53 protein-coding genes are annotated in these 57,671 nt (G+C 36.8%); 16 read left to right on the top strand and 37 right to left on the bottom strand.

Going from position 1 to position 57,671, the window contains the following annotated elements; translation table 11 throughout:
* Positions 1-168 precede the first annotated feature (168 nt).
* Positions 169-756 (top strand): tRNA-uridine aminocarboxypropyltransferase, encoded by a 588-nt coding sequence (locus tag ABJD71_RS07220; protein ID WP_348166719.1) that lies wholly within the window; start codon positions 169-171, stop codon positions 754-756.
* Positions 757-1,076: 320 nt separating this feature from the next.
* On the top strand, positions 1,077-4,136 hold the full coding sequence (locus ABJD71_RS07215) for a response regulator (protein WP_348166716.1): 3,060 nt from the start codon (positions 1,077-1,079) through the stop codon (positions 4,134-4,136).
* 28 nt (positions 4,137-4,164) lie between these two features.
* Here the strand turns inward: ABJD71_RS07215 and msrA are convergent, their stop codons facing one another.
* The 23 genes from msrA to rpmH form a co-directional block, all read right to left on the bottom strand.
* Positions 4,165-4,749 (bottom strand): peptide-methionine (S)-S-oxide reductase MsrA, encoded by a 585-nt coding sequence (gene msrA / locus ABJD71_RS07210; RefSeq protein WP_348166713.1) that lies wholly within the window; start codon positions 4,747-4,749, stop codon positions 4,165-4,167.
* Positions 4,750-4,873: 124 nt separating this feature from the next.
* Positions 4,874-5,287 carry a F0F1 ATP synthase subunit epsilon gene (locus ABJD71_RS07205; RefSeq protein ID WP_348166710.1) on the bottom strand — a complete coding sequence of 138 codons (414 nt, stop codon included), beginning with the start codon at positions 5,285-5,287 and terminating at the stop codon, positions 4,874-4,876.
* A 133-nt stretch (positions 5,288-5,420) separates the two neighbouring features.
* A complete protein-coding gene (gene atpD / locus ABJD71_RS07200) occupies positions 5,421-6,806 on the bottom strand; it encodes a F0F1 ATP synthase subunit beta (RefSeq protein ID WP_133468765.1) in 1,386 nt (461 codons plus the stop codon).
* A gap of 48 nt (positions 6,807-6,854) precedes the next feature.
* On the bottom strand, positions 6,855-7,715 hold the full coding sequence (atpG, locus tag ABJD71_RS07195) for a F0F1 ATP synthase subunit gamma (protein WP_348166707.1): 861 nt from the start codon (positions 7,713-7,715) through the stop codon (positions 6,855-6,857).
* A gap of 73 nt (positions 7,716-7,788) precedes the next feature.
* Entirely contained in the window at positions 7,789-9,330 is a 1,542-nt protein-coding gene (gene atpA, locus ABJD71_RS07190; protein WP_133468763.1) for a F0F1 ATP synthase subunit alpha, read from the bottom strand.
* A 13-nt stretch (positions 9,331-9,343) separates the two neighbouring features.
* Positions 9,344-9,877 carry a F0F1 ATP synthase subunit delta gene (atpH, locus tag ABJD71_RS07185; RefSeq protein ID WP_348166704.1) on the bottom strand — a complete coding sequence of 178 codons (534 nt, stop codon included), beginning with the start codon at positions 9,875-9,877 and terminating at the stop codon, positions 9,344-9,346.
* A 14-nt stretch (positions 9,878-9,891) separates the two neighbouring features.
* Positions 9,892-10,362: a F0F1 ATP synthase subunit B gene (gene atpF, locus ABJD71_RS07180; RefSeq protein ID WP_133468761.1), complete on the bottom strand. Its 471-nt coding sequence runs from the start codon at positions 10,360-10,362 to the stop codon at positions 9,892-9,894.
* A gap of 45 nt (positions 10,363-10,407) precedes the next feature.
* Positions 10,408-10,647, bottom strand: coding sequence for a F0F1 ATP synthase subunit C (gene atpE, locus ABJD71_RS07175; RefSeq protein ID WP_133468760.1), 240 nt, complete (start codon positions 10,645-10,647; stop codon positions 10,408-10,410).
* 119 nt (positions 10,648-10,766) lie between these two features.
* Positions 10,767-11,567 (bottom strand): F0F1 ATP synthase subunit A, encoded by an 801-nt coding sequence (gene atpB, locus ABJD71_RS07170; RefSeq protein ID WP_348166701.1) that lies wholly within the window; start codon positions 11,565-11,567, stop codon positions 10,767-10,769.
* A gap of 55 nt (positions 11,568-11,622) precedes the next feature.
* Entirely contained in the window at positions 11,623-12,009 is a 387-nt protein-coding gene (locus ABJD71_RS07165; RefSeq protein WP_348166698.1) for an ATP synthase subunit I, read from the bottom strand.
* Between the two features lie 242 nt (positions 12,010-12,251).
* Entirely contained in the window at positions 12,252-13,121 is an 870-nt protein-coding gene (locus ABJD71_RS07160; protein WP_348166695.1) for a ParB/RepB/Spo0J family partition protein, read from the bottom strand.
* Positions 13,122-13,144: 23 nt separating this feature from the next.
* Positions 13,145-13,921, bottom strand: coding sequence for a ParA family protein (locus ABJD71_RS07155; RefSeq protein ID WP_348166692.1), 777 nt, complete (start codon positions 13,919-13,921; stop codon positions 13,145-13,147).
* A 64-nt stretch (positions 13,922-13,985) separates the two neighbouring features.
* Positions 13,986-14,642: a 16S rRNA (guanine(527)-N(7))-methyltransferase RsmG gene (gene rsmG / locus ABJD71_RS07150; protein WP_348166689.1), complete on the bottom strand. Its 657-nt coding sequence runs from the start codon at positions 14,640-14,642 to the stop codon at positions 13,986-13,988.
* Positions 14,642-16,555: a tRNA uridine-5-carboxymethylaminomethyl(34) synthesis enzyme MnmG gene (mnmG, locus tag ABJD71_RS07145; protein WP_348166686.1), complete on the bottom strand. Its 1,914-nt coding sequence runs from the start codon at positions 16,553-16,555 to the stop codon at positions 14,642-14,644. The genes rsmG and mnmG overlap by 1 nt, the downstream gene beginning before the upstream one ends.
* A 648-nt stretch (positions 16,556-17,203) precedes the next feature.
* Entirely contained in the window at positions 17,204-18,028 is an 825-nt protein-coding gene (locus ABJD71_RS07140) for an ATP-binding protein (protein WP_348166683.1), read from the bottom strand.
* 32 nt (positions 18,029-18,060) lie between these two features.
* On the bottom strand, positions 18,061-18,714 hold the full coding sequence (locus tag ABJD71_RS07135; protein WP_348166680.1) for a DnaT-like ssDNA-binding domain-containing protein: 654 nt from the start codon (positions 18,712-18,714) through the stop codon (positions 18,061-18,063).
* A 15-nt stretch (positions 18,715-18,729) separates the two neighbouring features.
* On the bottom strand, positions 18,730-19,173 hold the full coding sequence (gene mioC, locus ABJD71_RS07130) for an FMN-binding protein MioC (RefSeq protein WP_348166677.1): 444 nt from the start codon (positions 19,171-19,173) through the stop codon (positions 18,730-18,732).
* 91 nt (positions 19,174-19,264) lie between these two features.
* Positions 19,265-20,647 carry a tRNA uridine-5-carboxymethylaminomethyl(34) synthesis GTPase MnmE gene (gene mnmE / locus ABJD71_RS07125; RefSeq protein WP_348166674.1) on the bottom strand — a complete coding sequence of 461 codons (1,383 nt, stop codon included), beginning with the start codon at positions 20,645-20,647 and terminating at the stop codon, positions 19,265-19,267.
* 6 nt (positions 20,648-20,653) lie between these two features.
* On the bottom strand, positions 20,654-21,136 hold the full coding sequence (locus tag ABJD71_RS07120; protein WP_348166671.1) for a YajQ family cyclic di-GMP-binding protein: 483 nt from the start codon (positions 21,134-21,136) through the stop codon (positions 20,654-20,656).
* A 105-nt stretch (positions 21,137-21,241) separates the two neighbouring features.
* Positions 21,242-22,882 carry a membrane protein insertase YidC gene (gene yidC, locus ABJD71_RS07115; RefSeq protein WP_348166668.1) on the bottom strand — a complete coding sequence of 547 codons (1,641 nt, stop codon included), beginning with the start codon at positions 22,880-22,882 and terminating at the stop codon, positions 21,242-21,244.
* Between the two features lie 124 nt (positions 22,883-23,006).
* A complete protein-coding gene (gene yidD / locus ABJD71_RS07110) occupies positions 23,007-23,258 on the bottom strand; it encodes a membrane protein insertion efficiency factor YidD (protein WP_348166665.1) in 252 nt (83 codons plus the stop codon).
* Positions 23,219-23,581, bottom strand: a complete 363-nt coding sequence (rnpA, locus tag ABJD71_RS07105; protein ID WP_348166662.1) for a ribonuclease P protein component — start codon at positions 23,579-23,581, stop codon at positions 23,219-23,221. Before rnpA ends, yidD begins: the two co-directional genes overlap by 40 nt.
* A 9-nt stretch (positions 23,582-23,590) precedes the next feature.
* Complete coding sequence (gene rpmH / locus ABJD71_RS07100; RefSeq protein ID WP_007615483.1) at positions 23,591-23,725, bottom strand: 50S ribosomal protein L34; 135 nt, start codon at positions 23,723-23,725, stop codon at positions 23,591-23,593.
* Positions 23,726-24,266: 541 nt separating this feature from the next.
* On the opposite strand from rpmH, the gene dnaA reads away from it, so the two are divergent.
* From dnaA to gyrB, 4 genes are read left to right on the top strand one after another with little or no spacing between them, the layout of a single operon-like run.
* Positions 24,267-25,676: a chromosomal replication initiator protein DnaA gene (dnaA, locus tag ABJD71_RS07095; RefSeq protein ID WP_348166659.1), complete on the top strand. Its 1,410-nt coding sequence runs from the start codon at positions 24,267-24,269 to the stop codon at positions 25,674-25,676.
* Between the two features lie 17 nt (positions 25,677-25,693).
* A complete protein-coding gene (gene dnaN / locus ABJD71_RS07090) occupies positions 25,694-26,797 on the top strand; it encodes a DNA polymerase III subunit beta (RefSeq protein ID WP_348166656.1) in 1,104 nt (367 codons plus the stop codon).
* A 46-nt stretch (positions 26,798-26,843) separates the two neighbouring features.
* A complete protein-coding gene (recF, locus tag ABJD71_RS07085; protein ID WP_348166654.1) occupies positions 26,844-27,938 on the top strand; it encodes a DNA replication/repair protein RecF in 1,095 nt (364 codons plus the stop codon).
* Positions 27,939-27,942: 4 nt separating this feature from the next.
* Entirely contained in the window at positions 27,943-30,363 is a 2,421-nt protein-coding gene (gene gyrB / locus ABJD71_RS07080) for a DNA topoisomerase (ATP-hydrolyzing) subunit B (RefSeq protein ID WP_348166651.1), read from the top strand.
* Positions 30,364-30,438: 75 nt separating this feature from the next.
* Here gyrB and ABJD71_RS07075 read toward each other — a convergent pair whose 3' ends face one another.
* The 6 genes from ABJD71_RS07075 to ABJD71_RS07050 form a co-directional block, all read right to left on the bottom strand.
* Entirely contained in the window at positions 30,439-30,882 is a 444-nt protein-coding gene (locus ABJD71_RS07075; RefSeq protein WP_348166648.1) for a hypothetical protein, read from the bottom strand.
* A 33-nt stretch (positions 30,883-30,915) separates the two neighbouring features.
* Entirely contained in the window at positions 30,916-32,985 is a 2,070-nt protein-coding gene (gene glyS / locus ABJD71_RS07070; RefSeq protein ID WP_348166645.1) for a glycine--tRNA ligase subunit beta, read from the bottom strand.
* A gap of 2 nt (positions 32,986-32,987) precedes the next feature.
* On the bottom strand, positions 32,988-33,893 hold the full coding sequence (gene glyQ, locus ABJD71_RS07065; RefSeq protein WP_348166642.1) for a glycine--tRNA ligase subunit alpha: 906 nt from the start codon (positions 33,891-33,893) through the stop codon (positions 32,988-32,990).
* Positions 33,894-34,055: 162 nt separating this feature from the next.
* Positions 34,056-34,502, bottom strand: a complete 447-nt coding sequence (locus tag ABJD71_RS07060; RefSeq protein ID WP_348166639.1) for a DUF2489 domain-containing protein — start codon at positions 34,500-34,502, stop codon at positions 34,056-34,058.
* 18 nt (positions 34,503-34,520) lie between these two features.
* On the bottom strand, positions 34,521-35,033 hold the full coding sequence (gene yihI, locus ABJD71_RS07055; protein ID WP_348166636.1) for a Der GTPase-activating protein YihI: 513 nt from the start codon (positions 35,031-35,033) through the stop codon (positions 34,521-34,523).
* A gap of 256 nt (positions 35,034-35,289) precedes the next feature.
* Entirely contained in the window at positions 35,290-35,913 is a 624-nt protein-coding gene (locus ABJD71_RS07050) for a c-type cytochrome (RefSeq protein WP_348166633.1), read from the bottom strand.
* A 160-nt stretch (positions 35,914-36,073) separates the two neighbouring features.
* Between ABJD71_RS07050 and yihA the strand changes: the two genes are divergently transcribed.
* On the top strand, positions 36,074-36,691 hold the full coding sequence (gene yihA, locus ABJD71_RS07045; RefSeq protein WP_348166630.1) for a ribosome biogenesis GTP-binding protein YihA/YsxC: 618 nt from the start codon (positions 36,074-36,076) through the stop codon (positions 36,689-36,691).
* 161 nt (positions 36,692-36,852) lie between these two features.
* Here yihA and polA read toward each other — a convergent pair whose 3' ends face one another.
* Positions 36,853-39,603, bottom strand: coding sequence for a DNA polymerase I (gene polA / locus ABJD71_RS07040; RefSeq protein ID WP_348166629.1), 2,751 nt, complete (start codon positions 39,601-39,603; stop codon positions 36,853-36,855).
* A 636-nt stretch (positions 39,604-40,239) separates the two neighbouring features.
* Here polA and ABJD71_RS07035 point away from each other — a divergent pair.
* Complete coding sequence (locus tag ABJD71_RS07035; protein ID WP_348166626.1) at positions 40,240-41,691, top strand: TrkH family potassium uptake protein; 1,452 nt, start codon at positions 40,240-40,242, stop codon at positions 41,689-41,691.
* A gap of 20 nt (positions 41,692-41,711) precedes the next feature.
* Here ABJD71_RS07035 and ABJD71_RS07030 read toward each other — a convergent pair whose 3' ends face one another.
* The 6 genes from ABJD71_RS07030 to def form a co-directional block, all read right to left on the bottom strand.
* Positions 41,712-43,157, bottom strand: a complete 1,446-nt coding sequence (locus ABJD71_RS07030; RefSeq protein ID WP_348166623.1) for a CsgG/HfaB family protein — start codon at positions 43,155-43,157, stop codon at positions 41,712-41,714.
* 54 nt (positions 43,158-43,211) lie between these two features.
* Positions 43,212-44,042: a CsgG/HfaB family protein gene (locus ABJD71_RS07025; RefSeq protein WP_348166620.1), complete on the bottom strand. Its 831-nt coding sequence runs from the start codon at positions 44,040-44,042 to the stop codon at positions 43,212-43,214.
* 124 nt (positions 44,043-44,166) lie between these two features.
* Positions 44,167-45,546, bottom strand: coding sequence for a Trk system potassium transporter TrkA (gene trkA / locus ABJD71_RS07020; protein ID WP_348166617.1), 1,380 nt, complete (start codon positions 45,544-45,546; stop codon positions 44,167-44,169).
* A 79-nt stretch (positions 45,547-45,625) separates the two neighbouring features.
* Entirely contained in the window at positions 45,626-46,963 is a 1,338-nt protein-coding gene (gene rsmB / locus ABJD71_RS07015) for a 16S rRNA (cytosine(967)-C(5))-methyltransferase RsmB (RefSeq protein WP_348166614.1), read from the bottom strand.
* A gap of 25 nt (positions 46,964-46,988) precedes the next feature.
* Positions 46,989-47,939: a methionyl-tRNA formyltransferase gene (gene fmt / locus ABJD71_RS07010; protein ID WP_348166611.1), complete on the bottom strand. Its 951-nt coding sequence runs from the start codon at positions 47,937-47,939 to the stop codon at positions 46,989-46,991.
* A 7-nt stretch (positions 47,940-47,946) separates the two neighbouring features.
* Positions 47,947-48,456, bottom strand: coding sequence for a peptide deformylase (gene def, locus ABJD71_RS07005; RefSeq protein ID WP_348166608.1), 510 nt, complete (start codon positions 48,454-48,456; stop codon positions 47,947-47,949).
* A 213-nt stretch (positions 48,457-48,669) separates the two neighbouring features.
* On the opposite strand from def, the gene ABJD71_RS07000 reads away from it, so the two are divergent.
* From ABJD71_RS07000 to aroE, 8 genes are all read left to right on the top strand, one after another.
* Positions 48,670-49,746, top strand: a complete 1,077-nt coding sequence (locus tag ABJD71_RS07000) for a LysM domain-containing protein (protein WP_348166605.1) — start codon at positions 48,670-48,672, stop codon at positions 49,744-49,746.
* A gap of 12 nt (positions 49,747-49,758) precedes the next feature.
* Positions 49,759-50,907 (top strand): DNA-processing protein DprA, encoded by a 1,149-nt coding sequence (gene dprA, locus ABJD71_RS06995; protein ID WP_348166602.1) that lies wholly within the window; start codon positions 49,759-49,761, stop codon positions 50,905-50,907.
* A gap of 1 nt (position 50,908) precedes the next feature.
* Positions 50,909-51,385, top strand: a complete 477-nt coding sequence (locus ABJD71_RS06990; protein ID WP_348166599.1) for a DUF494 family protein — start codon at positions 50,909-50,911, stop codon at positions 51,383-51,385.
* A gap of 24 nt (positions 51,386-51,409) precedes the next feature.
* A complete protein-coding gene (locus ABJD71_RS06985) occupies positions 51,410-51,970 on the top strand; it encodes a topoisomerase DNA-binding C4 zinc finger domain-containing protein (protein WP_348166596.1) in 561 nt (186 codons plus the stop codon).
* 70 nt (positions 51,971-52,040) lie between these two features.
* Positions 52,041-54,452, top strand: a complete 2,412-nt coding sequence (locus tag ABJD71_RS06980; protein WP_348166594.1) for a DUF748 domain-containing protein — start codon at positions 52,041-52,043, stop codon at positions 54,450-54,452.
* Positions 54,453-54,485: 33 nt separating this feature from the next.
* Positions 54,486-55,046, top strand: coding sequence for a Sua5/YciO/YrdC/YwlC family protein (locus ABJD71_RS06975; protein WP_348166591.1), 561 nt, complete (start codon positions 54,486-54,488; stop codon positions 55,044-55,046).
* On the top strand, positions 55,047-55,967 hold the full coding sequence (hemF, locus tag ABJD71_RS06970) for an oxygen-dependent coproporphyrinogen oxidase (protein WP_348166587.1): 921 nt from the start codon (positions 55,047-55,049) through the stop codon (positions 55,965-55,967). It abuts the gene before it with no gap.
* On the top strand, positions 55,964-56,788 hold the full coding sequence (gene aroE / locus ABJD71_RS06965) for a shikimate dehydrogenase (protein WP_348166584.1): 825 nt from the start codon (positions 55,964-55,966) through the stop codon (positions 56,786-56,788). The genes hemF and aroE overlap by 4 nt, the downstream gene beginning before the upstream one ends.
* A gap of 42 nt (positions 56,789-56,830) precedes the next feature.
* On the opposite strand, the gene ABJD71_RS06960 is transcribed toward aroE, so the two are convergent.
* The gene (locus tag ABJD71_RS06960) at positions 56,831-57,385 is read right to left on the bottom strand and encodes a gamma carbonic anhydrase family protein (RefSeq protein WP_348166581.1); all 555 of its coding nucleotides are present in this window, start codon (positions 57,383-57,385) and stop codon (positions 56,831-56,833) included.
* Between the last annotated feature and the right edge of the window lie 286 nt (positions 57,386-57,671).

Raw genomic sequence — 57,671 nt, 5'->3', positions numbered from 1 at the left:
GTTTAAGCTAAACATATAAATCCTTTTTATATTAAAAAAGTTCATTTGGTTAGGTAAGTACTAATATAATTAACAAATCTAACAAGTGTACAGACAAACACCAAGCAGAATATCTGTTGTAGGAGCTAAACCCAATCAAATATGAACATTTCTAATTTAAAGAAAAGAATGCATTGTGTTAAATGTGACTATCCTCAAAAAACGTGTTTGTGTACTTGGGTTTATCCTTTTGATAGCCCAATAAACATAGTCATACTGCAACAGCCTCAAGAAACAAAGCATGCCAAAAATACTGTTAAGTTACTTAATTTAACGTTAAACAGATTGCGTGTGTTAATAGGAGAGTCACCAGAGGATTGGACAGAATTTATTAAGGTAGTCTCGCAAAACCCAGACAATTTCAGTGTGTGTTACCCCCATGAGCAAAGTAAGCCACTTGAATCTCTTACCAATATCATGCAAAAACAAGCCTTTTTCCCGCCAGAGCATACTGTTATATTTATAGACGCATCTTGGCGGAAAGCTTTAAAAATTTGGAAGCTTAACCCTTGGATGCATACATTGCAGAGTTGGCACTTCTCTTCTCCCCCCATTAACCAATATCAAATTAGACAAACCACACAAAAAAATAGCCTTTCAACCTTAGAATCTGTGGCCTATATACTTGAATATACTCAAGGAATTAACTGCGATCATCTTTATACGTTGTTCACAAAAATGCAGCAGGTTTGCTTCATGGAGAATTCTAGAAAATAAAACGGTCATGTTCATTTACCTAATGGCTTTAGACAGTTTTAAAGAATGAATGTTTTCCATTTTTGATAAATACCAACATGTAACTGACTTTTGCCGAAAAAAAAGGCAATATACAGGCTTTATCACTTTAGTATTTTACTGAGGTAATTACCCCATTATGGGTTGAATTATAAACAGGAAATATTGAGATTGATTTCCACTTCAGTAAACTGGAAACTCACTACTGACTTTTATAGATAAAACGAGATATTAACAAAAGACAATAGGACACTAATAATTAATATTAGATATGGTTCCTAACTATAAAAGTTATATAAAAAATGTATTCTAAAATTTTTAAACTTGTAAGCTTTTTAACGCTATTCGTTATTTTGTTGGTGCAAAATTTATTTACTGCAACAGCTGGTAATATACCTAGCGTCAAACTGAGCGACTTGAATGGCCGTAATATTGCCGAGCAGATTAGTTATTTTTCTTTAGTCGGTAATACACAGACTTTTCCTACGAACAAAACTACCCTCGAGGCTTTAATATCTACACTACAACCTCATACTGACACCGATTTAGGTGGTGATAAGTACGTGGCGATATTTGATTTATATAATGACACCCAGCAAACAGAATGGTTTATATATCCCTATGGTTCAGTGGTGCAACATATTGATATTTTTTGTTTCCCCTGTAACGAGTTTAATGAATTAGTAACGTCAGGCCATGGCCTTAGCAACCAGCAAGATTTTCACTACGGTAGCAAAATAGAAATAAGTCCAGGACAACATAAAACAATAGCAATATTGTTTGATAGTCCTTACTTTTTCTCACCTATAAAAATAGTAGTTAAGCCTTTTAAACAAGCTATAAAGCTATTTCATATTGAAAATGTATTGCTACTAATGGGCTTAGGTATTTCCTTAGCTTTAGGTATTTATAATCTTTTTATTTTCACCAGCACCCGTAATTATCAATATTTAACCTATGCATTTTCTACGTTAAGCTACGCTAGCGCTTGGGCGATTGTATTTGCCATTCCTGATTACTTAGGTTTTAAAAACACTCTTATATTTGCACTGCCTGCGTTTCTAATTGGCTCTATATTTACCTGCTTTTTCAATATTCAATTTTTACGATTAGACAAGGTAAGCCCTAAGATAGCCTTCTCCTTAAAAATAATAGCCTTAATAGCTTTTGTATCCATCCCCTTCGCATTCAATAGTTATGAAGTAGGTTTGTATCTAGCAACTTTTTCTACATCAATAACGGCAATTATAGGGATTTACACCGGTGTACGTTGTTGGATGCATGGATATTCCCCAGCTAAATATTATACGCTAGCCTTATTGTCTGTAATTTTACCAAACATGGTAGTAAATTTAATAAATATCGAATTTTTACCTGGGTTAAACGTTAATATCTATCTGTTAGGTTTAATAGGTAATTGTCTAGATAGCCTGTTATTAGCATTTGCTTTGGCAGCTCAGTTACGAATACTGACGCTTAAAAACAATGAGCTTAAAACTAACCTTGAGAGCAAGGTGGCTAAACGCACTGCAGAATTAAAAGAAGCAAATTCAAAGCTTGAAAAAACCAATAACGATTTATTTGAAGCTAATAATGCTAAAGGCCGATTTTTAGCAACCATGAGTCACGAGATACGTACTCCTTTAACTTCCATTATTGGCTATGCTGACGGAATTTTAGCTGGAGATATCGACAAAGCTGAACAAGAAAGAGTGACAAAAATAATTTCTGAAAATGGCAGTCATTTACTAAATGTAATTAATGACATTCTCGATATCAGTAAAATAAATGCAAATAAGTTAGAGTTTGAATCTATTCCCACACCACTTTTTTCTGTTTTAGCACAAGTGGAATCACTAGTAGGAAAAAGGGTAAGAGACAAAGGCTTAGCGTTTTACTTAGATTATCAGTATCCCTTACCAGCCCATATAAATACTGACCCAACGCGCCTAAAACAAATATTATTTAACATAACAAACAATGCGATTAAATTTACTCAAAAGGGTTACGTTGGTTTGTCAGTAGCCTTAATTAATAACAAACTGAAAATTACTGTAAAAGACTCGGGTGAGGGCATATCAAAAGAGCAACAAATAAAGCTTTTTCAGCCGTTCACCCAGGCTGATAATTCTATTAATAGACGCTTTGGGGGTACAGGTTTAGGCTTGAGTATTTCTCAACTTTTAGCAAAAGGGCTTGGAGGCGAAATATCCTTTTATAGTGAAAAAGATAAAGGTTCAGTGTTTACCTTAGATATAATGGTAGATGTTGTAGAGAACACTAGCTGGATAAATAATGTTGCAGAGATCTGGCGCTCCACCCCTTCACGATCGATCCAACCAATAAATATACCAAAGTTTATTGGCAACACAGTGTTGTTAGCCGATGACCATCCAAATAATAGGGAACTTATTTCTTTACTGTTGAAACGAATGAATATTGAAGTAACTGAAGTTGAAAATGGCAAACAGGCATTAGAAGTTTTATATCGTCAAAGTTTTGATCTAATTTTACTTGATATTCATATGCCTGTAATGGATGGAACCGTAGCTTTGAAACATTTGCGGACAACAGGTAACAATACTCCTGCTATTGCGCTTACAGCCAATACTATGAAACACGAAATAGAAGAGTACATGACATTGGGGTTTTCTGATTACCTAGCAAAACCCATAAATAGAGAGCACTTTATTAGTAAATTATCTATGTTTTTAACAATGCAGAGTGATTCAGAGCAGGTATTAAGCAAAGAAGAGATGCTAAATTTGGTTAGTGAGTATCAGGATAATTTGCGAGAGCAGTTGGATAATATTAATAGTGCATTGATACAACAAGACCTTTCACTAATATCTGAAATTGCACATAATATAAGCGGCTCAGCTGGTTCGTTTGGATTTGCTTTAATAGGTAATAAGTTTGTTAATATTGAAAAATATGCATTACAAGACGATGAAATAGCCATAGCCATTGAACTTCCAAAAGTTGTAGCATTAGCTCGTCAATGTACCGACTTGCCCTGCGTTAATATTCCTCAAGGTATAGTCAACCATAAAAATAACGTGGAATTATTTCTAAAAGCTATATATAAATTTGCAGAGGATGCAGAACAAATATTTATTCAGTTGCAAGATGCTTTAGTGAATTCCGAAATGAACAGTGCCCTAATTCACCTATATAAGTTATTACCTAGTTCACATGAGTGTGCATTAACTGATACAGAAACCGCGCTTAAATCTATGGAAAACCTACTTACCACAGGGCATAAAAACGTTAATGATTTTAACCCTTTTTTAAATTTGATAGAAAAGCAGATAACCCAACTCAATACAACTTTAGAGCCTAACTTAATGAATCAAATTTAGAGGGCTTACAGGTATCCCAAATACAACGTTACCTTTTTGGCCCCCAGATTTCTTCTAATCTTTGATCCCTGCCGCAGTTCCAACGATAAAGCTTATATCTAACAGGACTTTTCTTGTAATAATCTTGGTGGTATATCTCATTACCTTTGATAGGATAAAATTTTGTAGTATTCAAAATAGGGGTAACTACTGTTTGTTCTGGAAACTGCGAAATAACTAATTGTTTAGAGGCTTCAGCTAATCTTTTTTCATCTTCATTTGCTACAAATATAGCGCTTTTATAACTAAACCCTTTATCGCAAAATTGGCCACCTTCATCAAAAGGATCAATATTTACCCAGTAGTGGTTTAATAAACCCTGATAACTTAATTTACTAGCATCGTAATCGACTTCTACGGCTTCATAATGGCCATAATGATTTCCACTATACGTAGGATTTTCTAGGGCACCACCAGTAAACCCTGAAATAACCTCATTAACGCCATCTAACTTTTCAAAATCAGATTCCATACACCAGAAACATCCCCCTGCAAAAATTGCTTTTTCTGCGGAAGCGCCTGAAACAAAACACCCAACTATAATGAGTAACGTTAAGACTAAGTAGTTTTTCATTCGCTATTGTCGCTTTTCAATATTAATTATTTGATATTTACTAAGACCTTATTATAGCAAATATATTTCATTTCAAAAAAAACCCAGCACATGGCTGGGTTTTAATATAAATAATTGAATGCAATTACTTACGCAGCTTTTGAATTAACCTTAGCTGTGCAATAGCTTCTGCCAGCTCAATCGCTGCTTCTGCATAATCAAAATCAGCGCCTGGATTAGCGATATGTTCTTCAGCGCGTTTTTTCGCTTCAGTAGCTGCTTGTTCGTCTAAGTCTTCAGCACGAATAGCGGTATCAGCTAATACAGTCACGTTACCCGGTTGTATTTCAAGTACGCCACCGTTGATATAGATATTTTCTTCATCACCGTTTTGTACTAAACGTACCATGCCAGGTAACAATGTCGTTAATAAAGGAGCATGTCCAGGATGTATACCCAGTTCACCTTCACTACCAGTAACTTGAATAGCTTCAACTTCGCCAGAAAAAATACTGGTCTCAGCGCTTACTACATCTAGTTGTACTGTTGTCGTTGCCATAATGAACCTCCAATAAAGTTCTTCAACATGCAGGCATTTTTACGTCTATCTACCTTGAAGTCTAGAAGGAGATACACAAGATATTATCATATCTATGTACCTCCAACACGAGTTCGTGTTAATAGACTAAAAATTACATGTTTTTAGCTTTCTCGCTTGCTTCTTCAATAGAACCAACCATGTAGAAGGCCTGTTCAGGAAGGTCATCAAACTCACCTTCAAGAATGCCTTTAAATCCACTGATTGTGTCTTTCAAAGATACATATTTACCAGGAGAACCAGTAAATACTTCTGCTACGAAGAAAGGTTGTGACAAGAAACGCTGAATCTTACGAGCACGTGAAACAGATAACTTATCTTCTTCAGAAAGTTCGTCCATACCCAAAATTGCGATAATGTCTTTTAGTTCTTTATAACGTTGTAATACTGATTGCACACCACGAGCTATATCATAATGCTCTTGTCCAATGACTAGAGGATCAAGCTGTCGTGACGTTGAATCTAGTGGATCAACCGCTGGGTAGATACCAAGAGAGGCAATGTCACGAGACAATACAACAGTAGCATCTAAGTGAGCGAAGGTTGTGGCTGGTGACGGATCGGTCAAATCATCCGCAGGTACATATACCGCTTGGATAGAAGTGATTGAACCTGTCTTAGTAGAAGCAATCCGCTCCTGCAATACACCCATTTCTTCAGCTAGAGTAGGCTGATAACCTACAGCAGATGGCATACGACCTAACAATGCAGATACTTCAGTACCAGCAAGTGTATAACGGTAGATGTTATCAACAAAGAAAAGAACATCACGGCCTTCATCACGGAATTTTTCAGCCATGGTTAAACCAGTTAACGCTACGCGTAAACGGTTTCCAGGAGGCTCATTCATTTGACCGTAAACTAGTGATACTTTATCAAGTACATTAGATTCGTTCATTTCGTGATAGAAATCATTACCTTCACGAGTACGCTCACCAACACCTGCGAATACAGAGTATCCACTGTGCTCAATAGCGATGTTACGAATTAATTCCATCATGTTTACAGTTTTACCAACACCGGCACCACCGAACAATCCAACTTTACCACCTTTAGCGAACGGGCATACTAAGTCGATAACTTTGATGCCTGTTTCTAGTAGTTCAACTGAACTTGATTGATCTTCGTAAGTAGGTGCTTCACGGTGAATAGACATACGCTCTTCTTCACCAATTGGACCTGCTTCATCGATTGGGTTACCCAATACATCCATGATACGGCCTAATGTGGCTGTACCAACTGGAACCTGAATTGCTTCACCAGTATTTTCAACTGCTAAACCACGGCGCAAACCATCAGTAGTACCCAATGCGATTGTACGCACTACGCCACCACCAAGTTGTTGCTGCACTTCTAGGGTCAAACCTTGCAACTCACCTTCAGTGATTCGCAACGCGTCATATACTTTTGGAACCGAATCTTGTGGAAACTCGATGTCCACAACGGCGCCAATTATTTGGACGACCTTACCTTGACTCATGTTAATTCCTCTTAAATTCTAAAACCTTTGCCTGAATTTACTTACAAACTAAACCGCTGAAGCGCCGCTAACAATCTCACTGATTTCTTGTGTGATAGCTGCTTGACGTGCTTTGTTATATACCAATTGCAAGTCGTCAATTAAGTCGCCGGCGTTATCTGTTGCAGCTTTCATTGCAACCATTCGAGCAGCTTGCTCAGAGGCGGCATTTTCAACTACACCTTGGTATACTTGAGACTCTATAAAGCGAACCAAAAGCATATCTAAGATAGGCTTAGGATCAGGTTCATAAATATAATCCCAACGATGTTGTAATGCTTGTTCTTCAGATTTTGGCAAAGGCAACAATTGATCGATCTGCGGCTCTTGCGCCATAGTATTAACAAACTTGTTAAATACCAGATATAAACGGTCTATTTTACCATCGTTGAATGCATCCAACATGATACGAACCAAGCCAATTATTTCTTTGACAGTGGGCGCATCACCAAGACCAGATTCTGCAGCAAGTACATTGCCACCAAAACGGTTGAAGAATGCTACTGATTTTGCACCTAAAGCAGCAAAGTCAGTTTCAACACCTTGTTCTTGCCATTTTTGTGCTTCTTTAGCGACCAATTTGAATTCGTTAGTGTTTAATCCACCACATAATCCACGGTCTGTAGAAATCACAATATAGCCCACGCGTTTTACTTCGCGGTCTTCCAAATATGGATGACGATATTCAAGGTTAGCGTTTGCCAGGTGACCGATCACGTTACGAATATTCTCAGCGTAAGGACGGCTAGAAGCCATACGGTCTTGCGCCTTCTTCATTTTAGACGCTGCAACCATTTCCATAGCGCTGGTGATCTTCTGAGTATTTTTAATACTACCGATCTTACCTTTTATCTCTTTACCGCTAGCCATAAACTCTATCTCCGATTATTCAACATAGTGGCTACCGTTATCTATTAAAATTAGATTTCAGTAGCCAAATTGATTACCACGTTTGTGTTTCTTTAAACTTAGTTAAAGCTTCATTTAGTGTGGCTTCAATTGTCTTGTCGAAATTACCAGTTTTATTGATAGTGTCCATCAGCTCGCTGTATTCGCTGTTCATATAAGAATGAAGAGATGCTTCAAAATCTAGAATTTTATCTAGTGCAACATCTTTCAAATATCCTTTTTCAACAGAGAATAAAGAAACACCCATGTCACCTACTGAAAGTGGTGCATATTGGTTTTGTTTCATTAATTCAACAACACGCTCACCGTGTTCAAGCTGTTCACGTGTTGCGTCATCTAAATCAGATGCAAATTGTGAGAAAGCGGCTAGTTCACGATATTGAGCTAGAGCTAGACGTATACCACCACCTAATTTCTTAACAATTTTCGTTTGAGCTGCACCACCAACACGTGATACCGAAATACCTGCGTTTACAGCAGGACGAATGCCCGCGTTGAACAAATCTGTCTCTAGGAAGATTTGACCATCAGTAATCGAGATTACGTTAGTAGGTACGAATGCAGATACGTCACCAGCTTGGGTTTCGATAATAGGTAAGGCAGTTAAAGATCCTGTTTTACCTGTTACTTCACCATTAGTATAACGCTCAACATACTTATCATTTACACGTGCAGCACGTTCAAGAAGACGCGAGTGAAGATAGAAAACATCTCCAGGATACGCTTCACGACCTGGCGGTCGACGTAACAACAATGAAATTTGACGATATGCAACAGCCTGCTTAGACAAGTCATCATATACGATCAACGCGTCTTCACCACGGTCACGGAAATACTCACCCATAGTACAACCAGAGTAAGGAGCCAAATATTGAAGAGCAGCTGATTCAGATGCAGAAGCAGCGACAACAATAGTGTTAGCCAATGCGCCGTGTTCTTCTAACTTGCGTACAACGTTTGCAATAGTAGATGCCTTTTGGCCTACCGCTACGTACACACATTTAACACCTGAATCTTTTTGATTGATGATGGCATCAATCGCTAATGCAGTTTTACCAGTTTGACGGTCACCGATAACTAATTCACGTTGTCCACGACCAACTGGGATCATGGCATCTACTGATTTATAACCAGTTTGAATTGGTTGATCAACTGACTGACGTTCAATAACGCCTGGTGCAATTTTTTCAACAGGTTCAAAACCATCTGCATCGATAGCGCCTTTTCCATCGATAGGTGCACCTAGAGTGTTAACAACACGACCAAGTAGGTTACGACCTACTGGTACTTCTAAGATACGTCCAGAAGATTTTACTTTTACGCCTTCTTGTAAGTCAGCGTAAGGACCCATAACTACCGCACCTACAGAATCTCTTTCAAGGTTCAATGCGATAGCGTAACGACTACCAGGAAGCTCGATCATTTCACCTTGCATAACATCAGCAAGGCCATGTATACGGATAATACCGTCGGTTACACCAACGATAGTCCCTTCGTTTCGAGCTTCACTTACTACTTCGAACTTCTCAATACGTTGTTTGATTAGTTCTGCAATTTCAGTGGAATTCAGTTGCATGCTCTTTTCCCCGTTATGCTTGTAACGCGTCTGAAAGACGGTTTAGTTTACTTCGAAGTGAACCGTCAATTACTGTATCACCGGCTTTAATTAGTACGCCGGCAACAAGTTCAGGATCCACGCTACAATTTAGCTTAACTTTTCGTGCAAGACGTTTCTCAAGAGAAGCACCTATTGCTGTTTGTTGTGATTCATCAAGTACGACTGCTGAAGTGATTTCAACGTCAATCTCTTTCTCAAAATCAGCTTTAAGCTGATTAAACAAAGCAGAAATATCGGGCAACGCTTGTAAACGTCTATTATCAGCCAAAACCTTTATTAAGTTCTGACCATGTAGGTCGAGTTGTTCGCCACACACGCCAATGAATATTTCAGAAAGCTTCTCTGCCGCAACAGAGCCAGTTAAAAGTGCCTTAACCGTTTCATCTTTAGAAACTTCAGAAGCAAAAAATAACATTTCTTGCCATTGTGTAATGGTTTTGTTCTCAACCGCGTAATCGAACGCAGCTTGCGCGTAAGGGCGAGCGATAGTTGTCAATTCAGACATAGCTCAATTCTCCCTTACAATTCAGCGACAAGTTTTGCAACTATGTCACTTTGTGCTGCAGCATCAATTTCTCTTTCAAGGATTTTTTCAGCACCAGTTATCGCCAGAGCAGCTACTTGTTTACGTAACTCTTCTTTAGTGCGATTTCTTTCTGCTTCAACCTCTGAATATCCCTGAGCAATGATTTTCTCACGCTCAGAGTGACCACGTTGCGTTTCCTCATCAACAATCTGAGTACCACGCTTTTTGGCTTGATCGATAATTTCAGCTGCTTGCGCTTTAGCTTCTTTAAGCTGAACGTCTGCGTCTGCTTGAGCAAGTTCGAGAGCTTTCTCGCCTTCCTCAGAAGCTGCAAGACCATCAGCAATTTTCTTTTGGCGTTCTTCAATAGCACCAATGATTGGAGGCCATACATATTTCATGCAGAACACTACAAACACTAAGAAAGCTATTAATTCGCCTATTAGAGTGGCATTTGGTAACACGGCCGCTCCTCCTCTTTAATAGTTGTTAAAAGGTATGGTTAACTATTACTGAGCACCAAGTACAAACAACATATAAAGAGCGATTGCTACACCGATCATTGCAATCGCATCGATAAGACCCGCTACAATGAACATTTTAGTTTGTAATTGATTTGAAAGTTCTGGTTGACGAGCAGCAGACTCCAAAAATTTACCACCTAAAATACCGAAGCCAATAGCTGGCCCCAATGCGCATAGACCAATCAAAATACCAACTGCGATATATAGATTACCTAAGATTTCCATAGATTTTCACCTTGTGTTTAAAGTTAAAGTTAAAATAAAAAAACGTGTAAAACTTGTTTCGTAGGCGTCCTTGCCTCACCCAAAAGGGCCAGCTTATGCTGTCTAAATTCTTTCAAAAATTAATGTTTCTCGCTCGCCATACTCAAGTAAACGATTGTTAACATCATGAATATGAAAGCTTGTAATGGGATTACCAACAAATGGAAGGCTGCCCATAAAAAATGAATAGGTAATTGCCAAAGACCAATAGTACCAGCAATAAGAATGAATATAAGTTCACCTGCATACAAGTTACCAAAAAGGCGCAAAGCAAGAGATAGAGGTTTAGCAATAAGTGCTACCACTTCTAATATGAAGTTAAACCAATATAACCATGGGGTGTTAAATGGATGAGCATATAGTTCTTTCATAAAGCCGCCCACACCTTTGATTTTTATTGAATAAAAAATCATTAATGCAAATACACCTAAAGATAAAGCAAAAGTCATACTTGTATCAGTAGTAGGTACTGACTTTATATATACATCATGAGGATCAACACCCATCATAATACCAATGTTTTGAGCAATGTAAGGAATGAGATCGACAGGGATTAAATCCATCAAATTCATCAATAATACCCAAACAAAGATAGTTAAAGCTAAAGGAGCAATTACAGGGCTCTTGCCCTGATAGGTTCCCTTAACGGTGCTATCTACAAATTCAACAACTAATTCAACACAAGCTTGCCATTTACCTGGTACGCCTGTTGTTGCTTTTTTTGCCGCTGAGCGAAAACTAACTAAAAACACTAACCCCAAAACCACCGACCATGCCAACGTGTCAATGTGAAAAGTCCAAAACCCTTCACCGACAGAAGCATTAGTTAAGTGATGTTGAATGTAAGCGCTGACGCTTTGTTCGTCACCTGATGCTGCCATTTTTCCATCCACAATTTAAAGTTAAAAACAGGTACAAAATCTCGTTATTTACTTATTAAACAACGCGATTCAAAATAATTATAATTGGCCATTGGGCCATTAAAGTTACAACATATGTCACTATTAAAGGCAAAGGTTGTAAGTTTTGCCATTGATATACAAATAAGAACAATAAAATTGTAAATAAAAATTTCAGTTTGCTTCCCTTATTAAAACTCCGCACTACTAGCTTAATTTTACTAGCACCGGAATATCTGAATACTAAGAAAGCAAACAAACCATTAGGAACAACACATATAAAACCACCGTAAAGTGCTGATAAACCTTCGTTTTTTCCTAAAAAAAAAGCAAATACAGAGGAACATATAATGGCTAGAATACTTTGTAATATAAGTATGTTTTTAGCCAATTTTTGACCTTTTTGGACCAAACTAGTTGCCAATTGATCCCTCTATGTATTAAAAGCTAACGAAAAGCGCCAAAATTATACTTAACTGGCGCTGATTTACAACAAAAAAGTCTAGTTTGGTGCACAAAAGCACTATTATGGAGAGCACTATAAAGCATTAAATTTTATAGGGATTATTTAATTAATATATTTGGCCGAGGATGTAACTGTATTTGATAAATCACAAAATTAATTTATCAATAAAATTTATATCTAAACGCCTTAATTAATGGCATTTATTTAATATGACTCAAAATGCCGTCAAGCTGATCTAAAGTAGAAAAATTAATCACTAATTTACCTTTACCTTTAGCATTATGAGCAATATTAACAGGAGCCCCTAAATTTTCAGATAATGTAGTTTGTAGTTTTTCAACATCAGGGTCGATTTTTATAGGTTCTTTAAGTTTTACAGGTTCTAGAAGTTTTCTAACTAAAGTTTCAGTATCTCTCACAGTAAGACCCTTTCCTGAAACTGTTTGCGCAGCATCGTTCTGAATATCACCTTCTAATGATAATAAAGCCCTAGCGTGACCCATTTCAATATCGCCATGCTCAAGTAATAATTTTACATCTTCATTTAAGTTATTAAGACGCATTAAATTAGTTACGGTAGTACGTGATTTACCTACAGCAGTTGCTACTTCTTGATGAGTTAATTCAAATTCAACCATTAACCTATCCAAAGCTTGAGCTTCTTCCATAGCATTCAAATCTTCTCGTTGAATATTTTCAATTAATGCAATCGCGACTGCTGATTCATCCGGTACATTTTTAACTAAACATGGAATTTCATCTAATTGAGCAATTTGAGAAGCACGCCAGCGTCTTTCCCCTGCAATAATTTCAAATCTATTTTCAGAAATTTCTCGCACCACTATAGGTTGAATAACACCTTGAGAGCGAATTGATGATGCAAGGTCTTCTAATGCTTCAGAAGACATGTCTTTACGAGGTTGATATTTACCAGGGCGCAAAAATTCAACAGGGATTTTACGTAATTCACCTTTTTGCTCTGATGCATCTGCTTCAGAATTGGTTTTGCTTTGACTGGTAGCTAGTAAGGCATCTAATCCTCTGCCTAATCCTCGTTTTTTTGCCGACATGTTGTCCTCTAATTTTATTTGTTCTAAGTTGTTTTCTTTCTACTACGACGTAAAATTTCACCAGCTAACGCTAGATACGCTTTTGCCCCAGTAGATGACTTATCATAATACATAGCTGGAGCACCAAAACTTGGCGCTTCTGCAAGCCTAACGTTTCTAGGGATAACGGTTCTATAAACTTGATCACCAAAATGCCGTTTAAGCTGCTCCGAAACATCATTTGCTAATCTGTTTCTTGGATCATACATAGTTCTTAATACTCCCTCTATTTTAAGAGCGGGATTAACAACCGATGCTAACTTTTTAATGGTATCCATTAAAGCTGTTAGTCCTTCGAGAGCGTAATATTCACATTGCATTGGTACTAAAACAGAATCTGCTGCTGCCATAGCATTTACAGTCAATTGATTTAATGAAGGAGGGCAGTCTATAAAAATAAAATCATAATAATTTTTTACAGGCTCTAATGCATTTCGAAGACGTACCTCCCTGGCAAATACTTCCATAAGTTTTATTTCAGCGGCAGTAATATCACTATTTCCCGCAATGAGATCATACTTACCAGATGTTTCTTTAATTAAGACTTCATCAATAGGTTTTTCTTCAATTAATAACTCATAACTTGTATTTTCAACATTGTATTTATCGACACCGCTTCCCATTGTAGCGTTGCCCTGAGGATCTAAGTCGATCAGCAAGACCTTGCGCTTAGTTGCAGCCATAGATGCCGCAACGTTAACGGCAGTTGTCGTTTTTCCTACGCCACCTTTTTGATTAGCGATCGCAATTATTTTACCCAAAATAGCCATCCATTTATGTTGGCAGATCAGATAGACATAATATTTATGTCTAATTAAATAACTTCTAATCTGATGGTTGTTTTTTTATTTTGACTATATGACGTTCGCCATCTAGGCCTGGAACATCTAACTTAATTGTTTCTTGTAAAGTAAAACTTGAAGGTAGTTCTTCAAGCTCATCTAGAGGAAGTTGACCTTTTAACGCAAGATAAACTCCGTGAGAATCTACCAGATGTTGGCACCAGTGCAACATATCTTTTAACGAAGCAAAGGCTCTGCTTAATACTCCATCAATTTTAAAGGTTGGAATGTAGTCTTCCACTCTAGATTGTATAGGTTCTATATTTTTAATATTTAGTTCATGTGCCACTTGTTTCATAAAGCGTACACGTTTTCCTAAACTATCTAATAAAATAAAATGTTTTTCAGGACACATAATCGCTAACGGAATGCCAGGTAATCCAGGACCAGTACCTACGTCTATGTATCGGATCTTATCAAGATAAGGAGCCACTACGATAGAGTCTACTATGTGTTTTATAACCATTTTTTCTGGCTCACGAATAGAAGTTAAATTAAAAGCCTTATTCCATCTGTGAATCATTAAAATATAATCAATTAGCAACTTTTTTTGATACTCAGTTACTTCTAAAGCAGTGCTTCTAATACTCTTGTTTAGTATGGTGAGTAATTCTTCACCTAATAATTGTTGATCTTTCATTAAGCTGTTATTTTCTTATCAGTACTACTAGAGCCCACTAATAATCCATGTTTTTTCAAATAAACCAGTAAAAGTGAGACTGCTGCAGGTGTAATTCCCGATATTCTTCCCGCTTTACCAATTGTTTCTGGTCTTGCATCACTAAGCTTAGCCACAACTTCGTTGCTCAATCCTGATATTTGACTAAAATCAAAGTCTTTAGGAATAAGCGTATTTTCATTACGCATTGTTTTAGCTATTTCATCTTTTTGACGTTCGATATACCCAGCATATTTAATTTGTATTTCAACTTGTTCTGCAGCCTGTTCATTATCTAAACCTGGCCCAAAAACATCTAGACTTACTAAGGTTTTATAAGTCATCTCAGGACGTCTTATTAAATCTTCTAAAGAGTTTTCTTTAGTCACTGGATTTTTTAAAATTTTATTTAATTCATCTACTGACTCATGGTTTGGGTGAACCCATGTTGCTTTTAGGCGTTGTTTTTCAAGTTCAATAGCTTCTAATTTTTCGTTAAAAGCTTTCCAACGAAATTCGTCAACTAAGCCTATTCTATGACCTTTGGCAGTTAATCGAATATCAGCATTATCTTCCCTAAGTAATAAACGATATTCTGCTCTACTAGTAAACATACGATAGGGTTCTTTAGTTCCCATAGTTGCCAGATCGTCGATCAATACACCAATATAAGCTTCATCACGGCGAAGAATAAATTCTTCTTTTTGTTGTACCTGACACGCCGCATTTGCCCCAGCAATTAACCCCTGAGCACCTGCTTCTTCATAGCCTGTGGTGCCATTAATCTGACCGGCAAAAAATAATCCTTTTATAAACTTAGTTTCTAAGGTTTGTTTGAGATCCCTTGGATCAAAAAAGTCATATTCGATAGCATAACCAGGACGCACAATATGCGCATTTTCAAAACCGACAATAGAACGAACTAAGTTCATTTGAACGTCGAATGGAAGACTAGTTGATATACCATTTGGGTAAACTTCAATGCTATTTAACCCTTCTGGTTCAACAAATATTTGATGTGAATTTTTATCTGCAAAACGATGAATTTTATCTTCAATAGAAGGGCAGTAACGAGGGCCTATTCCTTCTATCACACCAGTATACATAGGGGATCTATCTAAACCACCACGGATAATTTCATGAGTTTTTTCATTTGTATGGGTAATGTAGCAAGGTACTTGTTTAGGATGATCACTAGCTTTACCTAAAAACGATACAACTGGAATAGGCGTATCACCATGTTGAACCTGCATTGCATCAAAGTTTAATGTTCTAGCATCTAGTCTTGCTGGCGTACCTGTTTTTAAACGATCAACTCTAAAAGGTAAATCTCGTAAACGATCCGCTAATGCGATCGAAGGAGGATCGCCTGCACGGCCTCCTTTATAATTTTCCATGCCTATATGTATTGTACCACCTAAAAACGTTCCTACGGTGATTACAACCGCTTTAGCATGGAATTTAAGACCCATTTGAGTGACTACACCCACAACGCGATCTTGTTCTACAATAAGATCATCACAAGATTGTTGAAATAACGTTAGGTTTTCTTGGTTTTCAATAATATTTCTAATTTCATTTTTATAAAGAGTACGATCTGCTTGTGCTCGGGTTGCTCTGACCGCTGGGCCTTTACTTGAATTTAGGGTTCTAAACTGAATACCTGCTTTGTCGATCGCTTTGGCCATTACTCCACCTAAAGCATCGATCTCTTTTACTAAATGTCCTTTACCAATACCACCAATAGCTGGGTTACATGACATTTGACCCAAAGTTTCAATGTTGTGTGTGAGTAATAAGGTTGATGCTCCCATACGTGCAGAAGCTAATGCCGCTTCTGTTCCTGCATGGCCACCACCTACTACGACTACATCAAAATTTTGTTGATAAAACATGGTATTCCTCTAACGCTGTTGATCATTTTGTACCCTTTAAAACGGGGCGCACATTCTATATAGATTTTGACGTAAGTAAAATGCTTAAAATTTATTCAGATCTTAAATTCCGATCTCATTAGTATTTATAAGATCTATTAGATCTTTACTTATTATTACTATTATTAAGGATCTAATTTTCTGTTAATAAGTGCGTTTTTACTTTTAAAATCAATTATTTGAATAACGATCAACCATGTTAATAAAGCGATAGTAAGTTGGTATAATATGGGTATAAACAGCTGTTTTATCCACAAGCGCATTTTCTAAATATTTTACTAAGTGGATATAATTTATTTCTACAGGGGTTATACATAAAACTATCCACAATGTTGAATATGTTTTGATCTAACTGTGTGTAACTTGTGATCTAATTATAGCATTATTTTAGTTAGATCTTGATCGCTAAGGAAAAATTGATATTTTTGGATCCTTAGATCGTTATTTTTGTTTCTTATGTATATTTTTTGTAGATGCTAAACATAAATTTTAATATTTATTATAAAAAAATATATTTGGTTAGATTTAAGACTTTTTTTAGTGAAAATTTTATACTTGAATGTAAAACGGCGTTAATAATAACGTCGTTTTTATCTATATTTATAATGTTTATCTAACCTGATTAGGTTGATATCCAGTTGTTGATTGTCCTCGCTGTGGCTCTGCTTGTGTAGGGACTATTTCTTTACGACGACTTGGTCCAGAAAATTTCACCTTGTAGGTGTCATATTCTTTTATTGATTCAAAACAATAGGGCCCTAGAGCTGTCTCTAATTCAGCAAGGTTATGGTTAGTAATTAATATACAGTTTTTATTATTGGCTAAACGTTGCCTAAGTAAATTTCCAAGCCAGCTTTGGGCATTCTTTTTAAGTATGCTTTCGTTAACACACACTTCATCGAGTATGAGTAGGTCTACATCTAATAGTTCTTGGTTTATTTCCCTAAATTTTTGCCCAACATCATCTTTTGCATTGTAATCGTATGAAAAAAATCGGAGTTCTAATATGCTAGAGAGTTGTCGATATAAAACTGATATTTCAAATTTTTCTATAAGTTCATGTGCTATAGCACCTGCCGTGTGAGATTTTCCACGACCGTAGTCTCCGTAAAAAATCATCATATGAGAGCCACTTCTACGCCAGTTTTGATCTTCGTGAGCAGCAATAAAGGATTTAGCGATGCTTACTGCTTCTATAACGTCATTACTGTCTTCTATTAAGTTTGCAAAGGTCCATTTTGAGTTGAGATCTGAACGCCCTTGTATAGCTTGTATACGTTGTTTTTTACCCTGTTGTTGGATTAACCTGACATCTCTATTCGCTAATGTTTCATATTCGCTTTTTAGACTTTTATAATCAGTATAACTATCTGGGACATGTTGCCGTCCTAGCGCTTTACCTAGTTGTTTAATTTTGTCTTGAATACTGTCCACGAATTCTATAGTCCTAGATTATAAAGTTAAGTTTACTGAGTTTTTTTACTATATTTTGCCACTAAATTTTTAGCATTGTCGTCTGCAACTATACCAGCTTTGGTTTTAACCATTTGCTGTCCTACTTTTTGTGTTCCTTTAAAATTATTAGCCATTCGTATTTTCTTCAAATTGAATATAAATTTTTGTGTCCATTGATATTCGCTAAATTGTACTTCAGGTCTGCCAAGCCAGTAAGCTATAAAGTCACCTAACTCATTATCAGTATATTGGTAATCAATAAGACCTATTAGTTTGGCTAAATCAGCTACTAAGTTTTCGTTAGGCTGCCAGTCTAGATGCATATCAGTCCAGTTTAAATGTAGTTTGGTATAGTCATCAACTTTCATTGTCGTTAAAGGTAACACTAAGGTTTTACCATTAAAACTGCGGTTAATCTCTACTTCTTGTTCAAATTTTACGAGTCCAATATGAAGTAATTCTTTTATTAAACTATTAATTTGTCTGCCAAGAGTGAATTTTTGTTCTTTTTCATTAAGAAGTGAAATTAGGTATTTATAATTTAGAGGTGTGCTTACTCCTGATTTTTTATTTACAGTAGGTTTTATACCTAACATATATAAAGTCCGAGCATCATTACTGAGAGATTGTAGTAGGGCAGTTTGTTCAGCCTGATTGAATTGCATCTGCTTTTTTACTCACTAACCTAAATTAGAATTTTTTAAATAAGTTTCTAGATATTCAACTGCAATATTTTCAGGAATAGGGTGATTTAGAACATCAATATGCATGGCGGGTATTAGTTGTTTTGCACCTGTTTTGGTCATTAACATTTCTAATTTGTTAGCACCATAACAAAAGGTGTCATAGCTACTATCGCCTAAACCAATAACGATAAAATTTGTATTCAAAGATTGTTTTGCTAACAACTCTTTAGAAAAAGGTTCAATATTTTCTGGTAAATCACCAGCTCCATGGGTTGATGAACAAATAAGCCAAGTCGCGTTTTCATCTAATTCAGATAGCTTAGGAGTAAGGTGAATTGTACTTGTATGTTGGTTTTCAGTTAGGACTTCTTGTACTGCGTCAGCTACATATTCGGTTGCACCTAATACACTGCCTACTACTATTTCGAACTTTGCCATTCAAGTATTACGTATTTTGTGAGTATTTTTATATTGTACCTTGAGGATAATAGATCAACACAGATAAATTTTTAACTTGATTAAATTGTCTTTATTTTCCAATGCAAAAAGATGAAAATATTTTACTGAGTAAGTCGTCTGATGTAAATTCGCCTGTGATGTCATTCAGATGATGTTGTGTTAATCGCAATTCTTCGGCTAGTAGTTCGCCGGCTAAATTTTCCTCTAATTGTTCTTTTCCTAGATATAAATGTTCAGCTGCTCTATCAATGGCATCTAGATGACGACGACGTGCTATAAATTGTCCTTCAGACCCTAAACTAAATCCCATGCAGCTTTTTAAGTGTTCTGTTAAATCATTGATACCAATGTTTTCACTAGCAGATAATGATATAACTGGATATTCACCCTTATCATTTATACCGATAGATTCATTTGATAAATCTGCTTTGTTTCGTATTACGCTTAAACCAATATTCTTAGGTAATTGCTCATAAAACTCTGGCCATATTTCTTTGGGGTGGGTTTCCTTGGACTCCGTACTATCTAACATAAATAGAATGCGGTCAGCTTGATGTATTTCTTGCCAAGCTCTTTCTATTCCTATTTTCTCAACTTTGTCTGGGCTATCTCGTAAACCAGCGGTGTCGATTATATGTAACGGCATACCATCAATATGGATATGCTCTTTTAATACGTCGCGAGTGGTACCTGCAATATCGGTGACAATTGCGGTGTCTTTTCCTGCGAGTGCGTTAAGTAGACTAGATTTTCCGGCATTGGGTTTCCCTGCAATAACCACACGCATACCTTCTCGTAATAGTGCGCCTTGTTTGGTTTGCTGCCGTAATGCTTCAAATGAGAGGATAATGTCATTCAAATCAGATTGGACCTTACCATCGCTTAAAAAATCAATTTCTTCATCAGGGAAATCAATAGCTGCTTCTACATACATTCTGAGGTGTATTACTTGCTCTACTAACTTGTTTACCTGGCTTGAAAACTCACCTTGTAGTGAGCGTAATGCACCCTTAGCCGCTTGTTCTGAACTAGCGTCAATGAGGTCAGCAATAGCTTCTGCTTGTGTTAAGTCTAACTTATCATTTAAGAACGCTCGTTCACTAAATTCACCTGGTCTAGCTATACGTATTTTCGGTATTTTTAGGATAGTGTTAAGTAACATATCTAATACAACCTGGCCACCGTGTCCTTGAAGCTCTAAAACATCTTCACCGGTAAAGGAGTTAGGACCTTTAAAAAAAATCGAAATACCTTGGTCGATAAGATTATTTCGAAGATCAGAGAAGGGCAAATATTCCGCTTTACGGACTTCTGGAAGTTTTCCTAAAACAGCTTCAGCAACATTACTAGCTAAGTCTCCTGATACTCGGATGATTCCAACACCTCCACGGCCTGGCGCTGTTGCTTGTGCAACTATTGTATCTTGCTGTGTTGGTAATCCGGTTGCTGTCATGCCTTTCTAATCTCTAAAGTTCGTAAACTGCAATGGTAAATCTAACTCAGCTTCTTTAGCTAGGCGCATAGCACTTTGTAAATCGTCGCGCTTTTTACCTGTAACTCTGACCTTATCTTCTTGTATTTGAGCTTGAACTTTTAGTTTAGATTCTTTTAGTAATTTAATTATTTTCTTTGCATTAGGTTGTTCTATGCCTTGAATAAACTTAACTGCCTTCTTGTAAGTTTTGCCGGTAACGTCAATATCTTGTGGATCAAGGGCGGCGTTACTTACTCCTCTTTTGGCGCAGGCACTACGCAATATATCCATCATTTGTTTAATTTGAAAATCACCCTCAGCTTTTAATGTTACCGTTTCATTAGTATATTCAAATGATGCCTCTACACCTCTAAAGTCAAATCGTGTACTTAGTTCTCTACTTGCATTATCGACTGCGTTTTTAACTTCTACTAAATCAATTTCTGAAACTATATCTAATGAAGGCATGTTTGCTCCTTATGTAACAAATTAGTGATTAAATTATATGGAAAAAAAAGCCCGTTTTATATGCAATATTCGCTATAAAACGGGCTTTGATATGTTGGTTACTAATTACTTAGTTTGAAGACCACGTTTCTCCATGGAAGCATAAATAAATTTAGCCTGTATTAGGGTAATAACATTACTTACTAACCAGTAAAGTACTAAACCAGCTGGGAATATAAAGAAGAATAAACTCATGGCTACCGGCATAAATTGCATTATTTTCTGCTGCATAGGATCTGTCATAGTCATAGGTTGTAGTTTTTGTAATAAATACATACTTGCACCCGTTAATATGGGTAGAACAAAATACGGGTCTTTAGCACTTAAGTCAGTAATCCAAAATATGAAATCAGCATGCCTCAGCTCTACACTTTCAAGTAATACCCAGTATAAAGCTAAGAATATAGGCATTTGTAGTAATAATGGAAAACAGCCACCCATAGGATTAACTTTATCCTTCTTATACAGCTCCATCATACCTTTTTGTAGTTTTTGCTTATCGTCGCCACATCGCTCTTTTAAAGCATCCATTTTAGGCTTTAGCGCGCGCATTTTTGCCATAGATTCATATTGTTTTTTGGTTAAAGGATACATTGCCCCTTTAACGACTATTGTGATCAAAATAATGGCGTATCCCCAATTACCTACTATGTTGTGTATCCATTGTAGGAAATAGAATAAGTATTTTGAAATCATCCATAAAAAACCATAATCAACTGTTAGATCTAATCCTCGAGCAAGTTGTTCTAAGGTATCTTGATCTTTAGGGCCTAAATATAAAATACTATTTATTTGTTTAGTTTCGCCTGGTTGAATGACAATAGACTCACCAGTAAATCCAATCACTCCATTCGTATTTTGCTTTATGGTACTGAATAATTTATTAGTTTGTTCTTGAGGTGGTACCCAAGCAGAAACAAAATAATGCTCTATCATGGCGACCCAACCTGCTTTTGTGGTTTCTCGTAGATTTTTATCGGCCATATCATCAAAGGCATATTTTTCGTATATATCTTCTTCTATTGAGTAAGCTCCCCCACGATATACCGGCATAAACATGCTACCGTCTTGTTCAAGCATACTTTGCTTTAATTGACCAAACTGTTGCATTTGTTTTGGAGTATTAGTGTTGTTTTCTACTACATAGCTAACATCTATTTTGTGACTCCCTTTTGTGAATATAAAGTTTTTAGTAACTTTCATTCCATCTTGGGTCACTAAAGTAAGAGGGACGGTCAATGTGTCACCCTGTAGTGTATATTCATCTTGTATTGTTACGTAGGTAGGGCGGCCTTTTGCATCAATACCATCTTGTCCGATAAGACCACTTTGGGCTATAAATAATTTATCTCCACTGGGTCTAAGTAAACTGTATAGCTCTTCAGAGTCCTGCTCTAACGGATATTTAGCAAGGTTAGCTGAGACAACATCACCTCCTTTAGTATCTATACTTAATATTAATGTGTCTGTTACTACAGAAATTAATTTTCCGTTAGTTTGGTTAGTTGCTTGTATAGTTTGACCATCAATAAAGGCTACAGGGATATCGTCTGATCCTACTGTTGAAGAGTTTGCACTAAAGGCTTCTTGAGAAGTATTAGTTGAAGATTCTATCGGTTGTGGACCGTAATCTACCTGCCATTGTTGCCATAATAGAAAACCGACCATAGCTAGGCCAATAAACAAAAAACTACGTTGAGATTCCATAAAGTACTCTAATTAACTGCTAAATTTGTGGGCGATTTATTTAAGTGTTTGCTCATATATTAAATCACGGCGATATTACTGTTTTATTTATTACCTGCTCTTTATAAGGGCAGTTGCGTAAAAATCATTCTTTATTTGTTTTTTTTTCTGGTACTGGATCATATCCACCTTGGTGGAGAGGATGACATTTTAGTATGCGTTTGATACTTAACCAACTTCCAATAAAAAAACCATGCTCTTTTATTGCTCCAATTGCGTAATAAGAGCAACTAGGATGAAAGCGGCATGTTGGGCCCAGCATTGGAGAAATAACTTTTTGATAAAGTTTAATTAATCCTATTGGGATTTTTCGCAACGCTTCGCTAATTTTTTCCATAATTTATTAAGTAAGAAAAACAGTTCCTGGTTTGATAATTTATCTAAGCCACTTTTACCGACTACAACTATATCAATATTTGGAAACGAATGACGTTGTAATCGAAAACTCTCACGTATTATACGTTTAAGTCTATTTCTGTCGTGGGCATATTTAATTCTTTTTTTAGATAAAGTAATACCTAGACGAGGGTTGTCTGTTTCGTTAAATCTAGCTAATAGAGTAAGTTGGGGAGAAACTGCAGGAGTTGCATTATTGAAAACATATTCAAAGTGGGTGGGAGTAAGTAATCTTAGCTCCCGAGAAAAGTTATTTTCACCCACCTTGGATAATTAAGCTGATAAACGAGCACGGCCTTTAGCACGACGATTAGCAATGACCTTACGGCCATTCTTAGTCGCCATACGGGCACGAAAACCGTGTGAACGCTTACGCTTTAAGTTGCTTGGTTGAAATGTTCTTTTCATGACCTAGTCCCGTTACATAAGGTTAAACAAAATGAACACGGTAATAACCAATGTATGGTTCGACTGTGCTCAAAAATGACGCTGAATAATAGAGATCACTGGTACCTTTGTCAATTAATTAGTGATAGTTCATTATAATTTTATTCAATTACTGCTGTTTAACGCCTTAATCGGTAAAAAAACTAAATATTTTTGATAAGTTCTATATTTTCTACTTTTTATCCACAGTATTTGACTTATTATTAGTTTTAAGTAACAAAAATATAGTTATAGTAGCGATATTAAATGATATAAAAAATTATTGATTTATTAGTTTTTTCCCCTTTAAAGTAAATAAATATAAGGATTTAACAACTTAAATGAATTTATTTTAAAATGCCTGTTGCCTTGGGTGAGTGTTTAGCGAGATAATTCACAGCTAGTTTGAAAGTTTACATTTTCAACTCGAATTTAACTGTAATTTATTAATTTTTAATTTTTAGTATTTTACGTATTTATTCTTTGTAGCCTATGTTTTACAAGGCTGGAGTAGTTTTTTTTAATGTCTATATGGAATCAGTGCCTCGATAGGTTACAGCAAGATTTACCTATTCAACAGTTCAGCATGTGGATAAGACCACTTCAAGCAGATTATAGTGACGAATATCTCACATTATTTGCTCCTAATCGCTTTGTTTTAGATTGGGTCAGAGATAAGTATTTTGTTCAAATTACACAGCTATTGTCAGAGTTTTGCGACAACAAGCCTCCTCAATTAAGGTTTGAAGTGAAGCTTGCTGATGTTGGTGTAAGTGCGCCATCAAAAATTGTAACTAGGTCTTCGACTGTCTCTACTACACCGTCTGTAGTTAAAAATTCTGCAGCAAGTGGGGTCGCTGCTTTAGCTAATCATAATTTCAATTCTCCAGTAGTTGATACGACTCCTGCTCATAAAAGTAATATTAACCTTACATATAAGTTTAATAATTTTGTTGAGGGTAAATCAAATCAACTAGCAAGAGCAGCGTCTCAACAAGTCGCCGATAATCCTGGTGGTGCCTATAATCCATTATTTATATACGGTGGGACAGGTTTAGGTAAAACACATCTGTTACATGCTGTAGGCAATGGAATTATAGATAATAAAAAAGATGCCACGGTTGTTTATATGCAATCGGAAAGATTTGTTCAAGATATGGTTAAGGCATTACAGAATAACGCGATAGAAGAATTTAAGCGTTATTATAGATCTGTAGATGCTCTACTAATTGATGATATTCAATTTTTTGCCAATAAAGAGCGCTCTCAAGAAGAGTTTTTTCATACTTTTAATGCTCTATTAGAAGGTAACCAACAGATTATTCTTACTTCCGATCGTTATCCAAAAGAAATAACTGGGGTAGAAGACAGGCTTAAGTCTAGATTTGGATGGGGATTAACTATAGCTATTGAACCTCCTGAACTAGAAACAAGAGTGGCTATTTTAATGCGGAAAGCAGTTGAGAATAAAATATTTTTACCAGATGAAGTCGCGTTTTTCATTGCTAAAAGATTAAGGTCAAATGTTAGAGAACTCGAAGGTGCTTTAAATCGTGTTATTGCTAATGCTAATTTTACGGGTCGCCCAATAACCATAGATTTTGTTAGGGAGGCTCTTAGGGATTTATTAGCGTTACAAGAAAAGTTAGTCACAATTGATAACATTCAAAAAACGGTAGCAGAATATTATAAAATTAAAATGGCAGATATATTGTCTAAACGCAGAAGTCGAAGTGTAGCTAGACCTAGGCAAATGGCTATGGCTCTTGCTAAAGAATTGACGAATCGTAGTTTACCTGAGATAGGGGATGCCTTTGGCGGAAGGGATCATACTACTGTATTGCATGCATGCCGAAAAATATTACAGCTAAGGGAAGAAAGTCATGATATAAAAGAAGACTATCAGAACTTAATTCGTACCCTATCTTCATAAAAAATTACGAGTAGAAAATGAAATTTAGTATTAGTCGGGAAAACTTTTTACAACCTCTTCAATTGGTGTCAGGGGCAGTAGAACGTCGCCACACTTTACCTATATTATCGAATGTACTTATAAAAGTTAGTGAGAACTCACTATGGTTGACTGGAACTGACCTAGAGGTTGAGCTCATCTCAAATGTTACCCTTACTGATTCATTTGTGGAAGGTGAAATCACCGTGCCAGCTAAAAAACTTCTTGATATTTGTAGAGGTTTGGCAGATGGCAGTAATATAGACTTTAGCGTTGATGGTAACAAAGCGATTTTACGTTCTGGAAGAAGCAAATACAGTTTATCTACATTGTCAGCTGAAGATTATCCTAATTTAGAAGATTGGCAGGGTGAGCTAGAGTTTGAAATATCTCAAGCAGACCTAAAGCATCTAATTGATAGTACGCATTTTTGCATGGCTCAACAGGATGTACGTTATTATTTAAATGGTATGTCTCTAGAGACTGAAGATAATCTTATTCGAACTGTAGCTACAGACGGACACCGGCTGGCTTTATGTCGCCTAGCTTACGAAAATGCAACTTTACCAAATCGTCAAGTGATCATTCCACGTAAGGGTGTGTTAGAAATAATAAGACTTATTGAAGACGATGAAAAGCAAGTTAAGGTTCAAGTAGGTTCTAATCACATTAGAATATTTTCTACTGACTTTATCTTTACAAGTAAGTTAGTCGATGGAAGATTTCCTGATTATCGTCGCGTATTACCTAGGGATGGTGATAAAAAAATTGAGTCTAGCAAAGATGTATTAAAGCATGCATTTTCTAGAGCCTCGATTCTTTCTAATGAAAAATTTAAAGGTGTGCGTTTAAATTTATCTAATGGTGAGCTTAAAATTACGGCAAATAATCCAGAGCAAGAAGAAGCAGAAGAAATCGTAGATGTTGATTATCAAGGTGATAATCTAGAGATAGGTTTTAATGTTGCTTATCTGATAGATGTAATGAATGGTTTAAGTTGTGAAGATATTAGGATCACCTTGGCCGATTCAAATAGCAGTGCTTTATTAGAAGATGCGAAAGATGATTCAGCTCTTTACGTTATTATGCCAATGAGGCTTTAGATTGAGATTGTATAATCAAGTTACTTGTTAAAATGTTTCGACAAATATGAAGCTTGATAGAGTACAGATAAGTGATTTCAGAAATCTAGATAACTTGTCGTTTAGACCCAATAAAAATATAAATGTTTTTATTGGGGAAAACGGCAGCGGGAAATCCTCAATACTCGAAGCATTACATTACTTAGGGTTCGCTCGTTCTTTCAGAACATCTAAACACAAAAATGTTATTCAAGCTAAAAAAAACTGTTTTACTATTTTTTGTTCTAGTAAGAGTGATGATGACGGGCCCCCAAATAAATTAGGTATCAGTCGGCACAGGGATGACAGCTGCGTTGTAAATATAAACGGTATCAAATCTAAAAAAGCATCTGATTTAGTTAGCTGTTTACCTATTCAAATTTTTACTCCTCAAAGCTCTGACCTACTGTTAGGAGCCCCAAAACTCCGAAGGCGTTATGTAGATTGGTTATTGTTTCACGTGGAACATGCTTTTAATTTGGAGTCTTCTGTTTTATCTAAAAGCCTTAAACAACTTAATGCTTTGTATAAAGACAAGGGCGCTAAACATCAGGATGATAGCTATTGGAAAGACTTATTTTGTAAGCAAAGCAATACAATTACAGACTACCGTCAAAATATATTGAATAATGGCCTGATACCTATGATTTATTCGATATTAACAGACTTTTTACCTGAGTTTTGCTTCGAAATTTCGTATTATAGGGGGTGGGAAAAAGAACTCAGTTTAAAGCAATGTTTAGATAAAAATAGCTTAAAAGATAGAAGAAACGGCTTTGTAAGCGTCGGACCTCATAAGGCGGATTTGAGAGTCAAGATTGGCGGTATTGGCGCACATGAAATTCTATCGAGAGGACAGTTAAGAATGCTTGTAGCAAGTATGCAATTAGCTCAAACGCTGTTTTTACAAACTATTACTAATAAGCCATCTATATTCTTACTCGACGATATTGGTGCAGAATTAGATGAAGATAAACGAAGAATATTTATATCTAGATTAAGCCAATCAAATACGCAATTATTTGTTACAGCGATTGACATAAATCAATTGGACTTTATAAAAAATTATAATGAAAAAACAGTGTTTCACGTGGAACATGGTCATGTGAGAGAGGAGATTTAATTAAATGGCAGAAGAAAATGTTTATGATTCGTCTAGTATCAAAGTCCTAAAGGGATTAGATGCTGTTAGAAAAAGACCAGGAATGTATATAGGTGATACCGATGATGGAACAGGTCTTCATCATATGGTTTTTGAAGTTGTTGATAACTCTATAGATGAAGCGCTTGCTGGGCATTGCTCGAGTATTAATGTAAAAATACATATTGATGGCTCTGTTTCAGTTAAAGATGATGGTCGTGGAATTCCTACAGAAATTCATGAAGAAGAAGGTGTATCAGCAGCTGAAGTTATCATGACGGTTCTTCATGCAGGTGGTAAATTTGATGATAATTCATATAAAGTTTCTGGTGGTTTGCACGGTGTTGGTGTTTCTGTTGTTAATGCCTTGTCTAAGAAGTTGCAAATACAAATAAGACGAGCTGGTAAGCTTCATGAGCAGGATTATCATCACGGTGAACCTCAGGCTCCATTAGGTGTAATAGGTGACTCTACAACTTCAGGAACAAGCATTCGTTTTTGGCCAAGTGAAGACACTTTTACTAATGTTGAATTTCACTACGATATTTTGGCTAAAAAATTACGTGAACTATCGTTCTTAAACTCAGGCGTTTGTATCATTCTTGAAGATGAACGAGATGGTAAAGTTGATCGATTTGAATATGAAGGTGGTATAACTGCTTTTATTGAATATCTAAATCAAAATAAAACTCCTATACATCAGAAAGTATTCTATTTTGAGTCTAACCGTGAAGATGGGATATCTGTTGAAGTCGCTATGCAATGGAATGATAGCTTCCAAGAGAATGTATTCTGCTTTACTAATAATATTCCACAGAAAGACGGTGGTAGCCACTTAGCTGGTTTTAGAGGGGCGTTAACACGTACTCTAAATAGCTTCATGGACAAAGAAGGTATGGCGAAGAAGTCAAAAACTAGTACAAGTGGTGATGATGCCAGAGAGGGTTTAACTGCAATTATTTCTGTAAAAGTACCTGACCCTAAATTTTCTTCTCAGACTAAAGATAAACTTGTTTCTTCAGAAGTAAGGCCTGCAGTAGAAACCGTTATGGGTGAGAAGCTACAAGAGTTTCTATTAGAAAACCCTGGTGATAGTAAAATTATTGTAGGTAAGATTATTGATGCTGCTAGAGCTCGAGAAGCTGCAAGAAAAGCAAGAGAGATGACAAGGAGAAAAGGTGCCTTAGATTTAGCTGGCTTACCAGGTAAATTGGCTGATTGCCAAGAAAAAGATCCAGGTCTTTCTGAACTTTATATTGTGGAAGGGGACTCTGCTGGCGGTTCAGCTAAGCAGGGTAGAAATCGTAAAAACCAGGCAATTCTTCCTTTAAAAGGTAAAATTCTAAACGTAGAAAAAGCTCGTTTTGATAAAATGCTATCATCTCAAGAAGTTGCAACTTTAATTACGGCCTTAGGTTGTGGTATTGGTAGAGATGAATATGATCCCGAGAAACTTCGTTATCATCGAATTATCATCATGACAGATGCTGACGTTGATGGATCGCATATTCGTACACTATTGTTAACGTTCTTTTACCGTCAAATGCCAGAAATTATAGAACGTGGCTATATCTATATTGCTCAACCACCTTTATATAAAACGAAGAAAGGTAAGCAAGAGCAATATCTAAAAGATGATGATTCTTTAACTAAATACTTAACCTCAATCGCGTTAGACAATGCCTCGCTTTACGTGAATGAAGATGCACCGAGTATTACTGGGGTAGCGTTAGAGAACTTAGTAAAACTTTATCAAGATACTACCAGTATGATCACTCGTATCAGTAGAATCATGCCTGAAGTTATCTTAAACAAACTTGTATATAGCACAACATTGCAGCCTGAAGATGTAAGTGACGAAAGTAAATTAACAGAATTTGCTAAAGGCTTTACTATCGCATTAACTCGTGATGAAGTTGATGGGGCAACGTATACGTATGATGTACGTTATGATTCAGAAAGAAGTTATTGGTTTGTCGCTATTATCATTAGGTTACATGGCATTGATACCGAATATAAATTAGACAAAGAGTTTATAGACTCTAATGAATATAAACGTATTAAAGAGTTGAATCTCGCTATAAATGGCATAATAGAGTCTACAGGATATGTGAAAAGAGGTGAGAAGACTAAGCCGGTTGCGTCATTTGTTGATGCACTTGATTGGCTAATGGCTGAGTCTAAACGTGGTCAATATATCCAGCGTTATAAAGGGTTAGGAGAAATGAACCCTGGTCAATTATGGGAAACTACGATGGACCCAACTTCACGTAGAATGCTTCAGGTAAAAATCGAAGATGCAATTGGAGCTGATCAACTATTTACTACCTTAATGGGTGACCAAGTTGAGCCTAGACGAGCATTTATTGATGAAAATGCTCTAAAAGTAGCAAACTTAGACGTATAGGTCATATTGTAAAATTTGAGATATAAAAAAGCCGCTTGAAAGCGGCTTTTTTATTAAATATCAATAGCTTAGTAATTAGTTGACCTTTTTGATACTGACCTTAGGAGACCCAAAACCACTAAAATCTATAGTAAACTCAAACATACCCGTTTCTGTAGGTGTAAATACAAAGTTATTATCTGTTGTTTCGCAATTAGCTCTATAACGTGTCCCGAGTTTTACTACAATATTCGACTTATTTGCATACCCACAATTTAAACCTGGAGTCCAGTTTACATCTGCAAACTTGAAGTCATAAGGTTGTCCATCGGCGATTAACTCAATGCGCGTAGCGAAAACTTGTTCTGCTACCTCTTTAAGTTTGTATTGTTCATCAGCTTCCCACCAAGAAAAAACGCCTCTTAAGTAGAGCTGATCGTAACCTTCATTTTTAGCAAATTCTTCAATGACAGTTGATGCACAGCCACTAAAAAACAAAAAAAGTAATACGCTAAAAGTTTTTATGTTCATATTGTTCATATATAACATCACCTAAAACTTAGTATGAAAATCTCAATTTAAAACAGAAATGTCTGCACAACTTAAAAATAAGCCTCGAAGTCTAGCCAATAATGACAGTCTATTTGATTTTATAGCTTCATCTTCTGACATTACCATAACATTATCGAAAAACGCGTCTATGGGTAGTCTTAATTCTGCTAAGTGAGTTAATGTTGACTGATAGTTAGATACTGCTAATAGAGGTTTTATTTTAGCTTCTACGTCTTCTAAACTATTCACTAAAGCTACTTCAGCAGCTTCTGTTAAAAGTGTTTTGTCTAAAGGTGTTTTAATGTCTATCGGATTCTTAGCTAATATATTGGCAACTCGTTTATTCGCTGCGGCCAATGCTTCTGCAGATTCTAATGTATTGAAAGCTTTTACCGCTTCAACTCGTGCTGCAAAATCTGCTGGGCGAGTAGGGCGATTAACTGCCACTGATTGAACTACATCAGATGTTACACCTTGCTCAGCATACCAAGCTTTAAATCTAGCCAAAACAAAATCAACTACATCATTACACAGGCCATCTGATTTGATTTTTTCATCAAATGTAAAGATTGAAGCTTTAACTAACTCGACTAAATCCAAGGGTAAATTATTCTCGACTATAATTCGCAACACGCCTATTGCCGCACGTCGAAGCGCGAAGGGATCTTTATCTCCTTTAGGTGTTTGACCTATTCCAAAAATCCCAACTAAAGTATCTACTTTATCTGCTAACGCAACACTCATGCTAACTTGAGATGTAGGTAAGGTATCTCCAGAGTACCTTGGCATGTATTGTTCGTTTTGAGCTAACGAAACTAATTCAGGTTCTCCATCTAACCTAGCATAGTGCATACCCATTACACCTTGAACATCTGGAAACTCCATAACCATATTTGTCATTAAGTCTGTCTTACTTAATAAGCCAGCTCTAAAAGCAATTTTTGGATCTTCAACACTAAGTTTGGTAGCTATTGTTTCTGCTAACTGAGCTATACGTTGGCTTTTTTCATATAAAGTGCCAAGCTGCTTTTGAAAAATAATTGTTTTTAAACTTTCTAAACGAGACTCTAATGACGTCTTTTTATCGGTATTAAAGAAAAACTCTGCATCAGCTAGCCTTGGTCTAATGACTTTTTCGTTGCCGCTAATTATTACGTTTGGATCTTTGCTTTCAATATTTGTTACAAATACAAAAGTAGACTTTAATTTGCCTTCAGAATCTAGAAGAGGAAAGTATTTTTGATCATCTTTCATTGTATAAATTAATGCTTCTTTGGGAACGTCTAAAAACGACTCCTCAAAATTCGCAGATAGCGCTACCGGCCATTCAACTAATGATGTAACTTCATCTAATAAGTCTTCATTGATGTCAGCAATTCCATTTTCTTTTTGGGCAACGGCTTCCACTGCCTTTAACACTTTATTTTTGCGTTGTGTAAAGTCAGCCATAACATAGTTTTCTTCTAAAAGGCTGATATAGTTATCAGCTGAGTCTATCGATATATCCCCTTCAGAGTGAAATCTATGACCTTTAATGGTTCTGGATGAAGTAATCCCTAACACTTTTCCTTCTACTAGTTCGCTTCCATATAGCATGGTAAAAGTATGTATTGGGCGAATAAACTGGGTATCTGTAGAACCCCAACGCATAGCTTTAGGAATAGGTAATGCTTTTAGGGCTTTTTCTACTAAGGTCGCTAACAAGCTTTGAATGGATTTTCCTTTGACCTCAGCTTTAAACAGTAGCCACTCGCCTTTATCGGTTTTAAGTGACTCAGCTTCACTAACTTCTATTCCATTAGACTTAGCCCAACCTTGTGCTGCTTTAGTTGGCTTTCCTTCAGAATCAAATGCTGCTTTTATTGCTGGACCACGTTTTTCTACAGTTTTGTCTGCTTGAAATTCTGCTAACTCTTCTACCCTAACGGCAAGTCGCCTTGGTGATGCATACCAAAACACTTGTTTAAATTCAATATCGTTTTCAATCAACAGCCTTTCGATATTTTCTTTAAAAGCGGTAGCTAATTTAGATAAAGATTTTGGTGGTAACTCTTCTGTACCTACTTCTACTAATAAATTGTCTATGCGCATGGCTACTTCTCCTTCTTACACATTGGAAAGCCAAGGTTTTCTCTAGCTTGGTAATAAGCCTCAGCGCAAGCTTTTGACAGTGACCGAACTCTTAATATATATCTCTGGCGCTCAGTAACTGATATAGCGTGTCTCGCATCTAGTAAATTAAATACATGTGAGGCTTTCATTACTTGCTCATAAGCGGGTAAGGGTAGGTTAGCTTCTATAAGCTTTTGACTGTCTTTTTCACACTGATCAAATGTAGTAAATAATGCATCGACATCTGCATATTCAAAATTATAAGTCGATTGTTCAACTTCATTTTGATGAAATACATCGCCATAGGTTACTTTACCCATTGGACCATCAGTCCAGACTAAATCATAAATACTATCAACACCTTGAATATACATAGCTAGACGTTCTAAACCATAAGTTATCTCTCCTGTAACCGGTGAACACTCAAGGCCGCCAACTTGTTGAAAATAAGTAAATTGGGTAACTTCCATTCCGTTTAGCCATACTTCCCAACCTAAGCCCCATGCACCCAGCGTTGGAGACTCCCAATTATCTTCGACAAAGCGAATATCATGAACAAGTGGGTCAAACCCTAGCTCTTTGAGTGAGCCTAGATAGAGTTCTTGTATATTATTTGGAGAAGGTTTCAACATAACCTGAAATTGATAGTAATGTTGCAGTCGATTTGGGTTTTCACCATATCGACCATCCGTAGGACGTCGACAAGGTTGGACATAAGCACTGTTGATTGGCTCGGGCCCTATTGAACGTAAGAAAGTCATTGGGTGGAAAGTGCCCGCCCCGACTTCCATATCTAGAGGTTGGATTATTACACAACCTTGTCGGGCCCAATAATCTTGAAGCGCTAAAATTAGCCCTTGGAATGTTTTACAATCAAACTTCTGCATTTTCCCCTGCCACACTATCAATAAAATAAAAAAACATTCGTAAGTATACCTTTTGTAGAGCCGTCAATGTACCTCTAAAGGTGATTTAAACGGCATTATGCTTTCGCGGTAGGCTTTTTACTTTGGTTTATAATTTGATTTTAGACAATCGGCACAGTATGCCTAATGGGCTATTGTGAACTTAGTAAGTAATGAAACTTCATTAAGTATTTTAGTGGCTAGTGTTGCTTCAATCTCTTCCCTAAATAAGTCTTGCTGATAGGTGTCTTTCTTTGATTGGGCTTTTCTTTTTTCGTGAGTGGGTAGGTGCTCTACAGCTAAAAAAAGCTCGTATATTGCAGGGTATTGATCACTAACCTTGGATTTATTAGATACAGGCAAACACTCTAGTAAGTGCACCAATCTAATACAACCTTCAGACAGATTACACTGTTGTTGTTCAATGGCTAAAGAAATTGTTTGTATACTCTCGACTATTTTTTCGATTCGTAACTTTGTCGTGTTTTCTCTTTGCCTTTTCTGGGACTGTAGCTTAAATAAAAGCGAACCTGCATAGAATGAAAGCCCTGCAATTACAATCATAGAGATAATTAGTAATAGATAGATCATAAGTTAATTAGTGATTGCTTAATCTTTAAAGTCATCAATATTAAGCGCGTCAAGGTCACTATACATATTTGATAGACTATTTGTACTTTCAATTTCTTCAGGCTCTTCAGACAATCCAAGCATCTCACAAAGTTCTTTGTGCCTTGCTAACTTAGTATCCATATACTGTTGTTCTTCTCTGCTAATTTTCCCACCAACCTCTTCCTTCTCTAATAAAGCTGAAAAGGTAACATCTTGTTCTAACTCAGCGAGTTCTTGAGCTGGTGAAAAGTGTCTTATCTTTGATTTTTTGACGACATTAGCTGCATTTTTTACCACCACTAATTCGATTGGTTTTTTGCTGCCATGTCTAGGGTCTTTTGATTTAATTGATGAGCCACTGTCGACAGCAATGATTGATTCGCTGTTTCTACTTCCGGCTGGTTTCCCTTTTGCCTTTCTTAAGCGCTTTTCTGTTGGTTTTCGAACGTTTGAGGAGGTTTTAGGGGTTCCAATCTTGCCCACTTTTCGAGATTTTTTTTGCCTTGGCATAACACACCCATGTAACTCATAATAATTGGCGTGATTCTACCTTAGTTTTAGTGAATCAGGGTGATTTGAGTGAAATTTTGATAGAAAAAAAACGATAGGGTCACTATCGCTTTTAGATATTAGAGCGTCTATCGACGCTTCTTTATCAATTGTTCTTTCTAAACTTGAAAATATTTATGAGTTAATTACATTCATAATTTACTGCTATCTTTGCATCGAATATGTTTTAAATTACTTCTGCTACTAAATCTTTAGCTTAATGAAGACCAGAAACATAACTTGAAATCACCTCTATTTCTTTGTCTGTCATTTTTTTAGCAATGTCACCCATCATGCCATTTAAAGAGTTTGCACGCTCCCCAGAGCGAAACGCTTTTAACTGCGTTGATATATATTCTGCATGTTGCCCGCTAATATCAGGGAAGCCAGACAAGCTAGTACCATTTCCTCTCGGGCCATGACATGCTATGCATGCTGTTACACCACGCTCAAGATCTCCTCCGACATAGAGCTTTCTTCCGGCTTCGACTATATCTTCGGCTGCTTCACCAGGCGTAGATTCTTGACTGGCAAAATAAGCAGAAATATCTTCAATATCTTGTTCAGATAAGCCCACCGCCATACCATTCATTACAGCGTTATTACGGCCTTCAGCGCCACCACTTTTTGCAGCAAGCTTAAACTCATTTAGTTGTTTAACTAAATATTTAGAGTGCTGGCCAGCTAACTTAGGATTCATTGCAATGGCGCTGTTACCATCCATTCCATGACAAGCTGCGCATATCGCTGATTTATTTTTACCTTGTTCAGCATCACCTTGTGCGAAAGCACCGGTATTAAAACCAACGAATAAACATAATAGAAGACCAAGATTTTTCATTATTTTCTCTTTAAACATGTGATTAGAGGGTTCTTATTAAACCTTAACTAGGTATTTTACACATTTACAGCGTTAGTAAAATAAATTCATTCACCTTTTCCCTGATATAATTGTGGAAATATACAAAAAACATCTGGTAGCAGCCATATTTGGAGTCAAAGTGAGTCATTATAATCAAGCAAGGTTTAGTATTAGTGCCCCAGACATTACGCATTTGGGGCCAGATGAGGGTATTGAAATAGCGTTTGCCGGACGCTCTAATGCGGGGAAGTCTAGTGCGCTAAATAAACTTACTCGGCAAAAGAACTTAGCCAGAACAAGTAAAACACCAGGAAGAACACAACTAATTAATGTGTTTTCTCTAGACGAAGGTAGAAGATTGGTAGATTTACCTGGATATGGATATGCTCAGGTTCCGTTGGAAATTAAGAAAAAGTGGCAAAAATCTTTAGGTGAATATCTACAGAAGAGAAATAGCATAAAAGGTTTAGTGGTTCTTATGGATATTCGTCACCCATTTAAAGACCTTGATCAAGAGCTAATATATTGGGCCGTCGCTGCAGATTTACCTGTTTTAGCTCTTTTAACTAAAGCTGATAAGCTTAAATCGGGTAAACGTAAGACTCAGTTATTAATGGCAAAAGAGGCGGCGATGGCATTTTGTGGGGATGTAAGCGTAGAAGTATTTTCATCTACAAACGGTGTTGGTTTGGATAAACTCCAACAGAAACTAGATTCTTGGTATGGATATGAGTCCAAAAAGAATAATGAATTGTAAAGGCGATTTTTAGCACAAAAAAAACCCCAGCAATAAGCTGGGGTTCAAACAAAGGTTAGACATATCAAACCTCTGTACCCTACGGGCGAATTCTATAAAAAATGTACTAAAAAACCAAGTGGATTATGCATTTTAATCGATTAACTGAACTTAAAGTACGATTAATGGGCTTCATCCCAGTTTTTACCTAAACCAGCTTCTACAACTAACGGCACGTCTAGCGTCACAGCTTGTTCCATTAAAGAGACTATTTTAGATTTGTATTCAGGTATCTTGTGTTCTGCAATTTCAAATACAAGCTCATCATGTACTTGCATTATCATTCTAATGTCATCTTGCGGGAGTTCTTGAATCCACTGATCTACCTTTAACATTGCTTTCTTTATAATATCAGCCGCTGTTCCTTGCATCGGTGCATTAATTGCGGCTCTTTCTGCGCCCTTACGGCGCATACCATTACTTGCGTTTATTTCAGGTAAATATAAACGTCTTCCAAAAACAGTTGAAACATAGCCTTTTTCTTTTGCTAACTCTCGGGTGTTTTCCATATAGGTGAGAACGCTAGGGTAGCGCTCGAAGTATAAATCCATATATTTCTGAGCGTCTTGCCGTGAAATATTCAGTTGACGAGAAAGACCAAATGCAGACATACCATATATAAGCCCAAAGTTAATTGCTTTGGCATTCCTGCGTTGCTCTATAGTGACTTTCTCCAAAGGCGTGCTGAATACCTCAGATGCGGTAGCAGAGTGTATATCTTTTCCTGAAGCAAAAGCACTTAACAAGCCCTTATCACCTGAAAGGTGCGCCATAATACGTAACTCAATTTGTGAATAATCTGCGGCTACAATTTTATAGCTATCTCTAGCGATAAAGGCTTGTCTCACTCGTCTTCCTTCAGGGGTTCGAATGGGTATATTTTGGAGATTAGGGTCTGTTGATGATAGCCTACCGGTAGCCGTAATTGCTTGATGATAGGAAGTATGTACTCTTCCCGTTCGTGCATTTATCATCTTTGGTAGCTTATCTGTGTAGGTGTTTTTTAGTTTGCTCAGCCCCCTAAATTCCATTAATAGTTTAGGCAGAGGGTAGTTGTTTGCTAACTCTTGTAATACTTCTTCAGCTGTTGACGGCGCACCTTTTGGTGTCTTTTTGAGAACAGGTAACTGCAACTTATTGAATAAAATTTCTTGTAGTTGCTTTGTTGAACCTAAGTTGAATTCTTCACCTGCTAGGTCATAAACTTCTTTTTCTAGCTCAAGTATCCTCATAGCAATATCTTGGCTTTGTTGAGCTAATTGTTGACTATCAATTAATACACCAAACTGTTCCATTCTTGCTAGTACTGGAACTAAAGGCAACTCGATGGTTTCAAATACTTCCTTGAGTGCTTTTTCTGAGCTTAACTTTTTCCAAATGGTATTATGTAAACACAGTGTAATATCTGCGTCTTCAGCAGCATAAGGTGCTGCTTGTTCAATTGAGATTTGATTGAATGTTAGTTGTTTGGCCCCTTTCCCTGCTATGTCTTCAAATTGTATGGTTGTTTTCCCTAGATAGGCCTGTGCTAAACTATCCATGTTGTGCTTTGAGGCAACACTATTTAGTACATAAGACTCTAGCATAGTGTCGTAAGCTATCCCTCGAAGGTCTATTCCATAATTCGCAAGTACATTTTTGTCATACTTTAAATGTTGACCTACCTTGTTAATTGATTGATCTTCAAGTACAGGTTTTAGAGCATCTAGCACTGCTGATCTTTCTAATTGGTCTGGCGCATCTAAATAATCATGTGCAAATGGAATATATGCGGCTTCCCCTTCTTTAACACTAAAGGAAACTCCAACTAATTCTGCATCCATATAATTTAAACTGGTTGTTTCTGTGTCAAATGCAAACAACTCAGATGAAGAAATTTTATTTATCCAAATATCTAACTCTTCTTTGCTAAAAATTGTTTGATAATTTTGGTTCTTCTCCTCACTAGATACAGTGACATCTTTGTCATCAGCTTCATTTTTTAATGGGGTGTCAGCTTTCTGAGCGACCTCAGTTAATAATCGTTTAAGCTCAAATTTATTGGCGAGTTCAATTAAACGGTCATCGTTTGGGGAAGTTGGCTTCAATTCTGTAACGTTAAGTTCTAATTCAACATCAAGTTTAATGGTGGCTAGCTTGTACGATAATGGGAGAAAATCAATAGCCTCACGTAAATACTCACCAACCTTTCCTTTAACGTTATCTGCATTTTCTATAACTTCTTGCAAAGAGGTATGTTCGTTAAGCCATTTCGCTGCTGTTTTAGGACCGCACTTATTAACTCCAGGAATATTATCGACTTTGTCACCCATTAAGGCGAGGTAATCGATAATTTGATTTGGTTTCACACCAAACTTCTCGATCACCCCCGTTTCATCCATTTCTACATTTGTCATTGTATTGATTAGTCTGACATGTGGCGTTACTAGTTGAGCCATGTCTTTATCACCAGTAGATATGACGGTTTCAATTTTTAGTTTGGATGCCTGGTCAGCTAACGTACCAATTACATCATCTGCTTCAACCCCTTCGATGACCAATAAAGGTAAACCCATTGCTTCAATAATTTGATGAAGAGGCTCAATTTGGGTTCTCAATTCATCAGGCATAGGGGGGCGGTTGGCTTTATATTCTGGGTACATATCATTTCTAAATGTTTTCCCTTTTGCATCAAATATCACCACTATATTTCCAGTCGGGTAGCTTTTCTGGAGACTTTTTATCATATTTAGGACGCCAGTAATGGCTCCTGTAGGTTGTCCATATGAGGTACTTAAAGCTTGTAAATAAGGGACGTGATAAGCCCTAAATAAATAAGATGAACCATCAACCAATATAAGTGGTTCTGATATAGTTTGTAGAGTATTTTTCATGGTATTAAGCTTAGATAGGGGTTACGTAGGCTAAAGAATAACAAGGATGCCATAACTGAACTTAATCATCTATGTATACTGTGAAGAAGAATGTGGATAACTATGTTGATAATTAATATTAAAAATAATTAAATTAAGTTGTAAATGCTAATTTTATTCAAATAAAATTGTTTTAAATCAGTTAGCTATTTATATTATTTGGGGTGACGAAATGAGCTTTTTTTGAATTTTATTCTGTGGATAATTTTATTTTAGTGTTATTTTTTATAAAATTAGATAAAGAAGATACAGACTAATTATATTAGATGAAAGTTATTTATTAGTTTTTTAAAGCTGAAGTTTTAAAAAAATAGCGTTTATAATTATAAGCGCTCCGTTAGAAGTGTAAGTAGATCGTCTTACTTCTTTTTCAGAGAGAGCTTTCGCCAAGATCTAAACTACTTTTGGGCATGTAATGGTGGAAGTAGCCAAATAATAGCTGTATTTGTACCTTTCTGTTATTGTACTGCTTTATTCTTTTTTAATTATATACATTTTAATGACCAAACTTAATTGACGGTGGTAAAGCTCAATATGAAGAGTTTTCCTGCTCCTCTCATAACTTTGGTTAACGTCTTTATGAGAATCATTTAAGTTATGCAATACCGTACGATTGTCAGAATTCTAGGCCTATTAATCGCCTTGTTTAGTGTAACTATGATTCCTCCTGCTATCGTCTCTGTCATATATGAAGATGGTAGTGGCTTGCCATTCTTAATGGCATTCTTTCTATGTTTGGTTACAGGGTTAGCGATTTGGTATCCAAACAGAAAGTATCGTTTTGACTTAAGAGCAAAGGAAGGTTTCTTAATTGTTGTATTATTTTGGACTGTTCTCGCAAGCTTCGCTGCTTTACCATTTCTATTATTGGAGCAGCCTAAAATGTCTACTTCTGATGCTTTCTTTGAGTCATTTTCGGGGTTAACTACCACTGGTGCTACGGTAATTGAAGGGATCGATTACTTACCTAAAGCCATTCAATTTTATAGGCAGCAACTCCAATGGTTAGGTGGCATGGGGATCATTGTTTTGGCAGTGGCGATCCTACCAATACTAGGGGTAGGGGGGATGCAGCTTTATCGCGCTGAAACACCAGGGCCTGTAAAAGATTCAAAAATGACCCCACGCATCGCTGATACCGCTAAACACCTTTGGTATATTTATTTATCATTAACAACTGCATGTACTATAGCTTTTTGGTCAGTGGGAATGAATTGGTTTGATGCAATTTGTCATGCATTTTCAACTATTGCTATTGGAGGTTTTAGCACTTATGACGCCAGTTTAGGGCACTTTAATAGCGTGGGTGTCAATATTGTGTGTGTGATATTTTTATGGATTGCTGCTTTAAACTTTTCGTTACATTATGGGGCCGCAAGTGGGCGCACTTTGAAAGGATATTTTTATGATCCTGAATTGAAAGCTTTCTTCCTGATTCAGTTTTCTTTGGCTTTGGTTTGTTTTGTTGTTTTAATGCATTTTAGTTGGTTTGAAGATTCTGGAACTGCATTTGATCAAGCACTAATTCAATCTGTTTCTATTAGTACTACCGCTGGTTTTGCCACGACTAATTTCTCTCAGTGGCCAGCATTTTTACCAATTATGTTGATTTTTTCGAGCTTTATAGGCGGGTGTGCTGGTTCTACAGGTGGAGGCATGAAGGTAATAAGAGTGTTATTGCTTTATTTGCAGGGCAAGCGTGAGGTTAATCGTCTTATTCACCCTAAAGCTGTGTATTCAGTGAAGTTAGGTGACAGGGCGTTACCGGATCGAGTTGTAGAGGCCGTTTGGGGTTTCTTCTCTGCTTATGCGATGATTTTTGTGATTATAATGGTGTGTTTGATTGCTACGGGTATGAGTGATGTAACCGCATTTACTGCCACCGCCGCCACCCTAAATAACCTTGGTCCTGGCTTGGGTGACGTTGCAGGCACATATGCTGATGTGACAGATGCTGGTAAATGGTTGTTAATCATAGCAATGTTGTTTGGTCGCTTAGAGATATTTTCTTTATTAGTATTATTCTCACCAACATTTTGGAGAAGTTAACCAGTTTTCGCACATTGGCTTTAGGTTTCAAATAAGCTTTGTTCTGTAATGAGTTCTATATGACCAATTCTTTCTTTAAAGTCTGCACTAACGGCTTCATTTTTGAGTATTCTAGTTCTATGTCTTTCGAACAATTTGCTGTACTTAACTATTTTTTTACCTAAAATTTCCCACCCTTTTTGTTTGGCTTCTAAAGGCCAATCTTCGAGTTCTATTTGAGAGGTTTCTAATTTTCCAGTAAACATCCCATAAAGCATATGTAGCTGGTTATCAATATTACCTTGCTTTGATTGTTCTATTGTTAACCCACTTAGCATTGACATCCAATTTATAGAGCCTTTTAAGGCCTCATAATAGTTTTCTAATGCATCTTCATCATAGGCGTCTATCTCAATGTCACGGGAGCGAGTTGTAACGTTACTAGAGCCTTTATTGGAAAACACGCTTGTAGCAAAAGAAGTAATGCTAGATTTTTCTTTTACCTTAGGTTCAGGAGGCGCTTCTTTTTTAGCAACATAAACGGGTTCTTGTTGCACCGGCTTTGGCTTCGATACCTTTGCTACTCTTTTTGGACCAGCAACCACATCTCCAACTTCCACTCCCTTATTTTCAACCAAAACTCCATCTGAATAACTATCTTCTACTGCGGTAATTTTCACTTTTCCTAATGTTTTATATTTAACTTTTATAACTCTTCCAGTGTTAGGGTCTTTGATACTTCCAGTTGGTCGTCTAACTTTATAGATTTTCCCGACTTCTAGGTTGGAGCTATATCCTTTATTTAATGTAACTTCGTCGTCATCAATATAGGCAATAAGTGTGTCTTTTGAATTGGTCGCAGGTACTGGATTAGCGCTAGTGGAACTTAGTTTATTTTCTAAACCTGCATCACCAATCTTTTGTGCAAGATCTTTCATGGCTCTACGCAGTGAGGCTGTTTCATTTTTTGTGTTATTTTTCTCTCCCCCGCCAAACCCAAATACTTTTACATTCGTTGATGATTTTTTACCTGTTCCAGTATCAGCAAATACAATTTGCCCAGTATTTACATCGATAATCCTAACATCAACACTTGCCATAAAGTTCTTTTTGCCAATATTAACGCCACCACCACCACCACCAGAAGTGCTAACTCCAAACTCAGTAATTGCCCCTGTGACGATAAAATCCACGCCTATTAGTCGCCCAATTTCAGCCGCTGTAGATGGATCTATCCTGCCGGACTGTCCAAAATCTTGTTCTTTCAATATGCTACTCATACGTTCTCTTTCAAACACATCTAGCTTCGTTGCTTTGACAAGCTCTGTTGTTAGCATATCTGCCGCACCAGTATTCAAGCGCCAACTTGTGCGATATTGCGTTCGGTTTTCAAAGTCAACGATAGCAACCCTTGGAGCGGCAAAAGCATCAATGCTAATCGTGCCTAAAAAGATAGTTATCAGTAGTGAGCGGATAAGAAACGTCATTGTTGTAACTCCATATTATTGTTGTACTTATTAATTATTATTAGTTCCAATTTTTTACTCAGCAGATTTACGTAATTTTGCTTTTATGGATAAGTTTTCACGGAGCAATACTTTTTTCTCCCATGGAACATAACCAGGCAAACTTATTTTCACAGTATGCATACCTGAAGGGAGAGAAAGGGTATCGCCAGCATTGCCGTAAAAGACGCCATCAACTTCTACGTCTGCTTCACTAGGAACAGATTGAACTTGCACCGATATAGAGGAGGGTAATGATTTCTGATTGGCGTTGAGTTTATTATTTCTATTTATATTCTCTACAAAAGTGCTGCTTAGCTGTTCTGCTAATTGAATGAAAACACGATTCTTACTTACTTGATTTTGGGTATCTTGCAAGGTTTGTTGAGCTTGCTGACTGTCTGAAAATACGATGTTTCCAGTTTGGGTTTCTACGATACGGATGCTAATGCCTAATTGATAGGTTTCCTTAATGGTTTTTACGCCGTATCCAGAGAATGATCTTCGGTCTACATTAGCATTTAGAATTTTTCCAGTTAACAGGTATTCCGCCCCAGTTAAATTACCTATTTGAACTATTTGATTCGAATCCACTAGGCCACTCGAGCTTAATTTAATTTCATTTAGAATATTTTTTAATCTTGCTCTTTCGACAACCACGAATTGAGAATAGTTAACTAGTTGATTGGAGATTAAGTTTGCCATTTCTTGGCTTAAATAGGTGTATTTAATACCTGAACGATCAAAGTCGATAACCGCAACTCTAGGGTTAGATTCAGCGCTATAGCTTGTTGATAGTAGAAATAATGCGAGAGAAAATAGAGGAATACTAAGACTGTAACGAGGTACTAACTTAAAATAAGCCATAATTTAAATTTACTAGAATTGGTTGTTTTTTGTTCTTAAATCAAAAAATAACATACCTCAATTAAATTGGAAACGTATTTTAAAAGGAATTGTATTGGTTGTTTATTGTTCTAGTAATTGAGCTTTAGCCAAAAAAGAAAGCGCTTGGCTGAAAAAGTTTCTCTACATGACTTATGAATTTTTTATCGACTAAAAATAAAATTACGTGATCATTTGCTTCTATAATTGTGTTGCTATGAGCAATGATAACTTCATCGCTTCGAACTATCGCACCTATTGTTGTGCCTGGTGGTAGGTTTATATCACGGATTTTTTTACCTACTACTTTAGACGTGTTTTTATCTCCGTGGGCAATAGCTTCAATAGCTTCTGCTGCACCGCGTCTTAGAGAGTAAACGTTAACTATATCTCCTCGTCTAATGTGAGTAAGAAGTGCTGAAATAGTTGCTTGTTGAGGTGAGAAGGCTATGTCAATTTCACCACCCTGAACTAAATCTACATAAGCACCTCGTTGAATTAATACCATTGCCTTTTGCGCACCAAGTCGCTTTGCTAACATCGCTGACATAATGTTAGCTTCATCATCATTTGTGACAGCAATAAAGGCGTCTACTTGTTCAACATTTTCTTCGGTTAATAATTCGTGATCTGATGCATCCCCTGAGAAAACAATTGTTTTATCTAGGTGGGCTGACAAATATTTAGCTCGTTCAGGACTATATTCTATCAATTTAACGTTATGATTATGTTCTAGTAATTTAGCAAGCCCCGCACCTATTAATCCTCCACCAGCAATCATAATACGTTTGTAACTTGATTCGAGTTTCTGTAGTTCACTCATGACAGCTCGTATATGTTTTGTCGCTGCGATGAAGAATACTTCGTCGTCTGCCTCTATAATTGTCGTGCCGAGAGGGCGAATAGGCTTGCCTCGCCTATAAATAGCTGCTACTCGAGTATCAACATTGGGTATATGCTCTTTTAGGGTTGAAAGAGCATATCCAACTAATAAACCACCATAATAAGCTTTAACCGCAACTAAGCTGGCTTTGCCTTCTGCAAACTCAACAACTTGCAATGCACCGGGATAATCAATTAGGCGTTTGATTGCTCGGGTTACTAATTGTTCAGGTGCAATTAGATGATCGACCGGTACATCCTGATGCTTAAATAATTGTTCTTGATAAATAATGTATTGTTCAGAGCGGACACGAGCTATTTTTGTGGGTGTTTTGAACAGACTATATGCCACCTGACATGCCATCATATTGCTTTCGTCACTATTGGTAACAGCAATTAACATGTCAGCATCTTCAGCGCCGGCCTTTTTCAGAACATCGGGATGTGAACCCATGCCTGAAACTACTTGTAGGTCTAACCTATCTTGAAGTTGTCTGAGGGTTTCAATATCAGAGTCAATAACTGTAATTTCATTTTTTTCACCTACTAAATTTTCAGCTAATGTTGCGCCAACTTGCCCCGCGCCTAAGATAATTATTTTCATGATTGTTCTTGGTCTTCAAACCCTGTTATTAATTTTTATCTAAGCAGACTTAACGTTACACTAAGTCGACAACATACTGTCAATTAGCTGCAGACTTTACCAGTCTGGCATAATAGAAACCATCCATTTGTTGCTCTCCAGGTAGAATTTGCTGACCAGGCTTATTAACTGAATCATGACAAAAACTTTCATCTAAACGTGCATTGTGTGTGCGTGACAAAAATTGACTGATTTGTTGGTGGTTTTCTTCTGGGAGAATGGAGCAAGTCGCATAGAGCAGGGTGCCGCCAGGCTTCAATGTTAGCCATATTGCATCTAGTATTTGTTTTTGTAACTCAACTAGTACGCCGATATCTGCTGCTTTACGTAGCCATTTTACATCTGGATGGCGCCTTATAATTCCGGTAGCAGAGCAGGGGGCATCAAGCAGTATTCGATCAAATTGTTTGTTATCCCACCAGCGACTAGGGTCACTTGCATCACCAATTATAATGTTAGCCTTGTGCTTTAACCGCTCTAAATTCTCTTCAATGCGCCTAGCTCGAGTTTGATCTACTTCTAATGCATATAGAGAGGTTATTTCGGGTTGTAATTCTAAAATATGACAGGTTTTACCCCCCGGTGCAGCGCAGCAATCTAAAATATGCTCTCCGGCTTTAGGTTGTAAATAAGCAGCAGCTAGTTGCGCTGCTCCATCCTGAACTGAAAACCATCCTTCGTGAAAGCCTGGTAAGCTTGTGACATCGCGCCCTTTGGCTAATATTATTCCATTGGTGTGTTGGTCTGAAGTTTGATATTCGATATTTTCTTGGTGCAATTTAGTTTTATATTGTTCAGCTGATATTTGAATTGGGTTTACCCTAAGCCAAATAGGGGCTTTTAATTGCATGTTTTTTACAACATTAGACAGTTCTGCTTGATACTCTAATTGTAATTTCTTAAATAACCATTTAGGAAGGCCTGATGCGATTTGTTCATTTGGTGCTGACTCTTCAAATATATTTTCTCGTAAAAAAGTTCGTAAAATAGCGTTCACTAAGCCTTTCATGGCAATTGTATTTAAAGCTTGGCATGCTGCGACAGTTTCAGATACTGCCGCATGTTGGCTAACTCTGCTAAAAGCAAGCTGATAAAAGCCTAGCATGACCACATGCTCTACAATTTTGAAGCGGTTTTTTAGTGGCTTATCTAATAATTTTCTTAACCAAAATTGTAATATTGGGAGGTTTCGCAAAACGCCGTAAACCATCTCTTGTAACCAAGCTTTATCCTGCTCTTTCAGGTGATCTTGAATTGCAGGTAAACATTCTCGCGCTGATTTACCTTCCTCCAAAATCTGGAACAGTACTTTTGCAGCCTCCGCTCTAAGGTTTACTGAATATGACTTATTACGTGACTTGTTGTTTTTGGTTTTCATAAAGAGTCGTGTTGCTTGATCTTACTCATTGTAGGATTGTGCCTTCTTTGAACCATTCTGCTCTGCCGTTTAAAAGATCCGCTGCAGACATGGGTTTCTTACCTGGCGGTTGAAGCTGAGTGAGTAATAGTGAGTTTTCTGTTGTTGAGATTAAAATGCCGTCTTTGCCTATTTGTAAAATTTCACCTGGAGGGCTATTCAATTTTTCGTTAGGAGTAGCAACTACCTCTGCCTTGTGTATTTTGATATTCGTATCTTGCACACTAAAAAAAGCCATAGGCCAAGGGTTAAATGCCCTGATATTGCGCTCTAGTTGAGAGGCAGGTATGCACCAATCAACTCTTGCTTCTTCTTTGGATAATTTTCTAGCATGGGTTGCTAGTTTGTTGTCTTGTTCTGTTGGCAGTAAGCTTTTTAGTTGAGATAAAGTATCTAACAGTGCTCTAGGCCCAACTACGGATAGTTTTTCATACAAACTGGCACTTGTATCTGTGGCTTCAATCGTTAAAGCTTGTTTGAGTAACATGGGGCCAGTATCAAGCCCTTCATCCATTTTCATAATTGTGACACCTGTTTCAGTATCACCTGCCCATAAAGAACGCTGAATTGGAGCGGCTCCTCGCCATTTTGGTAGAAGCGATCCATGAACATTTAGGCAGCCAAGTTTTGGTGTTTCAAGTATCAATTTTGGCAGAATTAATCCGTATGCGACGACTATCATTATATCTGCATTTAACTCGGCTAGTTCAGTTTGTGATTCTGCAGTTTTTAGAGAGCCCGGTTGATAAACGTCTATGTTGTGCTTTAAGGCTAATTGCTTTACTGCACTTGCTTGAAGTTTTTTCCCTCGTCCAGCTGGTCGATCGGGTTGACTGTATACGGCAACTATATTGTGTTCTGAATCAATCAGCGCTTGAAGGTGGAGCGCTGCAAACTCAGGAGTACCTGCAAAAATAATATTCAATGGAGTATTCAATTCTTAGTTAGCCTTTTGCTGCGAGCCTAGCTTCTTTTTCAAGTTTTGTTTTAATTCTTTGTCTTTTCAGGGGGGATAAATAATCAACAAACAACTTACCCATAAGGTGATCTAACTCATGTTGTATACATATAGCTAAAAGTCCGTCTGCATCTAGAGTGAATTGTTTACCAGACTTGTCTTGAGCGGTTACGGTTATCGTTTCCGCTCGTTCTACTTTTGCGAAGTTATTGGGAACAGATAGGCAACCTTCTTCACTAATTGTCTTGCCTTCTTTGCGTGTAATTTCAGGATTAATAAACACTAAGGGTTCATCTTGGTTTTCAGAAACGTCCATCACTACTACTTGCTTATGTACATTAATCTGCGATGCAGCAAGCCCTATACCATTTTCATCACGCATTGTATCGAACATATCTTCAACTAGAGCCGTAAGTTCTTTATCAATTGTGTCTACTTTCTTGGCTACAGTTCGTAGCCTCTCATCTGGAAAACGTAATACTTCTAATATTGCCATTATATTTTTCAACTATAATCAGTCTTCATAAAAGACTCAGGAACTAATTTAACCAATCCAAACTTTACGCTAAGTTGCATAAGTTAACATTGGTGTGTGTATTATTTACTATACGATTAAATAGAATCTACTATTTATTCGTATTCATCCTAAGCTATTCTAGCTTAAATGGATCCAAAACATAACAGTGACTGCTTTAGGGTGGATATAAGAATGATAAGTAAAAAAATATGTAGGTTTCTCGCTTTTTTAGTGTTCCTTCCTGCTTTGTGTTTTGCAGACACGATAATGGTTAAAGAAAGTGCACCAGAAGTATATGTTGTGAAAAAAGGAGATACTCTTTGGGATATATCAAATATGTATTTGGATAAACCTTGGTTGTGGCCAGAATTATGGCGAACAAATACTCATATTACTAACCCCCACTTAATATACCCTGGTGATGAACTACGTTTAGTAAAGAATGCTGCTGGTGAAATAGTTTTAGAAGTTGTGAGAGATGAACCAAAACTAGAGATTAAGTTATCACCAGAAGGTAAAAAAACCAGTAAGTTTATTGATCCTATACCAGCCTTACCATGGTCAGTAATTCGACCTTATGTTGAAAATGAATCTGTAATGTCGAAAGAAGCTTATGAGCGCTACCCCTATGTCTTAGGGAATAGTGATGGAGCCGTTAGATATGCCACTGATAGTGTGGTGTTAAGTAAAGCATCAAGACGTAAAAATGAAAACCTACAGATAGTTAGAAAACAAAATGAATTATATGACATGGATGGCAACTTTTTAGGGTTACAAGTCCGTCACGTTGCTGAAGCAAAATTAATTGATTCTGACCTTGATAAGCAAAGTCTAATTAGAATAGTAGATGCAAAATTAGAGGTAAAACGAGCCGATAAAGTTATTCCGGATGATAGGAGCGTCCCTGATGACATTTTGTTAACTTCAGCAACTGATCAAACTGGCTTCATTATCGATGATTTAGAACAGCATAACTTATTAGGCAAATATAATGTTGTTGTCTTAGACTTGGGAAGTGGAAATGTAACGCCTGGAACTATCATGGGTATATATACTCAAGGGCCCAACATTATAGATGGTCCACAGCCCAAATATGAAGGCGAAACAGCGGCTATTAAAAGTGCATTTAATATTGGCGACGAAATTAATCAACCAGCATTTAAAGTGGGTGAAGTTATCGTTTTTAAAACCTTTGAAAAGGCAAGTTATGCACTTATTACAAAGTCAGCTAAAGTTATTAAAAAAGGGATGATAGTCGCAAAGCCATAATAAGGAGTGCTTATGCAACAGGACGTTGCTCGTGAAACTATTGTTACAGATAACAATGAACAAGCTTTAATTAATTGGCTAATATTAAGTCAAATTCCAAGGTTTGGTGTTAGCCGTTGGTTAAAGTTAAACTCAAAATTTGAAATCAATTTGGAAGAACTTTTAACTTCCTCTACGAAAACGCTTGATGGTTTTGGTTTTAACCAACAACAGATATCTGTCATCACAACACCTAATAGGCAACTAATCGATACTAGTTTGCAGTGGTTATATGATAAAGAACAACGCTTTTTGATTCACCACGCTCATTCGAAATACCCATACCTACTCAAACAGATTGCCAGTGCTCCTCCTGTCCTATTTGGTTACGGTTGCTGCGATTTGTTATCTAGTCATCAAATAGCTATGGTTGGCAGTCGAAACCCTACACATCAAGGAAAAGAAAGCGCTAAACGTTTCGCTCACTTATTAAGTGAATCAGGTTGGGTGGTAACGAGTGGTTTAGCTATGGGAATTGATGGTTTATCTCATCAAGGCGCATTAACGAAAAAGCGCTCTACTATAGCAGTATTAGGCACTGCTATTGATAAAATGTATCCTCGTAGGCATATAAAACTCGCAGAGCAAATACTTGAGCATGATGGTGTAATTGTTTCAGAATTTGCACCACTCTCTCCAAGTCGACCTGAGAACTTTCCCCGTAGAAACCGAATAATAAGTGGTCTGTCTTATGGTGTGTTAGTTGTTGAGGCTGCAATTAAAAGTGGGTCATTAATAACGGCAAGGTATGCTTTAGAGCAAAATAGGGAGGTACTAGCAATTCCTGGAAATATTCACAATCCTCTTTCTGCTGGGTGTCACCTTCTTATTCAAGAAGGCGCTAAACTAGTGACTTGCATTGAAGATATACTGGAAGAATTTCCTAAAATTAATCAGTCATTAAGCGGTGTAAATAATGATAAATTACAAAATAAATCATCTCAAAGCTTGGCATCTGACAAATTGTTAGATAGTGTAGATTTTGAAGTGACGCCACTAGATATAGTAGCTCAGCGTTCAAACATTGAGGTCACTGAGGTGATGTCAAAATTATTAGAGTTAGAGTTACGCGGTTTAGTTACCTCTGTTCCTGGGGGTTACATTAAGTTGGGGGAAAAATAATATGTTCGATATCCTCATGTATCTGTTTGAAAACTTCATTCATAATGAAACAGAGATCCGTGTTGATCAAGATGAATTAACTGATGAGCTAATCAGGGCTGGATTTCATCATGATGAAATATACAAAGCTTTGTCTTGGCTAGAAAAACTAGCTGCACTACAAGAAACAGATATTAATCCATATTTAGTCAAAGGGCCTACCTCGTTTGTCACCCGTATTTATACGCAAGAAGAAGAGATGCGTTTAGATATAGAATGTAGAGGATTTTTGCTTTTCTTAGAGCAGATTAATGTAGTCGATTCCACTACCAGAGAAATGGTAATTGACAGAGTAATGGAAATTGAATCTAAAGAGTTTTGTTTAGAAGACATGAAATGGGTTGTGCTCATGGTATTGTTTAACGTACCAGGTAAAGAAAACGCCTACGCCCAGATGGAAGATTTGTTATTTGAAGAGCCAGAAGGACCACTTCACTAATTGTAAATGAGTGATTAAAATTATATGTCTAAGATTGATCACTCGTTATTTTCAGTGCAAGAAGGGGCGGAGCAGGCCTTTGGTCCTTGCCCAAAATGTTCTTCTAAGTTAGGTCTTAGGCGCGGAAAGTCTGGTGCTTTTATAGGTTGTACTCAATATCCAAAGTGTGATTTTTCGAAACCTCTACATGAATATGAAAATGCCGAAATAAAGGTAATTGAAGGGTCTTCTTGCCCATTATGTAGTAATGAGTTAGTTATTAAAAAAGGAAGATATGGCCTGTTTATTGGATGCAGTGACTTTCCAACTTGCCATTATATAGAATCAAATAAAAGCGCACAAGAAACAAACGTGGCTTGTCCTGTTTGCTCCAGAGGGCGTCTCACTAAGCGGACAAATAAATTTGGAAAGTCTTTTTATGCTTGTGATAATTACCCAAAATGTAAATATGCTTTAAACTTACCACCCGTTGAACATCAATGTCCTGAATGTGCTTGGCCTATCATGCAGCAGAAAAAGTCTGGGACAGAGATTGATTTGGTCTGTCCTCAGAAACATTGCCAGTGTAAAATACCTAAGCCTTAACTTTATAACTCAGAATTTAGGTTGTAGATAATTGCAATCTAAGAACTGTATATTTTATAGATAATTTTAAATGACCTCTTCTAAATCTAAGCCTATTTTCTTAATTATGAAAAATACTGCAAAATACCTATTACTGCTAATAGTGGTAATTTATGTGTTTATATGGCTCGCATCTCCATATATGGTTCGTTATTTTGTAAAAGAGCCACTTAAAGAATTAGGTCTTTCACTCGATAGTAATAGTTCTGTTCGTTTTAATCCTTTTATATCTACGTTAATTATTAGTGACCTTAGTTTGCTGGATAAAATCAAACAAGAGGTATTAACGATAGAGCGTCTCGAAGTAAGCGTTCATTTGCATAGGTTGGCATTAAAACAAATATACATTTCTAAATTCAAGCTCAAAAACACTGCATTAAGTGTACAAAAAGCAGAAGAGAGTATATTGGTCGCTGGAATAAACTTATTTAACAATTCAATTGAAGAACAGACTACAGAATCTAAAGATATAGAGTCTAGCCCCCCAGATTTTACTCTAGTTATTCCATACTTAAATATTGCAGATTTTTCGGTTTTAGCTGATATCGATGGTAATAAACAGAATCTAACTTTAGATGATTTCACTTTAAAGGACGTGGTTGTAAATCAAGTAGAACAAGATGTGGCTTTGCGGGTTAAAGCCAAAATAAATGGTGCTCCTTTGCTTCTCGAATCTACAGTTTCTATGAGTGAAGGAAATGGCGAAATCGATTCAATATTATCTTTAACTAAGTTAGATTTAAGCGAAATTAGTCCTATCATGCCAGATATTGGAATTGAATCCTCTGGGTTTTTATCTGTTCATGCAAACCCTATGCTGGTGCTAAAAGACAATAGAGTCAATATTAACTCTGATAAAGCTACCATTACATTAGAGTCTCTTCTATTGAATTATACTCCTTGGATAGTTGCTGGTGATCGAGAAGAGATCGAATTGAACGACCTATTTATTGTAACTACGTCACAGGGTGAACTAAGTGAACTTTCTTTTAAGCTTACTGGAGAATTTAGTAAGGGCAATATTGGTCTTGTAACCCTAGACAACAGCTTAGCAAACTGGGGGGGAATTGATTTTTCTAGTGAAATTAATATGATAGATATGAAGCCTAATGTATTAATGCCAACATTAAATTTTGAGCTTTTAAATCTATCGCAAGATTTAACATCCGAATCTCTAGCTTCAATGTTAAGTACAAAAAATATTGGTATTCAAGATGTCTCCTTTGCTGAAAACCTTTTATCGATTAACACCATAAAAGTAAACGGACTGATAACCCACATCAATATTAATTCAGATAAAACGATTGCTAGTATGCTGGATATGAGCGGTTTAGATGCACCTGAACTTGAAGTTTCATCAGAAGATGTTTTGGATGAAATTGATCCAGAGATTATTTCTAATGATAAGGCATCAAGTGTTGGCATTGTCTTAAATAAGTTAACTTTTGAAGATGATGCTTACATTTTCATAAGTGATAGCAGTGTATCACCAACCTATGATCAGAAAATTACTATTGAAACTCTTCAAATTGGCCCGCTTAATAGTCTAGATACACACTTACAAAGCCCATTTGAATTGAAGGCTAAAGATCAAAACTACCTAAAGATCGATGCTAGTGGTTTTGTTTCCCCTTTCGGTGATACTTTAAATGCTAGTCTACTTAGTAATGTCAATGAGTTATCTTTGCCTTCTGTATCTCCATATATGAAAGATACTCTAGGCTTTGAAATGAAAAGTGGTCAATTAGATTTAAAACTTGATGTAGAAGTCATAGATGACCAGATTGCAGGAGATACCACTATATTTATGCGTGGGATCGAAATGGCCAGTGCTGACGAGGTTGAGCAAGGTACGATTAAAGAAGGCAAGGCTATGCCATTAAATATTGCATTGGGATTGTTAAAAGATGATCAAGACAATATAGAACTGACAGTTCCACTGCGAGGAGATGTTGCTTCACCATCATTTGGTGTTGAAAGCTTCATCGGACTAGTATTGAAAAAGGCAGCAATGTCACAAGCTAAAGATTATTTAATGACAACATTTGTTCCTTATGCATCTGTTGTTTCGGTTGCTTTATCTGGCGCTGAATATTTATTAAAAGTTAAGTTTGAACCCTTGTTGTTTGGTACTGGGGTGGTTTCTTTGACTGATGAAAATCAACAATATTTGTCAGAGCTGGTGTTGCTAATGCAAGACAAACCCGAGCTACAACTTAAAACCTGCTCTGTTTCTAACTATCACGATTTAGCTATTGAGCAAGGTACTCCCATGACTACTGAATTAAAGTCAGAGATAAAGGTTTTAGGTGATAAGCGTCAGTCTAATTTAAAAGCTTACCTCATAGAACAAGGTATTAAGTCTTCACGTATTTTGTATTGTGCTCCGGAGCTTGATACATCAGATAATGGGCAGCCTAGAATTGAATTGAAAACTGACTAAGAAAGCTATAGGTGAGCAGTGTGAGTAAATTACGTGATTATTAAAGATTCAGACCTAATTTTAGATACTTTGGTAAATGGGGGGATCATTGCTTATCCTACAGAAGGTGTTCTAGGTTTAGGGTGTGATCCTGATAATGAAGAAGCCGTTATTCAGTTATTAAAAATCAAAAAACGGCCAGTGGAAAAAGGTTTGATTTTAGTTGCAAAAACGTATTCTCAACTATTGCCCTACATAGATGATGCTCGTATTCCTATGGATATGCGTACAGAAATATTTTCTAGTTGGCCAGCTGCTATAACTTGGTTGTTACCCGCTTCTAAGCAAGCCCCTAAATGGATTACCGGTGATAGTGATTTTATTGCAGTTAGAGTGTCTCAACATCTTGTTGTAGGTCAATTATGCGAACTATTTAACAAGCCTCTGGTTTCGTCCAGTGCTAATGTCGCTGGTGCTAAGCCAGCTCTAAACGCTGAACAGTTAAACAAACAATTTAATGAACCTCCTTTATTAGTTGAAGGTGAGCTGGGCGGAAACAAAATGCCCAGTCAAATACGTCATGGGATGACCGGAAAAATTATTAGAGACAAATAGATGACAACTGAACATACTTCGAATATTGAAAAAGTTAAGCATTACTTATTGAAGTTACAAGACAATATCTGCCAGACCCTAGAGTTAGCAGATGGAAAAGGGTCTTTCACTGAAGATAGTTGGGAACGGGAGCTTGGCGGTGGTGGTCGAACACGAGTCTTAACAAATGGTCATGTGATAGAGCAGGGCGGAGTAAACTTTTCTCATGTATTTGGTGGTGAGTTACCAGCTTCAGCAACTGCAGCAAGGCCCGAACTTTCTGGTCGAAGCTTTCAGGCAATGGGAGTATCTCTAGTTATTCACCCTCATAACCCTTACGTACCGACTACCCATGCTAATGTTAGATTTTTTATAGCAGAAAAAGAAGGTGAGGAGCCAGTGTGGTGGTTTGGTGGAGGTTTTGATTTAACGCCTTTTTATCCTTATTTAGAAGATGTACAACATTGGCATGAAGTAGCAAACAAACTTTGTTTACCTTATGGTGAAGACGTTTACCCTAAATATAAGAAGTGGTGTGATGACTATTTTTATTTAAAGCACCGTGATGAAACTCGCGGAGTTGGTGGATTGTTTTTTGATGATTTAAATTCATTAGGCTTTGATAAGAGCTTTAAGTTTATGCAAGCCGTTGGTAATGGATTTTTAGATGCTTATGTTCCTATTGTTGAAAAAAGAAAAGACGAAGTATTCACGCCAAAAGAAAGAGCGTTTCAACTTTATCGCCGCGGCCGTTATGTAGAGTTTAATTTAGTGTATGACAGAGGTACCTTATTTGGACTTCAGACTGGTGGAAGAACCGAATCCATTTTAATGTCAATGCCACCATTGGCAAGGTGGGAGTATGACTACAAACCTCAAGAGGGGAGTAAAGAAGCTGAATTGTATGACAATTATCTAAAACCCCAGGAGTGGCTGTCTTGATTGACAAATATACGGTTTTTGGTAACCCAATAGCACAAAGTAAGTCTCCTATAATTCATGCTATGTTCGCCAAGCAGTTTGATATGAATATTGTGTATGACAAAACCTTTGCAACCCCAAAGGATTTTGTAGAAATATTAGAACTCTTTTTTCAAAATGTACAATCTAAAGGTTGTAATGTTACATCACCTTTTAAGGAGCAAGTTGCTCAATGGGTTAATGAGCTCTCGCCAGAAGCTAAGTTGGCAGGTGCAGTAAATACTGTCATTCGTAAAGAGAATGGAAGTTATCTAGGTGACACCACAGACGGTCCTGGTTTAGTGCAAGATCTACTTCGTTTAGGAGTAAAAATAAAAGATGCTAGAGTTTTATTACTTGGGGCTGGTGGGGCTGCTAGAGGGGTCCTACAGTCTATTTTAAATTTACAGCCTTCTTTATTCGTTGTTGCAAACCGAACAGCATCAAAAGCTAGGTTATTAGCATCATTGATCCCCCAAGAAAATTTTACTGGTATTGGTTTTGATGAGTTAAATGGTATGGAGCAGCCATTCGACTTAATTATAAATTCTACCACCACTAGCTTAACGGGTGAATTACCGCCTATAGCAGATAGTTTAATTAGCCAAAGTGCTACAGTTTACGATATGAGTTACAGTAACAAACCTACTATCTTAATGGAGCATGCTAAGAATTTAGGTGTAAGTAACACATTTGACGGGTTAGGAATGTTAGTTGGTCAAGCTGCTGAAAGCTTTTATTTATGGAAAGGTGTTCACCCCGATGTGGAGCCAGTAATTAAAGCATTAAGAGACGCTATGTAATTTAACATGTTAGTGAGTTAGGTGAATAAGTAATGTCCTAACTCATCTCGTTGGTTGCAATGGCTTCAAGTCATCTAAATACTCATTTTTAAGCTGCACATAGTTATATGCTGACTGTTTTAAAAATTCAGTTTCTGATTCTTTTAACAGTCTAGCCTGCTGCATAGGGTTGCCTTTATACAAAAATCCACTCTTTAGTGTTTTGTTTGGCGGAACTAAGGTTCCAGCTCCTATAAAAACATCATTTTCTACTACAACACCATCCATGATGATTGCACCCATGCCAACTAAAATACGGTCACCTAAAATGCAGCCATGTAACATGCATTTATGTCCAATTGTTACGTCTTCTCCTATTATCAATGGAAAACCATTTGGGTTAGCTTTACTAACACGACTAACATGTAAAACTGTACCGTCTTGTATGTTGGTTCTAGCTCCAATTTTTATATAGTTAACATCGCCCCTTGCTGCTACTAATGGCCAGATACTTACGTCATTAGCACATATCACTTCCCCAACTACGACTGATGATTCATCTATATAAGTATTTTCTCCAATAGTTGGAGTTATGTTTTTATAGGCTCGTATTGCCATAACTAAATCCTCAGTAAGTTTAAGGATGCAATGATAACAAAGAATACCGAACTAAATTCTAATCAATTTGCACTATTACTAGACGTTTTGAGTGGTTTTTGAGCGAACAATAAAATAAATGAAATAAAGTGTTGCATAGGAATGCGTTGTCTCTATAATGCGCCCTCGCTTCAAGGGAGACCGGTTAATACAACTTAGGTCTTCGGTAATAGATTAAGATTTCTTAGTTTGTTGCATGTACTTAAGTTGTATATTTGAAGCGGGATGCGGCGAGTTTTGATTTATA

This window comes from Paraglaciecola sp., assembly GCF_039943935.1.
In the GTDB taxonomy this organism is placed as follows: Bacteria; Pseudomonadota; Gammaproteobacteria; order Enterobacterales; family Alteromonadaceae; genus Paraglaciecola.
Note: the sequence above shows the minus strand (reverse complement) of the source record. Positions and strands in the feature narration are given on the sequence as shown.

What these genes read in the sequence shown, in the direction of transcription:
- ABJD71_RS07220 (WP_348166719.1), top strand. Translation starts at nt 169, where the DNA reads ATGCATTGTGTTAAATGTGACTATCCTCAAAAAACGTGTTTGTGTACT.
- ABJD71_RS07215 (WP_348166716.1), top strand. Translation starts at nt 1,077, where the DNA reads ATGTATTCTAAAATTTTTAAACTTGTAAGCTTTTTAACGCTATTCGTT.
- msrA (WP_348166713.1), bottom strand. Translation starts at nt 4,749, where the DNA reads ATGAAAAACTACTTAGTCTTAACGTTACTCATTATAGTTGGGTGTTTT.
- ABJD71_RS07205 (WP_348166710.1), bottom strand. Translation starts at nt 5,287, where the DNA reads ATGGCAACGACAACAGTACAACTAGATGTAGTAAGCGCTGAGACCAGT.
- atpD (WP_133468765.1), bottom strand. Translation starts at nt 6,806, where the DNA reads ATGAGTCAAGGTAAGGTCGTCCAAATAATTGGCGCCGTTGTGGACATC.
- atpG (WP_348166707.1), bottom strand. Translation starts at nt 7,715, where the DNA reads ATGGCTAGCGGTAAAGAGATAAAAGGTAAGATCGGTAGTATTAAAAAT.
- atpA (WP_133468763.1), bottom strand. Translation starts at nt 9,330, where the DNA reads ATGCAACTGAATTCCACTGAAATTGCAGAACTAATCAAACAACGTATT.
- atpH (WP_348166704.1), bottom strand. Translation starts at nt 9,877, where the DNA reads ATGTCTGAATTGACAACTATCGCTCGCCCTTACGCGCAAGCTGCGTTC.
- atpE (WP_133468760.1), bottom strand. Translation starts at nt 10,647, where the DNA reads ATGGAAATCTTAGGTAATCTATATATCGCAGTTGGTATTTTGATTGGT.
- atpB (WP_348166701.1), bottom strand. Translation starts at nt 11,567, where the DNA reads ATGGCAGCATCAGGTGACGAACAAAGCGTCAGCGCTTACATTCAACAT.
- ABJD71_RS07160 (WP_348166695.1), bottom strand. Translation starts at nt 13,121, where the DNA reads ATGTCGGCAAAAAAACGAGGATTAGGCAGAGGATTAGATGCCTTACTA.
- rsmG (WP_348166689.1), bottom strand. Translation starts at nt 14,642, where the DNA reads ATGAAAGATCAACAATTATTAGGTGAAGAATTACTCACCATACTAAAC.
- mnmG (WP_348166686.1), bottom strand. Translation starts at nt 16,555, where the DNA reads ATGTTTTATCAACAAAATTTTGATGTAGTCGTAGTAGGTGGTGGCCAT.
- ABJD71_RS07135 (WP_348166680.1), bottom strand. Translation starts at nt 18,714, where the DNA reads ATGCAATTCAATCAGGCTGAACAAACTGCCCTACTACAATCTCTCAGT.
- mioC (WP_348166677.1), bottom strand. Translation starts at nt 19,173, where the DNA reads ATGGCAAAGTTCGAAATAGTAGTAGGCAGTGTATTAGGTGCAACCGAA.
- mnmE (WP_348166674.1), bottom strand. Translation starts at nt 20,647, where the DNA reads ATGACAGCAACCGGATTACCAACACAGCAAGATACAATAGTTGCACAA.
- ABJD71_RS07120 (WP_348166671.1), bottom strand. Translation starts at nt 21,136, where the DNA reads ATGCCTTCATTAGATATAGTTTCAGAAATTGATTTAGTAGAAGTTAAA.
- yidC (WP_348166668.1), bottom strand. Translation starts at nt 22,882, where the DNA reads ATGGAATCTCAACGTAGTTTTTTGTTTATTGGCCTAGCTATGGTCGGT.
- yidD (WP_348166665.1), bottom strand. Translation starts at nt 23,258, where the DNA reads ATGGAAAAAATTAGCGAAGCGTTGCGAAAAATCCCAATAGGATTAATT.
- rpmH (WP_007615483.1), bottom strand. Translation starts at nt 23,725, where the DNA reads ATGAAAAGAACATTTCAACCAAGCAACTTAAAGCGTAAGCGTTCACAC.
- dnaA (WP_348166659.1), top strand. Translation starts at nt 24,267, where the DNA reads ATGTCTATATGGAATCAGTGCCTCGATAGGTTACAGCAAGATTTACCT.
- dnaN (WP_348166656.1), top strand. Translation starts at nt 25,694, where the DNA reads ATGAAATTTAGTATTAGTCGGGAAAACTTTTTACAACCTCTTCAATTG.
- recF (WP_348166654.1), top strand. Translation starts at nt 26,844, where the DNA reads ATGAAGCTTGATAGAGTACAGATAAGTGATTTCAGAAATCTAGATAAC.
- gyrB (WP_348166651.1), top strand. Translation starts at nt 27,943, where the DNA reads ATGGCAGAAGAAAATGTTTATGATTCGTCTAGTATCAAAGTCCTAAAG.
- ABJD71_RS07075 (WP_348166648.1), bottom strand. Translation starts at nt 30,882, where the DNA reads ATGAACAATATGAACATAAAAACTTTTAGCGTATTACTTTTTTTGTTT.
- glyS (WP_348166645.1), bottom strand. Translation starts at nt 32,985, where the DNA reads ATGCGCATAGACAATTTATTAGTAGAAGTAGGTACAGAAGAGTTACCA.
- glyQ (WP_348166642.1), bottom strand. Translation starts at nt 33,893, where the DNA reads ATGCAGAAGTTTGATTGTAAAACATTCCAAGGGCTAATTTTAGCGCTT.
- ABJD71_RS07060 (WP_348166639.1), bottom strand. Translation starts at nt 34,502, where the DNA reads ATGATCTATCTATTACTAATTATCTCTATGATTGTAATTGCAGGGCTT.
- yihI (WP_348166636.1), bottom strand. Translation starts at nt 35,033, where the DNA reads ATGCCAAGGCAAAAAAAATCTCGAAAAGTGGGCAAGATTGGAACCCCT.
- ABJD71_RS07050 (WP_348166633.1), bottom strand. Translation starts at nt 35,913, where the DNA reads ATGAAAAATCTTGGTCTTCTATTATGTTTATTCGTTGGTTTTAATACC.
- polA (WP_348166629.1), bottom strand. Translation starts at nt 39,603, where the DNA reads ATGAAAAATACTCTACAAACTATATCAGAACCACTTATATTGGTTGAT.
- ABJD71_RS07035 (WP_348166626.1), top strand. Translation starts at nt 40,240, where the DNA reads ATGCAATACCGTACGATTGTCAGAATTCTAGGCCTATTAATCGCCTTG.
- ABJD71_RS07030 (WP_348166623.1), bottom strand. Translation starts at nt 43,157, where the DNA reads ATGACGTTTCTTATCCGCTCACTACTGATAACTATCTTTTTAGGCACG.
- ABJD71_RS07025 (WP_348166620.1), bottom strand. Translation starts at nt 44,042, where the DNA reads ATGGCTTATTTTAAGTTAGTACCTCGTTACAGTCTTAGTATTCCTCTA.
- trkA (WP_348166617.1), bottom strand. Translation starts at nt 45,546, where the DNA reads ATGAAAATAATTATCTTAGGCGCGGGGCAAGTTGGCGCAACATTAGCT.
- rsmB (WP_348166614.1), bottom strand. Translation starts at nt 46,963, where the DNA reads ATGAAAACCAAAAACAACAAGTCACGTAATAAGTCATATTCAGTAAAC.
- def (WP_348166608.1), bottom strand. Translation starts at nt 48,456, where the DNA reads ATGGCAATATTAGAAGTATTACGTTTTCCAGATGAGAGGCTACGAACT.
- ABJD71_RS07000 (WP_348166605.1), top strand. Translation starts at nt 48,670, where the DNA reads ATGATAAGTAAAAAAATATGTAGGTTTCTCGCTTTTTTAGTGTTCCTT.
- dprA (WP_348166602.1), top strand. Translation starts at nt 49,759, where the DNA reads ATGCAACAGGACGTTGCTCGTGAAACTATTGTTACAGATAACAATGAA.
- ABJD71_RS06990 (WP_348166599.1), top strand. Translation starts at nt 50,909, where the DNA reads ATGTTCGATATCCTCATGTATCTGTTTGAAAACTTCATTCATAATGAA.
- ABJD71_RS06985 (WP_348166596.1), top strand. Translation starts at nt 51,410, where the DNA reads ATGTCTAAGATTGATCACTCGTTATTTTCAGTGCAAGAAGGGGCGGAG.
- ABJD71_RS06980 (WP_348166594.1), top strand. Translation starts at nt 52,041, where the DNA reads ATGACCTCTTCTAAATCTAAGCCTATTTTCTTAATTATGAAAAATACT.
- hemF (WP_348166587.1), top strand. Translation starts at nt 55,047, where the DNA reads ATGACAACTGAACATACTTCGAATATTGAAAAAGTTAAGCATTACTTA.
- ABJD71_RS06960 (WP_348166581.1), bottom strand. Translation starts at nt 57,385, where the DNA reads ATGGCAATACGAGCCTATAAAAACATAACTCCAACTATTGGAGAAAAT.